Here is a 57,671-nt window from a genome sequence, read left to right as displayed (position 1 = left end):
GCCGCGAATCTTCACCTGCGCATCGCTGCGACCCTGATAGATCAGGTCGCCCCCAGGCAGGTAAAACCCGATGTCGCCGGTCTCGTATAACCGGCGGCTTTCACCCTCCAACTGACGATAGACAAAGCGTTCGGCCGTCAGGTCCGGTTGGTTCCAGTAACCGTTGGCCAGGCACAGGCCTTCGATAAACAAGTCACCGCTGACCCCGACCGGACAGGCATTGCCCGTGGTGTCCAGCACATGCATGCGCACGCCATCAATCGGCACGCCAATCGGCGGCATGTTCGGCCAATCGGCGCTGGCGCCTTCAAGTCGCAGGCTGGTGACCACATGGGCTTCGGTCGGGCCGTAATGGTTTTCCACCCGACAATCGTCGAGGCCATCGATCAGGTGACGGATTTCCGCGGTGATTTTCAGTTGCTCGCCCGCCACATTGATCTGGCGCAGCGAGGCCGGGCGGATACCGAGTTGCATCGCGACCTCGGCCAGGCCCTGGAAAGCAACGTAGGGCAGGAACAGCCGATTGATGTCCTGGGCGCCGATAAATTTCAGCAACCGGATGAAGTCATAACGCAGCGCTTCATCGATCATCACCAGTTCCGCGCCGCTCGACAGGGTCGAGAGGATTTCCTGGAACGAGACATCGAACGAAATCGGCGAGTATTGCAGTGTCTTCAGCGGCAGGTTCGTGGCGTCCTGCTGACGGGTTTGCCAGCGGATCATATTGCCCAACGCGTGATGCGGCATGGCCACGCCTTTTGGCCGCCCGGTGGAACCCGAGGTGTAAAGCAAGTACGCGTTATCGTCGCCGGCAATCTCGGCGGCGATCGAGGCAACTCGCTGATGACAGCGCGCCAGGTTGCCGTCGAACTCGGCGACCACGCCGTCCCAATGCCGCCGCTCAACCTGGCTGGCCAGGGTCGCCACCAGATTGGTCGAGCCATCGCCGGACAGCACCAGACGCGGCTGTGAATCATCGAGGATCAGTCGGATGCGGTCCTGCGGGTAACTCAGGTCAATCGGCACATATGCGGCACCGGCCTGGATCACACCGAGCAGCGCGATGATCAGTTCTGGCGAGCGCGGCATCATGATTGCCACCCGATCGCCCGGCCCTATGCCACGCTGGTGCAACCAACTCGCCAGTTGCGCGCTGCGGTCCGCGAGTTGTCGGTAGGACAGTCGCGTCTCGCCAAAGCTCACGGCGATCTGCTGGTCATGACGGGCGAAGCTGTCCAGCAACAAGGTCGAGAGGTTTCCGTGGGTCGCTGGCAACCTGTGTTCGATGCGCGGCATCCAGTCCGGTATGCGCGGCGGCGCGTCGGGGTTGGCAATCATCAGTTCCAGGGTGCGCAGCATGTAATCGGCGTAGACCTCGACCTGACTGGTGGCCACCCGTGCGGTGCAGTAGTCGGTTTTCAGCATCAGCGAGCCGTTGGACGGATGCCGGCCCGCCGTGGTCAGCAAGTCATAGTTGCTGGCTTCGGTGGTTTCCCAACCGGTGAGGATTTCTTTCCCCGGCGCCAGCAGGTCGTTGAGCACATAGAAATCCACGTAGTTGAACACCACGTTCAGGGCCACATCGGTTTCCCGGTGAATCAACGCGAACGGGTAGCGCCGATGGGCAAATACCTGTTGCTCCTGGCGCATCAGACCGCGAATCACGTCGAGCCAATCAGTGCCAAGGGTGCTGAAGCGCACGGGCAGGGAATTGAGGAACAACCCCAGCACCTGGGCGCTGTCGGCAAATTCCGGGCGACCATGGCTGATCACGCCGCACAACACTTCTTGCTGATTGGACACGATGGCCTGGGCAAACCCGTGGGCCGCCAGTAACACGGCGCGCAAGGGCAGGTCCTGGTCGCGGCAGAACGCTTCGAGCCGGGCCACGTCGGCGGCGGGCATTTCCCGGTAAGCCGAGCGGTGCGGTGTCGGGTCCGGGGCCACCGCGTGGGTCCAACTGGTCATGGACGCGGCGGGGGCGTCGTGCAGGTATTCGCGCCAGAACTGACGGTGAGCCTCGTTGGCCATGGCTTCCTGTTCGAGGACGATAAAGTCGGCGGGGCTGGTGGTCAGGGCTGGCAGCGTGGCGGTCGAGGTGTAGAGCGTGATCAAGTCGCGCATCAGGGTCGCGACACTCCAGCCATCGAGAATCGCGTGATGGAAGCTGAACACCAGATCGATGTCATCCGCGCCGACGGCCACGCCGAACTGGTACAGCGGCGCCTGATGCCAATCCTCACGGTGACGTTTGCGTTCCTCGATGTAGCTGGCAACTGCCTGTTCGCGATCATCCGGGCGGGGTGAAACGATGAGCTGCACGGGCGATTCCACCACCGCATGCACCCGCGCCATTGGCGCTTCGGTGTGGCCGACATCGAACGACATGCGCAACGCCGGGTGCCGCTGGATCAAGGCACGAACGGCCCGGTCCCAAGCCACGGCGTCCCATTTCAGGCGCAGGCGATAGCGGAAGATGTCGTGATAGATCGCTGAGTCCGGGTGCATCATCGAGTGGTAGATCATCCCGACTTGCAGTTGCGACGCGGCAAACACGTCATCGAATTCCCCCGCGCTGGCCAAGCGGATGGCTTCCGGCACCTGGGCAAACGGCGCCACATGCGCCAAGGGGGCAAGGTGGGTAGAGGTGCCGCCCTGGGCTTCGACGCTTTCGGCCAGTTGCGCGATGCTCGGGTGCTGGTAAATCTGCGCCAGCGTCAGGGCAATCCCTTGCTCGCGGGCCTTGACCTGCAAGTGGATGACTTTCAGGGAATCGCCGCCGAGCATGAAATAGTTGTCGTGGATGCCCAGCTCTGAGCGCTTGAGGTTGTCCTTCCAGAGTTCGGCCAACGTCTGTTCCAACGCTGAACGCGGCGCCGTTGCGTCGCGGCTGCCCAAGGTTTCATCGGGTTCGGGCAGGGCCTTGCGGTCGAGCTTGCCGTTGGCGTTCAACGGGAATTGGTCGAGCTGGATCAGATGCCGGGGCACCATGTAGTCGGGGACTTGCTGGTGCAAAGCTTGCTGCAATGCCGTTGCTGAAAGCTCAAAACCGGGTGCGGCTACAAAGTAGGCACAGAGCCAGGCATCGCCTTCGGCCTCTTGATGGGCAATCACCACCGCTTCCTTGACGCCTTCGTACGCCATCAGCCGTGATTCGATCTCGCCCAGTTCAATGCGCAGGCCCCGAATTTTTACCTGGAAATCATTACGGCCCAGGTATTCGAGGCTGCCATCCGGCAACCAACGGCCCAGATCGCCAGTCTTGTACAGGCGCGCCTGGGGATCAGTCTGGAACGGATCACGAATAAACCGTTCCGCCGTCAGCTCGGGGCGATTCAAGTAGCCCCGCGCGACACCGATGCCACCGATGTGCAGCTCGCCGGCGACGCCCGGCGGCAGCGGTTGCAGGTTTGCGTCGAGGACATGCAGTTGCGTGTTGGCGATGGGCAGGCCGATCGGCACGATGCCGTTGTGCACGTCGGACCGGCAATGCCAGGCCGTAACGTCGATGGCCGCTTCGGTCGGACCGTAGAGGTTGTGCAACTGCACCTGTGGCAGACGTTCGAAAAAACGCTCCTGCAAGGCATACGGCAACGCTTCGCCACTGCACAGCACCTGCTTGAGTGCCGGCAAACGCTGTGGATCGGCCTGGTCGAGAAACACCTGCAACATCGACGGCACGAAATGCAGCAGCGTGATGCCGGCGCTGGCCATGATGTCCATCAAATAGCCGGGATCCTGATGCCCGCCGGGCGCCGCCACCACCAGTTGCGCACCGCTGAGCAGCGGCAGGAAAAACTCCCAGACCGACACGTCGAAACTGAACGGGGTCTTCTGCAGGATGATGCTGTGCTCATCGACGCCGTAAGCATCGCGAGCCCAGAGCAGGCGGTTGACGACGCCGTCATGCTGGTTCATCACGCCTTTGGGCAGGCCGGTGGAGCCTGAGGTGTAAATCACATAGGCGAGGTGTTGCGGCGTGAGCCCGAGGACGGGGTTTTCAATCGGTTGCCGAGCCAGGCGTTCGTGGTCGGTGTCGAGACACAACACCGGCACCGTCACGGCAGGCAGGTGGGTCAGCAAGGCACGGGTGGTGAGTAGGGCGACGGGGGCGCTGTCGCTGAGCATGTGGCTCAAGCGGTCGGCGGGATAGCCCGGGTCCAGCGGCACATAGGCGGCCCCGGCTTTGAGAATGCCCAGCAGACCCACGACCATTTCCAGGCTGCGCTCTACGCAGATGGCAATGCGGTCGTCCGGACGGATCCCGGTTTCCAGCAACGCGTGAGCCAGTTGATTGGCCTGGCGGTTCAGTGCGTCGTAGGTCAGCGATTGGTGCTCGAAGCGTACGGCAATCGCGTCCGGGCGAGCCGCAACCTGGGCCTCGATGAGTTGATGCAGCAGCGGCTTTTTCGGGTAATCAACCTCGGTGCGATTCCATTCGTCCAACAGAACGCGTTCTGCGGCCGGCATCAGCTCCAGGGCACTCACCGGCACCTCGAAATCATCCGCCACACTGTGCAGGATGCGCATAAAACGCTGTTGCAGCGCCTCGATCTGCGGCGCGTCAAAGTACGCTTCGTTGTAGATGAAATGCATCCACACATCATCGTCCGGCCCGGCCTCACGCACGTGCATGGCCAAGGGATTCTGTTCATAGCCGTTGCTGAGTTTGACCGGGTGCGCGAGGGTCGAGTCGTACCACGTGTCCTGGTCCTGCTCGAAGGACACCACCAAATCGAACAACTGCCAGCGGCCGATATTCTGCAACCCGAGTTCACGGTTCAGCTCACTCAACGGGTAACGCTGATAGCGGTAATCCTGTTTGAGCGTCAGGGCAATTTTGCTCACCAACTCGCTGAACGCCAGGTCCGTGCCGAGGCTCAGACGCACCGGGCTCATGCCGACGAACAAACCGACCGTGGCCTTGTGCGCGGCGTTGGCGCGGTTGAGGATCGGCAGGCCGATCACGATCTCATCGCGTTGGGCAACCCGGGCAAAGTAGCTGTATAGCGCGCCGAGCATCACATGGAAAATCGTCCCTTGGCCGCTTGCCTTCGCCAATTCGCCGAGGCGATTGTAAAGCGCACGGGGCAAGCGCCAGGTGTGGTTCTGGCTCGGCGTCAGGCGTTGCCCGACACGGCTTTCAGGGCGGGGCGCGAGCAGCGGTTCAGGCAACGTGCGGTATTTTTCCAGCCAGTATTGGCGTTGACGCTGGAGCGCCGCCGAGGCCTTGTCACTGCTGTGTTGTTCGAGATAGGCCTGATAACTCGGCGCCGGCAGCATCGGTGCCGTTGCGGAGTACGCCTCGCTGATGGCCTTGCCGATCATGGCAAAGGACCAGCCGTCGACGATCAGGTGATGGCAATTGAAGAAAAAGTAGTACAGGTCTTCGCGCACCTTGAGCAGTTCGGTGCGATACAGCAAGCCGTCGTCAAAGGAAAACGGCGTTTGCAGGTTTTCTTCCAGCAGCGCCAGGGCGGCAGCCTCGGGGTTGGCCTGTGCGGAGACATCGATCAAGGAATACGCGGCGCTGACCGACGCCAGGAATCGTTGGCGCGGCAGCGGATGATCCACCGAACCCGGCACCAGTTGCGTGCGCAGCGCGTCGTGGCGACTGACCACTTGGTCGATCGCGTGCTGCATCCGGGTGGCATCCACCGCGCCGTTGATCCGGGCATAACCGCCGATGTTGTACAGCGGTGAGTCTTCGTGCAGCCGCTGGTCCAGCCAGATATCCAGTTGCGGGGCCGTCAGCGGGTAAAGCAGGTCACCCAAAACGGGCTTGGCCTGAGTCATAAAGTTCTCCGTGGGCCGGGCCCAAAAACTGATGAAAAGCGTGACGACCGAGGCTTCGCGCAGGCGTGGCGAAGCAACGGAGGTCAGGAGTCCGTTGCTGGGATTAGCGGTTAAGGTGTGTGTGGCGAAACCCGACTACGCGACGCGGGACGTCTTCAAGCGAGCCCGTGCCAGTGCCTCGATCTGTAGCGCGGCCGCTTCACTGGCGCTATCGCCGCTGGGAATCAACGCACGATAGTGAGCGCAATTGGCGTGCACTTCAGGGCTGGTCAACACCGTGTCCAGTGCCTTGGCCAGCGCTTCACCGGAGGCCGGAGGCAATAAGCTCACGCCGCAACCCAGACGCTCCATCCGTGCAGCGTTGTCGAACTGGTCATGGGCAAACGGCGTCGCGACTTGCGGTACGCCGGCGGCCATCGCCAGGGCCGTGGTGCCGACGCCACCGTGGTGCACCAGTGCGGCGGTGTTGGCCAGGATGCGGCTCATCGGCACGTAGCGGCGCACCAGGATTTGCCCTGGGGCGGCCATTGCCGGGTCCACCGGTTGCCGGGTCAGGAACACCCCGCGACGGTTGACCGCTTTCAGCGCGGCAACAGCAGCGGCGAAATATTCTTCCCCATTGACCTGGGTCGAACCCGGGGTAAACACCACCGGTGATTCTTCACTGAGAAAGTCGTCCAGTTCGCTGTCGCGTTGCTGGAATCCGGATTCGTCGAACAGTGGAAAACCGGTCAATACGGTCTGGCGCGGCCAGTCCGATGCGACCTTGGCGAACCACTGCGGGAACAAGCCCAATACCCCGTCGGGTGAGCAGATCCATTCGCTGATAATTCGCTTGGTCGGTGGCAATCCCAGCTCGCGGCGAAAGCGATTGAGTTCCGGTTTCATCAGTCCGTCCAGAAAGGCCCGCTCGACCAAACGCAGCACCAGGCGTTTCACCGGGGAAGGTACAAAGGCTGGCAGGTTGGTGCCCGGCGGATGCACCGAAGGCGAGGCGGCCGACCAGAAGCCGAACGGCGAGACTTGCGCGGTGATCAGCGGAATGCCGTGTTTTTCCTGGAGCAGACGGGCCGAAAATGCCCACAGGGAACCGAGCATCACCGTCTCGTCATCACACGCCGCCTCCAGCATCCGGTACTGCTCGCGCAACGTACTGGCGACGCTTTTCCAGAGAGTGGGGAGCGAGGTTCGGGTGCGCCACAATGCCGGGTCAGCCATGACCGCCTCATATTCTTCGGCGGTGCCCAGCGGTAAAAAGGTGAAGCCGCAGCGCTCGATGAGCGGGGCGAACGCGGCACTGGCGCAAAACGTTATGCGGTGGCCCCGTGCGGCGAGCGCGCGGCCGATACCGACAAAAGGATGAACGTCACCGGCGGAGCCGATGGCCGTAATGATCACATGCATAAGAATCCGTCCTGTTGAGTGATCTGGTGGTTGCGGCTCAGGCCGGTGCGGCGATCAGATCGCGTGCCGCGTAGAAGCCCAACACCGTGCGTTTTTTCTCCCGGTATTCACAAGGCACCAACGGCGTGCCCGGCAGGTCGGAAGTGAAGGAAGGGTGTTTGACAATCATCTTTCTGCCGCCCGCGCGTAAGCGGACGTATTCACCCGGTTCGAATGTGTTCATTTTCATTGCCCTCACAATGCAACATTCAAGCGTTCGGCCCAGCCTCCGCCCAGCGCCTTGTACAGCCCGACCTCGGAGGTCAGCTGTGCGAGCCGGTCGGTGATCAGCGTTTGCTGGGCACTGAACAGGGAGCGTTGTGCGTCGAGAAAGGTCAGGTTGTTGTCGACACCAATGCGATAACGACGCTCGGCCAACCGGTAGTAATCCTGGTTCGCCTGCACGAGATCGCGTTGCGCGGTCAGTTGTTCGCTGTAGGTCTTGCGTGCCGCGAGGCCGTCGGAGACTTCCTGAAACGCGGTCTGGATTGACTTCTCATACTGCGAAACGCGGATGTCTTTCTGGATTTTCGAGTAATCGAGGCTCGCCCGCAGACTGCCGGCATTGAAAATCGGCAAGTTGATTTGCGGCTGGAACAGCCAACTGCCGGACCCACCCTTGAACAGCCCGGACAGTTGCGAGCTGGAGGTCCCGGCGTTGGCCGTCAGGGTAATGCTGGGGAAGAACGCGGCACGGGCGGCGCCGATGTCGGCATTCGCGGACTTGAGCAGGTATTCCGCTTGCAGAATATCGGGGCGCCGTTGCAACAGGTCCGACGGCAGCCCGGCCGGGACTTCGGTGAGCAGGTTTGACGCCAATGGAAGTGCCGGCAGATTGTCCGGCACCGATGTACCGACCAGCAGGGTCAGGCCATTCATGTCCTGCGCCACCTGCCGTTGAAACTTCGCCAGATTGGCGCGGGCCCCTTCGACGGTGGTCCGGGCCTGGCTGACATCCAGCGCAGACGCCACGCCAACCGCATTGCTGCGCGTGGTCAGGCGCAGGCTTTCTTCATAGGATTTGAGGGTGTCTTGCGTCAGGACCAGCAACTCCTGATCCGCACGCCAGGTCAGGTAGGCCGTGGCCACATTGGCGACCAGGCTCAGTTGCGTGCTGCGTTGGGCCTCTTCGCTGGACAGGTAAACCTGCATGGCTTCCTGGCTGAGGCTGCGGATGCGGCCAAACAGGTCCAGTTCATAAGCGCTGATGCCCAAGCCTGCCGAGTAGGAACCGCTGGTAACGGCCTCGCCGGTGGACGACAGATCACCCGGAGTGCGCTGGCGCGTACCGGAACCGCTGGCGGAAACCGCCGGGTACAAGTCTGCACGCTGAATCTGGTATTGCGCCCGATACGCCTCGACGTTCAATGCCGCTACGCGCAGGTCGCGGTTGTTGCTCAAGGCGCTCTGGATCAACTGCTGCAACGCCGGATCGCGAAACTGATCGCGCCAGCCTTGTTCGGCAGCGGAGCCGTTGGCGGCCTGGGTCGGCGCATAGGCAGGGCTTTGCGGGTACTGCTGGGCGATCGGCGCGGCCGGCCGCTGGTAGTCCGGTATTAACGAACAACCGCCGAGAACAAACGCAACGGCCGCCAGGGACATCGGGGACTTGCTCATTGACCAGCCTCGCTGGGGATTGGGCGCTTTCTTTATTCGAAGCCTGCGATGTCAGGTCACAGGCTGTGACGGAGCGGGAAGGGGCGCTACGCCCCGATCATCCATTTGGCCAATCCGTGCCGACCGCTCACGCCGAGTTTGGCCGCGGCACGCTTGAGGTAGGTTTCGACGGAGCTGTTCTTGACGCAGAGTTTTTCCGCCATTTCGGGCACGGTCCCGCCGGTCAGCAGCCCCAGGCACACCTCTTTTTCCCGTGCCGACAGGGCCACGTCGCAGAGCATCAGCCGTTCGTTGAAATCCCGTTGCAGCGGTGTCTGCTCAAAGGCCACGACGGGCCGGGTCATCGGGTTCGCGACCTTGCGGACGCTGACCTGGCGACTGATCCGCGCATGCCGCTCAACCAGTGGCAACAGCGTTTCCGAGAGGTTTTTCAGAAACGATAATTCGCTCAGGGAAAAGTCACGGTCCAGCAAGGGGCGGTGCAACGAGATCACACAACGTCGATTGCCCTTGCCTGAAACGAGGCTGCATTGATGGGTCGCGCTGCTGAGTTGATAACCCCTGGCGTCCATCATCGGTGCGTTCATGTGAATCAGGATGGAATCGTCCACTTCAAGAATCCGTTGCATGAGTGGGTGTTCGTCTCGTTGCCGGGGGGTAATGGAACAAGGGAGGGAGGGCGACGCAATGTCCTCTGGGAGGCCTGCGGTGCCAAGGGATTGAATGTCGATGACGCTTCCCTGGCTGTCGTCTGTTGTCCACTCGCTGAGTTCCACCAGACTGACGGAAACCGATGTTCCGATCAGTTGATGCATATTCGCAACGAAGTGTTCATGCCCTACGCTTGAAATCAGTTTCCCTAGTTCGAAATAGATATGCGGATTCTCTATATTTCGTACGCTACTGATTCGATTCATAAGCCTGCATACCAAAATCGCTGGCTGACCTGGTTTCCGACCGCCCGGTCGAAAATAACCCTGCCCCCATGTCAAATTTCCACCGTTGCGTTTCATTGATTTAGTGCACGACTAAATCGATTCAGCGTGGGTGAATTATTAAAACCTACAGGTTTATAGGTGTATGTAGGGGGATACAGGGACAGGCATGTCACAAAATTGGCGTCAATAAGCATAGATTTCGGCCTCCGTGCCGACGTAAACATTTGTTCGAAACTAGCGTTTGTAAGAAGGATAAGCATTTGAAAGGTAGAACCTTTTATTCAGTACGCAAGTGGTCGGGATCAAATAGGTGCCAAATGGCCATCATTTGTGGTGTGTAGGGCAATTTTGTAGGACAAAGCCGACCAACGGTCTGTTTGTTGGTCGGCTTTCAACACCCTGTTAGTCGGAATCCCCCTTCAGCGTGTAGGAAATTGCCTTGCCAAGCGCATTGACATACGGCGCACGCACCAGGGAGTGGTGCGTGCCGGGTAGCGGCGTGATAGTTACGCGTTCACCCTGCAAGGCGCGCCAGCCCAATGTCGGGTCGGATCGCTCCTGCTGGAGCGCGGTGAACAGCGAAACCGTCACCGGCAGCTCCGGGCTGACATAGGCACCCACGGCCAGCCGTGTCGCGTAGGCGACCGCCAGATGGGTGCGCAGCATTCCGGCGTCGATTCCCTGGCTCAACTCCTCCGGCAGCAAGCCATGGGTCGTGCACAGTGCAAGCATCGGCCCGATCTCGGCGTTCGCCGCCAGCGGTGTCAGTTGATTGAACAACGCGGCGTCCATGTCTTCGGGCAGCCAGGACATCAGGAACTGCGCTTCCGTCAGCACCTCGCGTTCCTCGGCGCCGACATGGGCGGAGGTGTCGATGATGCCGATGAATTCGACCTGCTCGCCGCTGGCGATGACCTGACGGGCCATCTCATAAGCGATCAAGCCACCGGCCGACCAACCCGCGAACCGGTACGGTCCCTGGGCTTGCACTTCGCGAATCGCCGCCAGATAGCGCGACGCGATGGCCGGGATCGTTCTCAATGGAACTTCACCCGCCACAAACCCCGTCGCCGCCAGACCATAGACCGGCACCTCGGGATCGAGGCTCGGCGCCAGGTCCCGGGCATAGCCGACCTCACCGCCGAGCGGATGCACCAGAAACAATGGCCGCTGGGAGCCACCACGGCGGATCGGCACCAGGTTATTGCGCGACGCCGGTCGTGATTGCGTGTCAAGGGTCCGGGCGAAGCCGGCGATGGTCGGTTCGACAAACAGGTCACGCACCGCGATGGGCTTGCCCAACACCTTGCGCAGTCGCGAAGTCATCTGCACCGCCATCAGCGAAATGCCGCCGAGCCTGAAGAAGTCGTCGTGGCGACTGACCTGCTCAAGTTTCAGCAACTCCAGCCAGATCTTCGCGATGGCCAACTCGGTGTCACCTTGGGGCGCCTCGAAGGGCCGTTCCTGCACCTCAAGCGACTCCGGGGTCGATTCGGACCGAACCAGCGCCGGCAGCGCATCGAGCAGCGCGCTCACGGGTTGTCGGGCGTCGGTGACCAGGGTGTCCAGCACCTGGACAAACAGCGCGATGATGTTCTCCACCGTGGCGGTATCGAACAGATCGCTGGCGTATTGCAGGCTGCCGGTGATGGTCTCGACGTCATCGATCAGCGACAGGGACAAGTCGAACTGCGTGGTGGTGTGCGCGCTGTCCACCGATTGCACCGTCAGGTCCGGCAATTGCAGCGGTGCCGGTGGTGTGTTGTTCAAGCTCAGCATCACCTGGAACAACGGGCTGTGGCTCATGCTCCGGGTCGGTTGCAACGTGCTCACGACTTGCTCGAAAGGCAGGTCCTGATGACTGAAAGCGGCGAGGGTCAGGCCCTTGATACGGGTCAGCAAATCGCCAACGCTGGCCTCGCGTTGCGTGGTGACCCGCAGCGCCAGGGTGTTGGCGAAGAAGCCAATCAAGCCTTCCAGTTCGGTGCGCGGTCGGTTGGCCACCGGCGTACCGACCACCACATCGGCCTGGCCACTCAAGTGTGTCATCAGCGTGGACCAACCCGCCAGCAGCGTCATGAACAGGGTCGAGCCCTGGGCCTGACTGAAGGCGCGCAATCGGGTGCTGAGGGCCGGCGGCAACACGCAATCGATGATGCCACCGGCATAGCTTTGAACGGCGGGGCGCGGACGATCCAGCGGCAGGTTCAACAGGCTCGGTGCGCCGTCCAGATGGCTGCGCCAGAAGTCGGTTTGCGCCTGCAAGGCCGGGCCGTTCAGCCACTGGCGTTGCCACACTGCGTAGTCGGCGTATTGCAGCGGCAGGGCCGGCAGTGGATCTTTCAAGCCCTGGCTGAACGCGGTGTAGAGCACGGTCAGTTCATGGGCGAGCACGCTGTTGGACCAACCGTCCGAGACGATGTGATGCAGCGTCACCAGCAGCACGTGCTCCTCGTCGTCGAGCCGGACCAGATGACCCCGTACCAACGGGCCGCTGCTCAGGTCGAACAACTCGGACGCGTTGGCATCGCCGAACCGGGCGAGTGTCGCGGTGCGTTGTTCAGTGGCGAGTTCACGCAGGTCCTGTTCCAGCAGATGGAAGCGTTGGTCAGCCGGGGAGATCTTCTGCACCGGTTCACCGTCGATCAGCTCGAACGTGGTGCGCAAGGTTTCGTGACGCGCCACCAGACGATCCAGTGCCTGGCGCAAGGCTGGTGTGTGCAGCACGCCGTTCAGGCGCAGGGCCAGCGGCAAGTGATACGCCGCGCCCGCTGCGTGATCGAGATGATCGAGGAACCACAGGCGTTGTTGCGAGAAGGACAGCGGCAGCCGGCCTTTGCGGTTGGCCAGCGGAATCGGCTGCGCTTCGGTCGGCACGGCGGCGTTGACCAGCGCGGCGAGGCCACGCACGGTCGGGGCGTCGAACAACTCACGCAGGGTCAGTCGCGCACCGAGTTTTCGGCGCAGCCGCGAGAGCAGTTGTACCGCCAGCAGCGAGTGCCCGCCGAGCTCAAGGAAACCGTCGTGACGCCCGACCTGATCCAGGTGCAACAGGTTCTCCCAGATAGCGGCAATGGCGATTTCGGTTTCACCTTGCGGCGCTTCATAGACACGGCTGGCCAGCGAGTCCTGACCCGGTGCGGGCAGGGCGCGACGGTCGAGTTTGCCGTTGGACGTGAGGGGCAGGGCGTCGAGTTGCACGAAGGCACTGGGCACCATGTACTCGGGCAGGTTTTTCAGCAGCTCGGCGCGCAGTTGTTCGGTGCTCACCGCGTCACCACACAGGTAGGCGACCAGGCGTTTGCCGTCCTCGGGATTGTCTTCCCGGGCAATCACCACCACTTCACGCACGCCGGGGCAGGCGAGCAGGGCGTTTTCGATCTCGCCCAGTTCGATGCGGAAACCACGGATCTTCACCTGGAAATCGTTGCGCCCCAGGTATTCCAGGGTGCCGTCGGCCTGCCAGCGGCCGAGGTCGCCGGTCTTATAGAGGCGAGCTTGTGGAAGGCTGGAGAACGGATCGGCAATAAAACGCTCCGCGCTCATCTCTGGACGGTTGAGGTAACCGCGAGCCACGCCGGCGCCGCCGATATGCAGTTCACCGGCCACACCCAACGGCGTCGGTTGCCCGTGCGCATCCAGCACATGCACTTGGACATTGGCGAAGGGGCGGCCAATGCTCGGTTTTTCGCCGAGGTCGCGAATCAGGTCGATGGTTGCATCCACCGTGGCCTCGGTCGGGCCGTACATGTTGTAGAAGCGGATGCTCTGGCAGTCGCGCAACTTGCTCCACATCGCCGCGTTGATCGCCTCACCGCCGAGCAACACGCTCACCGGCTGGTAGCTGCTGCGTTCCAGCAGACCGGCGTTGAGCAGACCGTCGAGTTGCGAAGGCGTCGAGTCGAAGGCGTGCACCCGGTGCTGTTCGAGGAAGTCGAGCAACTCGTGGCCGCTGCCACGTATCTGTTGCGGGATGATCACCAATTTGTGGCCGGAAAACAGCTGCGAAATGCCCTTGATCGACATGTCGAAGTAGAACCCGGCGTTCAGCGCCACCGTGGCGTATTCCGGGCAATGCTGGTGGGTGGTGCGTTGCAGCACTTGCCAGAAGTTATGCACCGAACGGTGCTCGACCATCACGCCTTTGGACTGCCCGGTGGAACCGGAGGTGTAGATCACGTAGGCCAGGTGATCCGGGGTCAACCCTGTGATCATCGGGTCGAGGTCGAAGGCCGGATCATCGGCAGCCAGCAGCGATTCGCGCTCATCAAGCAACAACAGTGGCAGGTCACCGACCGGCATCTGCGCGGCCATGGCCTGCTGAGTGAGGACGGCGAGCGGGGCACTGTCGCCGAGCATAAACGCCATGCGTTCAACCGGATGCGCCGGGTCAATCGGGACGTAGGCACCGCCTGCCTTGAGCACACCGAGCAAGCCGACAATCATCTCCAGACTGCGCTCGGCACACAGCGCTACACGCTGATCCGGTTGCAGCCCGAGGGCAATCAGGTGTCGGGCCAGATGGTTGGCGCGGCGGTTGAGCTGGGCGTAGGTGAGTTGCTGGTCCTCATGCACCAGCGCAATCGCCTGCGGCCGAGCACGCACCTGGGCTTCGAACAACGTGTGGATCGGCTGGGCCGGGGTGAATTCGGTGGCGGTGGTATTGAAGCCATCAAGCAGTTGCTGACGCTCAGCCGCCGGCAGCACGTCAAGGGTATTGGCCGGTTGCGCCGGATTGCGCTCCAGCGCCTCGACCAGTGCCGTCACCGCATGGGCCAGGTAAGCCGCAATCCGCTGCGGATCAATCCCGCCAATCGACTGTGCGGTCAGCGAGAACCCGGTTTCTTCGGCCGCTACGGCAATTTCAATCGGGTAATTGGTGCGTGTTTCGGAAGCCAGAAACGCCACGCCTTGCCAGTCGTCCATTTCATCGACGATCTCGCCGGACGCCGTGACCATGTCGCCATGGCGGCAGTTGAGAATCACGGTAAACAGCGGCAACGCCGAATCCACGCCGCTGCAACGCTGGGCCAGGGCGAGTGACGCTTGTTCGTGGGTCAGCAATTCGCTGAGTTGCTGATAAGCATCCTGCACGATGGCGCTGACGCTACTGTCCTGCAGGCGAATGCGCATCGGCAACGTGTTGATGAACATGCCCAGCGCATGATCAGCGCCGGTGGTGCCTTGGGAACGACCGGACAACACCGTGCCGAAAATCGCATCGTCGCGGCCACTGGTCGCCGCGACCACCAGACCCCATGCCGCGTGGAACAGCACCGACGTTGGCACCCCTTGAGTCCGCGCCGTGCGGTGGATCGCGGCGTTGACCTCATCACTCAGGTGTTCAATCGCCCGGGTGACACTCGCGCCATTGCCACGCACATCCAACACCCCGTAAGGCGCAGTGGTTTCGTCGACATCCGCCAGCAAGCGACGGAAGTAGCTTTCGTGTTCCTCCTGGGAAATCGCCGCCGCCTGGGCGATGAAATTGCGGTACGGCTGGGACGGCGGCAGGCTGTCACCGCGCCCGGCGAGGATGCTTTGGATCTCCAGCATGATCAGGCGCAGAGTCACGTTGTCGCTGATCAGGTGATGATCGAGCAGCGCCAGCAGCCATTGCTCACGGACCGGATCGTAAGTCACATACGCCGCAATCAACGGCGCGACCTGCAAGTCCAGGCGCAGATGGTGGGTGTCGGTTTTATCGCGCAGCATCAGCAACGCGTCTTCGCCGTCCGTGCTTTCAAGGGTGATCACTGGCAGTGGCGCATGCCGATGCACGATTTGCACCGGTTGCGGCAGGCCGGACCAGCGCAAGGCACTGCGCAGGATATCGTGGCGGTCGATCACCACTTGCACCGCCGCGAGGAAGTCGTCGAGCAGGCTGCGCTGATCGAACAGCATCACCGAGCGCATCAAATACGCATCGCCTTCCGCCAGCAGCAAGTGGTGGAACAGAATCCCTTCCTGCAACGAGGACAAGGGGTAAATGTCCTGCACGTTACTGGCACCACCGGGCACATCGGCGACGATCTGATCGATCTCCGCTTGGCTCAGGGTCAGCAGCGGCAGCATCGACGGGTCGATGGCGCTGCAATCATCAGGAATCAGGTTTGGCGGCACCACGAATGCGGCGCTGCGTTCACCGGCCAGCACCTGGGCCATGGCCCGCAGCGTCGGGGCCGAGAACACGGTGCGTACATCCAGCAGCAACCCGGATTGGCGCAAGCGTTCGATCAGGCTGATGACCAGGAACGAATGCCCACCCAGTTCGAAGAAGTGGTCATCACGACCCACCTGTTCAACCCCGAGCAATTCCTGCCAGGCACTGGCCAGTGCCGTTTCAATCGCGCCTTTCGGCGCTTCATATTCACGGCTCACCAGTGACGACAGGCCCGGCGCCGGCAAGGCGCCGCGATCCAGTTTGCCGTTGGTGGTCAGCGGCCAGGCATGCAGGGTGACGAAAGCGCTGGGGATCATGTGCTCGGCCAGCACACCGGCCAATTGCGTGCGCAACGCCGCCGATTCCGGCGCCGCGTCATCCTCGGCAATCAGGTAGGCCACCAGGCGCTTGTCGCCGGGAGCATCTTCACGAACCGTGACCACGGCTTCGCGCACGCCGGGGCAGGCGATCAGTTGGGCTTCGATCTCGCCGAGTTCGATGCGGAAACCACGGATCTTGATCTGCGAATCGTTGCGGCCGATATAGACAATGCCGCCATCCGCGCGATACCGCGCGACGTCGCCGGTGCGATAGAGGCGTTGCGGCCCGTAAGGATCGGCGATGAAACGTTCGGCATTCAGCTCCGGACGGTTCAGGTAATTGCGCGCCACGCCGGCGCCGCCAATGTAGATCTCGCCATGCACACCGACAGGCACCGGTTGCTGGTACTCATCGAGAATGCGCAGGCACAGGTCCGGCAACGCGGTGCCGATCAGGCTCGGCGCACCGGTATCGATTTCGGCCTGGGTCACCGCATGGTAAGTGGCGTGCACGGTGATCTCGGTGATCCCGTACATGTTCACCAGTCGCGTTTGCGTCAGCGGCGTGCGCGCGATCCATGGGCGCAGGCTGATAAAGTCCAGCGCCTCGCCACCAAAGATCACCTCGCGCAACCCATGCACCTGGGCGCTGCGGCCACTGGCGTCGATGAACTGGCGGAACGCACTCGGCGTCTGGTTCAGCACCGTCACGTTGTGGCGACAGACCAAACCGTAGAACTCATCGGCGGAGCGGGCCACGTCGGTCGGCACGATCACCAGTTTGCCGCCATAACTCAACGCGCCCCAGATTTCCCAGACCGAGAAGTCAAAGGCAAACGAGTGGAACAGCGTCCAGACGTCATCGCGATTGAAGTGGAACAGTTCGCGGGTGGTATCGAACAGGCGCGCGACATTGCCATGTTCGACCAGCACGCCTTTGGGCAAACCGGTGGAACCGGACGTATAGATGACATACGCCAGATGCTGCGGCAGCGTATCGACCACGGGATTGATATCGAACGACGCATCCGACAGTGAATATTCGTCGCTCTGGGCATTCAACAGTACCACCCGGATATCCAGCGCCGGTAGCACGTCGAGGCAATCTGGCTGCGCGAGCAACACCACCGGTGCGCTGTCGCTCAGCAGATAGTTGAGGCGTTCGGCCGGATAGGCCGGGTCCAGCGGCACATAAGCGGCGCCGGCCTTGAGCACACCGAGCACGGCACAGACCATTTCCAGCCCACGCCCGCTGAGAATCGCCACCCGATCATCGGCTTTCACCCCCAGCGCCAGCAACTGCGCGGCGATGCGGTTGGCACGACGATTCAGCTTGCGGTAGCTCATGTGCACGTCGCCAAACACCAGGGCAACGTTCTCGGGATGGGTGGCGGCGAACTGCTCGAAACGCTGATGAATCAGCAGCCCCGGCGCACGCACCTGCAACGGCGCTCGCACTGCCGGTGAAGCCTGGCTTTGCGCCGGACTCAGCAACGGCAAGGCACGCACCGGTAGTTCGGCGTTGTCGAGCATGGCCCCGAGCAGGATCTGGAAGTGCTGGGCGAAACGCTCGACCGTCGAGCGATCGAACAGGTCGGTGGCGAACTCGATCACACCGCTCAACTCGCCCCCTTCATCGGCGAGGGTCAGCATCAGGTCGAATTGCGAGGTCTCCCGGGCTTGCGCCAGGGCCGTCAGGGTCAGACCCGGCAACGCGAGTTCGCCGCCATCCGGGGTGTTGTTCAGCGACAACGCCACTTGGCACAGCGGGTTATGGCTTAGCGAACGCGGCGGTTGCAAGGCGTCGATGACTTGCTCGAACGGAATGTCCTGGTGCTCGTGGGACGCGAGGGTGGTTTCCTTGATCTGCGCCAGCAACTGCGCCACGGTCGGGTTGTCTTGCAGACGCACGCGCAAGGCGAGGGTGTTGACGAAGAAACCGATCAGCGCTTCGACGTCGGTGTTGCCGCGATTGGCAGTCGGCACGCCGATCACCACGTCCGGCTCGTTGCCCAGTCGCGCCAGCACCACCGACCACGCGGTCAGCAGGGCCATAAACAGCGTGACATCGTGTTCGCGGCAGAACTGCTCCAGGCGTTCGCGCAGTTGCGGCGCAATCACCACCGGCACGTCGCTGCCACGATAGCTTTGCATCGCCGGGCGCGGACGTTCGGTGGGCAGGGACAGCAAGGTCGGTGCGCCGCTGAGGTGCTCGCGCCAGAAGTCGACCTGTTTGCTCAAGCGCTCGCCGCTCAGGCAACGGCGTTGCCAGGCTGCGTAATCGGCGTACTGGATCGCCAGGGGCGGTAGCGGGTTCGGTTGTTGTTGGCTGAACGCGCGATAGAGCGCCGCGAACTCCTTGACCAGCACGCCAATCGACCAGCCGTCGGAGATGATGTGGTGCTGGGTGATCAGCAGGATGTATTCGTCATCGGCCAGGCGCAGCAGGCGACCGCGAATCAGCGGCCCTTTGTGCAAGTCGAATGGTGCGCTGGCTTCGCTGTTACTCAGGCGTGCCGCTGTCAGGCTGGCTTCATCGTAAGGCAAGGCACGCAAGTCTTGTTCGGTAAGGGTAAAGCCGGACTCCGGCGCGGCAATGCGTTGTACCGGTTGCTCGCCCACCCGTTCAAACGTGGTACGCAAACTCTCGTGACGCGCCACCAGTTGATCGAGCGCTGCTTTGAGCGCGGACAGGTCGAGTTCGCCGCGCAACAACAACGACGCCGGCATGTGGTAAGCGGTGCTCGCATTCGGGTCGAGCTGATCGAGGAACCACAGCCGTTGTTGCGAAAAGGACAGCACCAGCGGCGCGTCCCGGTCGACGACGGTGATGGCGTCGGGCTGGGCCGATTCAAGGGATCCGACACTTTTCGCCAGCTCCGCCACCGTTGGATGGCTGAACAGTTCCCGCAGCTTCAATTCGCCGCCCAGGGTCTGGCGGACCCGGGAAACCAATTGCGCCGCCAGCAGCGAATGCCCGCCCAGTTCAAAGAAACCGTCGCGACGACCGACGCGCTCCAGCCCCAGCAGCTCCTGGAAAATCAACGCCAGAGCTTGCTCGGTCGGACCTTCCGGCGCCTCGTAGCTGCGCTCGGACATGGCATCCAGATCCGGCTCCGGCAACGCGTTCTGATCCAGTTTGCCGTTGGCGGTCAGTGGGTATGCCGCCAGGCTGACGAATGCGCTGGGGATCATGTAGTCCGGCAGGGTCGCACCAAGTTGCAGGCGCAACGCAGCGATTTCCAGCACCACGCCGGGTTGCGGGATCAGGTAGGCGATCAAGCGTTTGCTGCCGGTTTTATCGTCACTGGCCAGCACGCGGACTTCAAACACGCCGTCGCAGGCCTGGAGTTTCGCTTCGATTTCACCCAGTTCAATGCGGAAACCGCGAATCTTGACTTGGGCGTCCATGCGCCCCAGGTGCACGATTTCGCCATTGCCCAGCAACTTGCCCAGGTCGCCGGAGCGGTACAGTCGCTCACGCGGGCGGAAGGGATCGACGATAAAGCGTTCGGCGGTCAGCTCGGGACGGTTCAGGTAACCGCGGCCGACACCCTGGCCGCCGACGCAGATTTCCCCCGGCACGCCGACCGGCATCAGGCGTTGTTGTGCGTCCATGATGTAGGTCACGGTGGTCGGAATCGGCCGCCCGACATTGGAAATGCCCTCGGCGATGTCCGCCGCTTCGAGGTGTTTGTAGGTCACGTGCACGCAGGTTTCGGTGATGCCGTACATGTTGATCAGCGCCACATGCGGGAACGCCCGGTGGAAGGCATCGAGCCTGGCCGGTTCAAGGCTTTCGCCGCCGAGAATCACGTAACGCAGCTTCGCCAAGGTGACATCAGGGCGGGACGTTGCGACCCCGCTCAACTGATGGAACGCCGACGGCGTCTGGTTGAGCACGGTGATCCCGTCGCTTTCGATAAAGGCCAGGAAGTCCAGCGGATCACGGCGCAGGGCTTCGGGGACGAGGCTCAGGCGGGCGCCGTGCAGCAGCGCGCCAAACATCTCCCAGACCGAAAAGTCGAACGCGTTGGAATGAAACAACGACCAGACATCGTCCGCGTTGAAATGGAACGGCGTGCGGCTGTTGTGCAGCAGGCGAATGACATTGCGGTGCTCCAGCAACGCGCCTTTCGGCTGCCCGGTGGAGCCCGAGGTGTAGATGACGTAACACAGATGATCGGGGGCGTTGACGTTGGACAGGTTCACCGAAGCGCGATGGACCTCGGGTGTCGATTGGCTGCTCAAGGGCTTGGGGTCGAACACTTCGATACCCAGTTCGCCCAGTTCGGCGGCCATGTTCGCCAGGGCAATCGACTTGCGCGCGCCGCTGTCTTGCAGCACGTAGGCGATGCGGTCCGAAGGTGACGTTGGATCGATGGGCACATAGGCCGCGCCGGATTTGAGCACGGCGAGGGTGGCGACGATCATGTCCAGTGAGCGTTCCAGCAGAATCGCGACGAGATCCTGCGGCACCACACCGGCAGCCCGCAGACGACGGGCCAGTTGATTGGATTGTTCGTTGAGCGCGCGGTAGGTCAGGCTTTCCGAGCCCATGCTCACCGCGATGCTTTGCGGCGTGCGACGGGCCTGTTCTTCGAACATTTGATGCAGGGTGGTTTCTTCCGGATAGGCAGCTTCCGTGTCGTTCCAGTCCAGCGCCTGCTGGTGCTTTTCGCGGGTATCGAGCAATGGCACCTCATCGACCCGCTGAGCGCTGTCGTCGGCGAAGGCTTCGAGCAGGCGCACGTAGTGCCGCATCATTTGCTCGATAAAGGCTTCGTCGAACATCTGTGCGTTATAGGTCAGGCGGCCCATCCATTGCTGTTCACCGGCCTCGATCAACAGATGCAGGTCGTTCTTGCCATAGCCGAGGTTGGTTTCCAGCGTCTGTACCGTCAGGCCGGCGACGGCTTCCGAGGCTGTGGCGGCCTGTTCGAAGTTGAACAACACATCGAACAGCGCGGTGCGGCTCATGTCCTTGTCAGGATTGAGCGCGAGCACCAGCTGATCGAACGGCAGGTAGCGATGGCGCAGGGCTTGGGCCTGGGTGCTGGCGACCTGTTCAAGCAAGGCCTGCAAAGTGGTGTGGTTGTCGCAGGTGTTACGCAGCACCGACAAGTTGCCGATCGGCCCGACCAGTTCTTTGACGGCCAGGTCTTCGCGGCAGGTAGCGGTGGTGCCGATCACCAGTTCGTCGTGCCCGGCATAGCGGCGCAACAGTGCGGTGAAAGCGCTGAGGGCCAGGGTATTGGCGCCGACGCCGGCCTGTTCGGCGGCAGCATTCAAGCGATTGACTAGTTTTTTGTCGATAAGGAACGGATGTGTCGCTTCGGCGTAGGTGTGCACCGCGTTACGCGGACGGTTCAGCGGCAGCTCCATCGCTTGCAGCTTGCCACGCAACTGATAAGCCCAGAACGAACGCAAGGTTTCGCTGACCGCGGCCGGGAACTGGCGCTGCCACGCGGCGAAGTCGCGGTAGTGCACGCTCAGTTCAGGCAATCGGGCAGGGCGGTCGTCGCAAGCGGCGGCGTACAGCTCCAGCAGATCGCGGCGGATCACTTGCATCGACGCGCGGTCCGCCAGCAAGTGGTGAACGGCAATCGCCAGTATGGCGTCCTGGCTGTCGCTCTGTATCAGCGTCGCACGGACCAGGCTGCCGCCGTCCATTTGCAACGGATGGCGCGTGGATTCCAGTGCCCGCGCGGCCAATTGTTCCGGCAGTGCTTGCACCAGCGTCAGCGGCAACACGGCCTCGCCGTCGAAACGCTGCCAGGCACTGGCGCCATCGGACACCACCCGGCAACGCAGGATGTCATGCCGGGCCAGCAGCCCGTCGAGGGCGGTTTGCAGGGCCGGCTGATTGATCTCGCCACGCAGTTCCAGCAGCAGCGGAATGTTGTGGTAGATCGGGTTGGCGTCGTACAGATAACCGGATTCGAAGGTGTCGACGAACCAGATGCGCTCCTGGTGGAACGACAACGGCGTGCGCGATGCTTCGGGCTGCGGCTGCACCGCCGGGAGGTTAAGTTCAGGGTCGAGGTCGAGCGCGCCGATGCGGGTTTGCGGTGCGTCGGTGAAGTAGCTCAATACCCGCTCGAAACGCTGGGCGATGCGCTCGATGGTCGCGGCGTCAAACAGCGCCGTCGAATACGACAAACTGCACGATAGACAGTCACCGGCGTCATCGATGTGCAGCGACAAATCGTGCTGCGTCTGGTCCTTGCGCGAAGGCAGGAACTCCAGGGTCAGGCCCGGCAGGCTGAGGGTTTCGGCGTCGTTGCCGGCGTTGGTGTAGAGCATGGTCTGGAACACCGGGCTGTGACGGGTGCTGCGCGGTGGCTTGAGCACTTCGACCACCTGTTCGAACGGCGTGTCCTGATAGACCGACGATTCGAGCATCAGCGTGCGCACTTGCAGCAACACCTCGTCGAGCGTCGGGTTGGCGTGCAGCTTGACCCGCAGCGCCAGGGTGTTGACGAAGAAGCCGATCAGCGATTGCACGTCCTGCCGGTCACGGTTGGCCGCGACGGTGCCGATCACCAGATCCTGCTGGCCGCTGATGCGCACCAACAGCACGGCCCAGGCCGCCATCAAGGTCATGAACGGGGTGGCCGCACGGGCCTGGGCGAAGCGGGTGATGGCGCTGGACAAGTCTGCGGGCAGGTTGAAACTCAAGGTCGCACCGCGATAATCCTGCAGCGCCGGGCGTGGGCGGTCGGTGGGCACCGTCAGCAAGGCCGGCGCACCCGCCAGGTGACTGCGCCAGAACTCGACGTTCTTGGCCAGACGTTCACCGTCGAGATGACGCCGCTGCCACGCGGCATAGTCGGCGTATTGAATCGACAGCGGCGGCAACGGGTCCGGCTGCTGTTGAGCGAAAGCCTGGTACAGCGTGGCGAATTCCTTGACCAGCACCTCGATCGACCAACCGTCGGAGATGATGTGGTGCTGGGTGATCAGCAAGCGGTATTCGTTATCGGCCAGACGCAACAGGCGACCACGAATCAACGGGCCGTTCAGCAGATCGAACGGCGCGGCTGCCTCGGCATCGCTGATGCGCTCGGCACTGCGGGCGGCTTCTTCGGCGGGCAAGTCGCGCAGGTCTTGTTCGATCAGGCTAAAGCCGCAATCCGGGCTGGCGATTACTTGCACCGGATCATCGCCCAATCGTTCAAACGTGGTGCGCAGGCTTTCATGCCGGGCGACGAGGCGGTCCAGGGAGGCCTTGAGCGCGACCAGGTCCAGCGAGCCACGCAAGCGCAGCGCCGCCGGTATGTGATACGCCGTGCTGGCGGTCGGATCGAGCTGGTCGAGGAACCACAACCGTTGCTGCGAGAAAGACAGGGCCAGGGGCGCGGCGCGGTCGGCGAGGCTGATCGTGTCCGGTGTCTCGGCGATCCGTGCCGCACCGCGTTGCTGGAGAAGACGCAGCAGAGCGGCACGTTTGAGCTGTTCCAGACTATCGTTTTGGTTGTTCACTTTAAGCATCCTTGGAGACGATCGCGAGCAAGTCGCTTTCTGATAACGAAGCCAGTTCCCGCTCGAGATCGAGCAGCACTTCTGACTCGTACAGCGCCAGTTGCAGGGTCGTGATGAGGTCGGCCAATTCACGCAACGATGCGTGTTCGAACAACGCCTTGAGCGTGACGTCGACGCCGAAGTGTTCCCGGGCCCGCAGGGTCAGTTGCACCGCGATCAGGGAATGGCCGCCCAGCTCGAAGAACTGGTCGTTGCGGCCGATGCGCTCGATGCCGAGCAGGTCGCTCCACAGCGCCGCGAGTTTCTGTTCGGTTTCGCCTTTCGGTGCTTCGTAGTGCAGCGCTTCGGCGGCTTCCAGCCACGGCGCGGGCAGGTTGCGGCGGTCGAGCTTGCCGTTGGCGGTCAGCGGCAGCACGTCGAGGACGATAAAGGCGTCCGGGACCAGAGGTTCCGGCAGGCGAGTGAGAAGATCGACGCGCAGCTGATCGGTGGCGGCCGGTTCGCCGCACAGGTAAGCGACCAGACGTTGACTGCCCGATGCATCCTTGATGGCCATGACCACCGCTTCGCTGACGCCTTTGCAGGCGAGCAGGGCGGCTTCTATTTCATCGGCCTCGATCCGCACACCGCCGATGGTGAACTGGTCGTCCAGGCTGCCGACGATTTCAAGGGTACCGTCCGCCAGCCAGCGACCGAGGTCACCGGACTGGTACAGGCGCGCTTGCGGATCAGTGCTGAACGGGTGGCTGACAAAGCGTTTTGTGCCCAGGTTTTGCGCACCGCCGACATGGATTTCACCGGTGACACCGATCGGCGCCAACTGCCCGGACGGGTCCAGCACATACAGCCGTGGATCGCTGATGGATAAGCTGTGTTGTGCCAGCCACTGGTCATCAGGTTTTTTCTGACTGAATTCGACCAACAAGCGGTCGCGTTCCTGGGCTGGCAACAGATCCAGTTGCGTAAGCAACACGTCCGGCGTGTGCGCCAGTGCCTGGGTCAGTTGCTCCAAGGCCCGTTGCATCATGTCGCAGATGCGCTGCGGGTTGACGCTCGGCGAGCACTGCACGGTCAGGCCCAGGTCGTGCTGGTAATCGTTGACCGATACCGTCAGCGGATAGTTGTCGCGCTCGGCCTCGGAGAGGATGCGGGCACCGGGCCATTGGGTTGGCGCGGCGTCATCCTCGAGTTGATGGCGATAGTTGAACAAGCTGCTGAACAGCGGCAGCGAGGCAGGCACTGCGCTGCAACGCTGGGCGAGGGCGAGCGAGGCCTGTTCGTGGGAGAGCAGTTCGCTGAGGTCGCGGTGCGTCTCGGCGACGAGTGCATTGGCGCCATGCCCGGCCAGGTTCACCCGCACCGGCAAGGTGTTGATGAACACGCCCAGCGCCCGTTCGGCACCGGCCGAGCCTTGCAAACGGCCCGACACCACGGTGCCGAACACCACATCATCGCGCCCGGAACAACGGCCGATCAGCTGCGCCCAAGCCACATGGAACAGCACGGCCGGGGTAATGCCGCGCTCGCGAGCCTGGGCCCGGATCAGACGGGTCAACCCATCGTCGAAGCGCATGCTGACCTCTTCGACATCACTGCCGTCACCCTGCACATCGAGCAGACCGAACGGCGCAGTAGGTTGGTCGATATCGGCCAGCCGACGCTGGAAATATTCTTCATCGGCCTCGATGGGCGTCGCCAGAATCTGCGCGACGAAATCCCGATAAGGCAGGGGCGCGGTCAAGCTGTCGCCCTGGCCCTGGAGGACGGTCTGGATTTCTTCCAGGACAATCTCAAGCGTGACGTGGTCGCTGACCATATGGTGGTTGAGCAAGGCCAGCAGCCAGCGTTGCGTATGCGGATCGCGGCCAATGTAAGCGCGCAGCAGCGGCGCCTGGCTCAGATCGAGGCGCAACTGACGCGGGTCGCTGATTGCTTCCAGTTGCGCGAGGGCATCGCTTTTCGGGCCGAGGGTGACGGTGTGCACCGTCAGCGGCGCGGTGCGCTGCACAATCTGCACCGGTTCCGGCAGGCCGTTCCATTGCACCGATGTGCGCAGGATGTCGTGGCGATCAATCACCTGTTGCAGCGCCGCGACGAAGTGGTCGAGGCCATCGCGTTCTTCAAATTCGATCATCGAACGGATCAAATACGCGTCGCCGGCATGGCCGAGCAGGTGATGGAACAGAATGCCCTGTTGCAACGGCGCAAGCGGGTAGATGTCCTGGATATTGGCGATGCCACCGGGCACATTGGCCACAATGGTGTCGATCTGCGCTTGATCGAGTTCGATCAGCGGCAGCATCTGTGGGGTCAGTTGCGTAGCGCCAGGCAGGATAAGGTTTGGCGGCGCGTGGAAGATCTCCCGGGCATCACGGTCAATCGCCCGGGCCATTTCACGCAGGCTCGGTGAGGCGAAAACCATCCGCACATCGGCGCCGAGGCCGTGCTCACGCAGGCGATCGATCAGGGCCACGGCCATCAGCGAGTGACCGCCGAGTTCGAAGAAGCGGTCGTGGCGACCGACGCGATCCAGACCCAACAGGTCCTGCCAGATAGTCGCAATGACGGTTTCGACTTCCCCCTGCGGCGCCTCGTAGGCACGGCTGGCGAACGCTTCGGCGCCCGGTGCCGGCAGGGCGCGACGATCCAGTTTGCCGTTGGGCGTCAATGGCAACACGTCGAGGTAAACAAAGGCGCTGGGCACCATGTACTCGGGCAGATGCGCGAGCAATTCACCGCGCAGTTGCTCGGCGGTTGCAGGTTCGCCACACAGGTAGGCGACCAAACGTGTGCTGTCCAATTGGCCGGGACTGACCTCGCGGGCAATCACGGCGACGTCGCGCACACCTTCGCAGCCAGCGAGCACTGCCTCGATTTCGCTCAGTTCCACACGGAAGCCACGGATCTTCACTTGATGATCGTCGCGACCCAGGTATTCGAGGGTGCCGTCCGCCAGCCAGCGGCCGATGTCACCGGTCTTGTACAGGCGTGCATCCGGGGTGGCGGCAAACGGGTCGGTGATGAAACGCTCGGCGCTCAGCTGCGGTTGGTTCAGATAACCACGAGCCACGCCGGTGCCGCCGATATGGATCTCGCCGCGCACACCGATTGGCACCAGATGCCCGAGGGTATCCAGCACGTGCAGTTGCATGTTGCGGATGGGTTTGCCGATGGGAATCGCCTGCTCCCGATAGGCGTCGAGATCAGCGTCAACCGTGTGCCAGGCAACCACGTCGCTGCACTCGGTCGGGCCGTAGCTGTTGATCACGGTGGGCCGAGGTGCTTGCAGTTTTTCCAGCATGGCCAGCGGGATCGGCTCGCCGCCCAGCACCACGCGTTTCAGGCTGGTGAGGGCATGGTTTTTGTCGGCGTCGACCAGGGCGTGGAAGGCACTTGGCGACATGTTGATGTGAGTAATGCCCGACTGCGCGATCTGCTGGACGATGGCGCTCGGGTCGAACGGTTCCTCGGCCAGGTGCAAGACACCGCCGACCATCAGCGGCGCCAGGATGTTTTTCTGGGTCAGGTCGAAGTTATAGGAGGACGCGAGCAGCACCGCATCATTGGCGGTGAACGCCAGATCCTTGAGGTACCAGTCGAGCAGGTTGCGCAGGCCTCGGTGTTCGACCATCACGCCTTTGGGCAGGCCGGTGGAGCCCGAGGTGTAGATCACGTAGGCGAGATTGGCCACGGTCAAACCGGCGATCTGCGGGTTGCGGGTGATTTCGTCGCTGCCGATCTCGATGGTGGCGAGGTCAACCGGAACCGCCAACTCAAGCCCTTGCTGGCGCACCAGCACACGGGGTGCGCTGTCTGCGAGCATATGCGCCAGACGTTCCGCCGGGTACTGCGGGTCAAGCGGCACGTAGGCGGCGCCGGCCTTCAGGATACCCAGCAGGCCGATCACCATGTCGGCGCTGCGCCAGGCGCACAGGCCCACGGTGTCGTCGGGTTTGACCCCGAGCTTGATCAAGCGATGGGCGACGCCGTTTGCCCGTGCGTTGAGCTGGGCGTAACTCAGGGGTTCGCCGGCACTGACCAGGGCAATCGCTTCCGGTGTGCGGTCGGCCTGGGTTTCGAAGATTTTCTGCGGCAGGCGATCCGGGTCTTCGTCGAGGGGCTCGGCGCTCGGGTTGAAGTCTTTCAACACCTGCACATATTGCTCGGCATCCAACAGGGGCAAGGCGCCGACTGCTTGAGTGGTGTCTCTGAGCATCGCCTCAAGCAGACACAGGAAGTGCCGGCCCCAGCGCTCGATGGTGCCGGCGTCGAACAGGTCGGTGGCGTATTCGAACTGCCCGGCGATGATCTCGCCGTCGTCGTTGAGCGACAGGCTCAGGTCCGTTTGCGTGGTGCTCAGGGGCAGGACGAGCGGGCTCAGTTGCAGCCTTGGTAGTTCAAGGGTGCGGTCATGCGGCGTATTCCCAAACACCAGCATCGCCTGGAACAACGGGCTGTGGCCCAGGCTGCGTTCCGGTTGCAGGGCTTCGACGACTTGCTCGAACGGCAATTCCTGATGGCTGTAGGCATCGAGGGTGATGGACTTTATCCGCGTCAGCAATTGCCCGACGCTTGGCTGATCGCGCAGGTCAACCCGCAGCGCCAGGGTGTTGACGAAGAAACCGATCAGGGCTTCGGTCTCGGCGCGGGGACGGTTGGCGACTGGCGTGCCGACCACCACGTCCGATTGGTTGCTCAAGCGTGCAAGCAACACCGACCAGGCGCCGAGCAAGGTCATGAACGGCGTCAGGCCCTGATGCTGGCTGAAACGGCGCACTGCGCTGCTCAATTGCGGCGACAGGCGCAGCGGTACGCTGGAGCCGATGTAACTTTGCACTTGCGGGCGTGGTCGGTCAGCCGGCAGTTCGAGCAGCGCGGGCGCACCGTCCAGCACCTGGGTCCAGTAGCGGGTTTGCGTTTGCAACACGTCACCTTGCAGCCATTCACGCTGCCACACCGCATAGTCGGCATATTGCAGCGCCAAATCGGGCAACGGGTCGTCCTGATCCTGGCTGAACGCGGTGTACAGCGCGTTGAACTCTTCGATCAGCAGCGCGACGGACCAGCCATCGGTGACGATATGGTGCTGAGTCACCAGCAACACATGCTCGTTGTCGTCCAGACGCAGCAGACGGCCACGGATCAGCGGGCCACGGCTCAGATCAAACGGCGCGTGGGCTTCGATTTGCGCGAGTTCCTTGACCGCGTGTTCCCGAGCCTCTGGCGGCAGGCGCTGCAAATCGTGCTCGGTCAGGCTCAAACCGACGTCGGCCGGCGCGAAGTATTGACGGACCTCATCGTCCCGGCGTTCGAAGGTCGTGCGCAGGCTTTCATGCCGCGCAACGATGCGATCGAGGGTGCGGCGCAGGGCGGTTTGATCGAGGTGGCCGCTCAGGCGTAGCGCAGCGGGCAGGTGATACGCCGCACTGGCGGCATGATCGAGTTGATCGAGGAACCACAACCGTTGTTGCGCCAGCGACAAGGGCGGCGCCTGTTTGCGTGAAACCAGCGGGATCGGTTGCACCCGCGACAGGTTGGCCTGGCTGACGCACTCGGCCATGGCGCTGAGCGAACCCTGGGCAAACAGCGTACGCAAGGCGATCTCGACCCCGAGCACTTGATGCAGGCGGGCCTGCAATTGCACGGTCAGCAGTGAATGGCCACCGAGTTCGAGGAAGCCGTCGTGACGCCCGACCTGCTCCAGGTGCAGCAAGTCTTGCCAGATGCTGGCAATGGCGATTTCGGTTTCACCCTGAGGCGCTTCATAGGCACGGCTGGCCACAGAGTCTTGACCCGGCGCGGGCAGGGCTTTGCGGTCGAGTTTGCCGTTCGGCGTGAGGGGCAGGGCGTCCAGTTGCACGTAGGCGCTGGGCACCATGTAGTCGGGCAGGCTTTTCAACAGTTCGGCGCGCAGCAGTTCTGCGGGGACCGGGTTGCCGCACAAGTAGGCGACCAGGCGTTGGCTGCTGGCAACTTCGGGGGTGTCGTCGCGGGCAATGACCACCGCTTCACGCACACCGGGGCAGGCCATCAGGGCGTTTTCGATTTCGCCCAGTTCGATGCGCAAACCGCGGATCTTCACCTGGAAATCATTGCGGCCCAGGAACTCCAGAGTGCCGTCGGCCAGCCAGCGGCCGAGGTCGCCGGTGCGATACATTCGCGCGTTCGGCACTGCGCTGAATGGATCGGTGAGGAAGCGTTCGGCGCTGAGGTCGGGACGGTTCAGGTAGCCACGGGCCACGCCGGTACCGCCAATGTACATCTCGCCCGAGACCCCGATCGGCACGGGTTGGCCTTGCGGGTCGAGCACATAAAACTGCGTGTTGGCGATCGGTCGGCCGATGCTGACCTGATTGCCGAGGGTGTCCTGGGCGCTGACCTGGATCGCCGATGACCAGATGGTGGTTTCGGTCGGCCCGTACACGTTGAATAAGCGCTTGACCTGCCCCGCCAAACGCCGTGCAAGGTCCGCGGGCAACGCTTCGCCGCCACACAGGGCGGTCAGCGAGGCATCACCCGACCAGCCCGAATCAAGCAGCATGCGCCAGCTCGCCGGCGTGGCCTGGGCGAGGCTGACTTCGTTACGGGCGATCACCTCGGCCAGCAGTCGACCGTCGTGGGCCTGATCGCGAGTGGCTAACACCAGCCGCGCGCCGCACATCAGCGGCAGGAACAGTTCCAGGCCGGCAATATCGAAACCCAGGGTCGTCAGGGCCAGCACGCGATCATTGGCACTCGCGCCGACCTTTTCCGCCATCGTGCGCAACAGATTGACCACATTGCGGTGTTCGACCATCACGCCCTTCGGCTTGCCGGTCGAGCCTGAAGTAAACATCACGTAGGCCAGGTGTTCCGGGGTCAGCCCCGTTATTACCGGGTCCAGATCGAAGGCCGGGTCGTTGCCGGCGTCCAGCGATTCGATTTCATCGAGCCACAACAGCGGCGTTTCGCCGACCTGCAATTGCGCCGCCAGCCCCTGCTGGGTGAGCACCACCAATGGCGTGCTTTCGCTGAGCATGAACGCCGTGCGTTCGACCGGCAGGGCCAGGTCGAGGGGCAGGTAGGCGCCGCCAGCCTTGAGCACGCCGAGCAAGCCGATCAGCATTTCCGGGCTGCGTTCGGCACACAGCGCGACGCGCTGGTCCGGTTGCAGACCGAGAGCGATCAGGCGTCGGGCGAGGTGATTGGCGCGTCGGTTGAGCTGGGCGTAAGTGAGTTGCTGATCTTCGTAGACCAGCGCAATCGCCTCGGGCCGCACGCGTACCTGAGCTTCGAACAGCGCCTGCAGCGGTTGCGACAAATCGAAGTCGGTGGCGGTGGCATTGAAGCCGCCGAGCAGTTGCTGACGCTCGGCTTCGGGCAGTACGTCGAGGGTGTCGGCCAGTTGCTCGGGGCTGTGTTCAAGGGCTTCGACCAGCGCGGTGACGGCATGGGTCATGTAAGCGGCGATGCGCTGTGGATCGATGCCTGTGGTGGCTTGGGCGCTGAGGGAGAAATTCTCGCCTTCATCCGCCACGGCGATTTCGATCGGGTAACCGGTGCGCTCTTCGTTGCTGAGAAAGCGTATGCCGTCCCAGGCCAGTACTTGATCTTCATTGGCCAGCGAAGCATCGCCGGTTTGATGGCGATAGTTGAGCAGGGTAGTAAACAGCGGCAGTCCGGCGGACAACCCGCTGCAACGCTGGGCGAGTGCGAGCGAAGCCTGTTCATGAGCGAGCAGGGCGCTCAGGTCGCGATAGGTGTCGGCGACCAGTGCAGGTGTGGTCTGTTCATCCAGACGCACACGCACCGGCAGGGTATTGATAAACACGCCGAGTGCCCGTTCTGCCCCCGCCGAACCTTGCAAACGGCCCGAAACCACGGTGCCGAATACCACGTCGTTACGCCCGGTGCAGCGGGCAAGCACCAACGCCCAGGCAATGTGAAACAGCACGGCCGGGGTCACGCCACGTTTGCGCGCGGCAACGCGGATATTGCGCGCCAGTGTCGTGTCGAGGCGTACGTTGACCATTGAAACGTCGCTGCCGTCGCCCTGGATATCCAGCAAATCGAACGGCGCGGTGGGTTCGTCGATATCGGCCAGGCGTCGGCGGAAATAGGCCTCATGGGCTTGTGGCGGACTCGCGAGGGTTTGCGCCACGAAGTCACGGTAAGGCAGCGGTGTCGGCAGGCTGGCGCTGTCGCCGTTCAGGATCGCCTGGACTTCTTCAAGGAGAATCCCCAGCGTGACGTGGTCGCTGACCATGTGGTGGTCGAGCAGTGACAGCAGCCAGCGAGATGACTGCGGATCTTTGGCGATGTGGGCGCATAGCAACGGCGCTTTGGTCAGATCCAGACGCAAGTGACGCGGGTCGCTGATGTTTTCGAGCTGGGTCAGCGCGTCTTCCTGATCATTGAGGGTGACGCTGTGCACCGGCAGCACCGCGTGGCGCTGGACGATTTGCACGGCGTGCGGCAGGCCGGTCCATTGCACGGCGGTGCGCAGGATGTCGTGACGGTCGATGACCTGTTGCAGCGCCGCGACGAATGCGTCGAGACGGCTGCGATCATCAAACTCGATCAGCGAGCGCACCAGATAGGCGTCGCCCTCATGGCCGAGCAAGTGATGAAACAGGATGCCTTGCTGCAACGGCACCAGCGGGTAGATGTCCTGGATATTCGCGGCGCCGCCGGGGGTGTTGGCGACGATGCGGTCGATGTGCGCCTGTTCGAGTTCGACCAGTGGCAGCAGGTCCGGGGTCAGTGCGCTGCAATCAGCCGGGATGCGATTGGCCGGGGCCTGGAACAGGTCGCGGGTGTTTCGGTCAATGGCCTGGGCCATGTCGTGCAGGGTTGGCGAAGTGAACACGGTGCGCACGTCGGCGGCTAGGTTTTGCTGGCGCAGGCGTTCGATCAGGCTCACGGCCAACAGCGAGTGACCGCCGAGTTCGAAGAAGTGATCGTGACGACCGACCTCCTCGACCTTGAGCAGACTTTGCCAGATCTGGGCGAGGGCGATTTCGGTCGAGCCTTTCGCGGCTTCATGGGTGCGGTTGGCGAAGGCTGCAGCGTCGGGCGCTGGCAGGGCGCGGCGGTCGAGCTTGCGGTTCGGGGTCAACGGCAGTGCTTCGAGGCTGACGAAAGCGCTCGGCAGCATGTACTCGGCCAGCAGCGGTGCGAGTTGCGTGCGCAGGTTGGCGGCGGTCAGCGTGACGCCGGTGTGTGGCACGACGTAGGCCACCAGACGCTTATCGCCCGGCGCGTCTTCGCGAACGATGACGGCGGCTTCCTTCACGCCGGTGCACTCGCCTAATCGCGCTTCAATTTCACCCAGTTCGATACGGAAGCCCCGGACCTTGACCTGGAAATCGTTGCGGCCCTGGTATTCGAGACCGCCGTCGGGGCGGTAGCGCGCCAGGTCGCCGGTTTTGTAGAGACGGGCGCTGGCGAGGTTGCTGAAGGGGTCAGGCAGGAAGCGTTCGGCGGTGATTTTGTCCAGGTTCAGGTAACCGCGCGCCACGCCGTCGCCGCCGATGTAGATTTCTCCGGTGACGCCAAACGGTACTGGTTGAAGGTGCGCGTCGAGCAGGTAAATGCGGGTGTTGGCCATCGGCGTGCCGATGCTGGCGTTGCTGTTCAGCGCTTCGAAGGTCACGTAGCTCGCGGTGCAGGATACGGTGGCTTCGGTCGGGCCGTAGGTGTTGACCAGTTGGGTGTGCGCCGGACGAATCTGTTCCCACATCTGCAGTTTTTGTGTGGAGAGCGCATCGCCGGTGACGTTGATCAGGCGCACATCGCGCAACTGTTCCTGGGCCAGTGTCGGGTTGTAGTGCCACTCGGCGGCGAGGGTGTGCCAGTGGGCAGCAGTCAGGTGCAGGAAGGTTGGGCGGACATCCTCTTGAGAGGTACCGAAGATATTGCGGCTTGGCGCGAGGGTCGCACCAGCGATCAGTGCCGGGAAGATTTCTTCCACCGACAAATCGAAGTTCAGGGTGTTTTGTTGCAGGACGGTGTCGGCGCTGGTCAGGCCAAACAAACGAATCGCGTCAATCGTGTAGTTGACCAGCCCACGGTGTTCGATCATCACGCCTTTTGGCGTGCCGGTGGAGCCCGAGGTGTAGATCACGTAGGCCAGGTGGCGCACGCCCAATGACAAGATCACCGGGTTGTCGTCATAACCGTCGGCGATGCGTTCGGCTTTATCGAGCAGGACCAGCGGAATGTCTAGGCTCGGCAAGCGATCCTGCAACGCCCGTTGGGTCAGCAATACCGCCGGGGTGCTGTCGCTGAGCATGTAGGCCAAACGTTCTGCGGGGTAAGCCGGATCCAACGGCACATAACCAGCACCGGACTTGAGAATCGCCAACAAACCGACCAGCATTTCCGCGCCGCGTTCGACGCAAATCGCCACCCGATCATCCGGACGAATCCCCAGCCCGATCAGGTGATGCGCCATCTGGTTAGCCTGGCGATTGAGTTCGGCGTAGCTCAGTTGCTCGCCGTCAAACACCACCGCAATGGCATCCGGTTGCGCTTCGGCCTGGGCTTCAAACAACTGGTGAATGGTTTTGTCGCGTGGATACGGAGCGCGGGTGGCATTGAGGTCAACCAGTAAACGCTGGCGTTCGCCGGCATCGAGCAACTCGATCTGATCGACCAGCGCCTGATCGTCCGCCACCATGCCACGCAATACGCGTTCGAAATAACCCAGATAACGCTGCACCGTGCGCTCATCGAACAACGCCGTGGCGTACTCCAGCGTGCCGAGCAGTTGCCCGCCGACCTCACCGAGTTCCAACGACAGGTCGAACTTGGCCACACGGTTGGTCATGCCCAGGGTTTCGAGTTTCAGCTCACCGAGCACCAGATCGGCGCCGTTTGCGGTCTGCCACGACAACATGGCCTGGAACAGCGGGCTGTGGGCCAGGCTGCGCACCGGGTTCAGCGCTTCCACCACTTGTTCGAACGGCAGGTCCTGATGGGCCTGGGCGCCGAGGGTTTGGGCCTTGACCCGCGCCAACAGGTTTTCAACATTCGGCGCACCGGACACATCGACCCGCACCGCCAAGGTGTTGACGAAGAAACCGATCAAGCCTTCGACTTCGGCGCGCAGGCGGTTGGCGACGGGCGAACCGATCACCACTTCGTCCTGCCCCGAGAGACGGCTTAACAACGCCGCCCAACCCGCCATCAACGTCATGTACAGCGTGGTGCCGTGGCGTTGGCTGAGGTTTTTCAGGTCTGCGGTCAGGCTGGCGTCGAACGCCACCGACAGTGCAGCCCCCGCGTAGTCCTGTTGTACCGGGCGTGGTCGGTCAGTCGGCAGCATCAGCAAGGCCGGTGCGTCTGTTAAAGCCTGCTGCCAGTAATTATTCTGGGTTTGCAGCACCTCGCCACTCAACCAGCGGCGTTGCCACACGGCGTAATCGGCGTATTGCACGGTCAGTGCAGGCAGCGGATCGTCCAGACCGTGGCGGAACGCTTCATACAGCGCCGCCAGTTCGTTGGTCAGCACGCCTATCGACCAACCATCCGAGACGATGTGGTGCATGGTCACCAACAACACATGGTCCTGGGTATTCAGGCGAATCAGTCGGCCACGAATCAGCGGGCCGTGTTCTAGATCAAACAGCTCGGCTTCTTCCTCAGCCGCCAACACCTGCAATTGCGCTTCGGCATCGGCCTGACCGCGCAAATCGTATTGGCGCAAGGCAAACCCACACTCCGCCGGGGCGATGCGCTGGAAAGCGTCCTCGCCCTGGGCCTGAACGAAGGTCGTGCGCAGCGCTTCGTGACGGAAGACGATGCGGTCCAGCGCCCGTTGCAGGGCATCAGTATCCAAAGTCCCGCGCAGACGCAGACCGGCCGGCATGTGATACGCCGCGCTGCCACCCTCCATCTGCGCCAGAAACCACAGGCGCTGCTGGGCGAAGGAGAGCGGCAAGTCTTCCTCGCGGGAAACCGTAACGATCTCCGGCAACGTGCTGCGGCTGGCTTCGGCCACAGCCTGCGCCAATGCGGCCAGCTCAGGCTGGGCAAACAAGTCAGCCAGACCCAGTTCCACGCCCAGTTGCAAACGCACTTGAGAAATCAACTGAATCGCCAGCAGCGAATGGCCGCCGAGTTCGAAGAACTGATCCTGACGCCCAACCTGCGGCAAGCCGAGCAGGTCTTGCCAAATCTGCGCCAGCGCAATTTCAACTTCACCCACCGGGGCGGCATAGGTGCGGGTGATCAGCGACGCCAGATCCGGTGCCGGCAACGCCTTGCGATCAAGTTTGCCGTTGGACGTCAGCGGCAACCCGTCGAGGCGCACATAAGCCGCCGGCACCATGTACTCCGGCAACTGCGCTTGCAGGTGCGAACGCAGGGTTTCAGTCTCCAGCGCCTCATCGGTGGTCGTGTAGTACGCCACCAGACGTTTCTCGCCCGACGCATCTTCCCGCGCCAGGACCACGGCTTCCTTCACGTCGGGATGGTTGGCCAGCTTGGCTTCGATCTCACCCAACTCAATGCGGAAACCGCGAATCTTCACCTGGAAGTCATTGCGGCCCATGTACTCAATCGAACCATCAGCCAACCAGCGACCCAGGTCACCGGTCTTGTACAGACGTGCTTCAGGATTTGTGGAAAACGGATCGGCCACAAAGCGCTCGGCGCTCAACTCGGGCAGGTTCAGGTAACCCCGGGCCACGCCGACGCCACCGATATTGATTTCCCCGGCAACGCCCAGCGGCGTTGGCTGGCCAAAGCTGTCGAGGATGTGGATCTGGATGTTGGCGATCGGACGGCCAATCGGCACGCTGTCGCCGCGATCGGTCGGCCGGCAGTGCCATGCGGTGACGTCGATGGCCGCTTCGGTCGGTCCGTAAAGGTTATGCAGTTCGACCTCAGGCAGTTGCTGTTCGAAGCGCTTTTGCAAACTGCGGGGCAGGGCCTCGCCGCTGCACAGCACCCGACGCAGACCCGGGAAGCCCTGGCTGTCGCGGTCTTCCAGGAACAGCTCAAGCATCGACGGCACGAAGTGGAGCAGGGTGATGCTGGCGCTGCGAATCACTTTCGCGAGGTAATCCGGCTCCTGATGGCCGCCCGGACGCGCCATCACCAATTGGGCACCGGCCAGCAACGGCAGGAAGAACTCCCAGACGGACACGTCGAAGCCGAACGGGGTCTTTTGCAGGACGCGGTCGGTTTCATCGACGCGGTATTCATCCCGCGCCCAGAGCAAGCGGTTGACCACCCCGCGATGTTCGTTCATCACGCCTTTCGGCATCCCGGTCGAGCCCGAGGTGTAGAGCACGTAGGCCAGGTGCGTAGCGTTGAGGCCCAACACTTGCGGGTTGGTATCGGCGAAGTCATTGGACTCGCGATCCAGCGCCAACACCGGCACGCTCAGTGCCGGCAGGCTTTCCGACAATGCTGCGCTGCTCAACACGGCCACGGGCGCGGCGTCGTTGAGCATGTATTCGCGGCGGGCGATTGGCAGGTCCGGGTCGATGGGCACGTAGGCGCCGCCAGCCTTGAGGATCGCCAACAGCGCAATCACCATCTCCGGGCTGCGGCGCAGGCACACGGCAACCCGCGCATCCGGGCCGACGCCGAGTTCGATCAACTGGTGGGCGAGTTGGTTGGCCCGGCGATTGAGTTCGGCATAGCTCAGCACCTGACCGCTGTCATCGCTGAGGGCAATGGCCTCTGGGCGGCGCGCGGCTTGCTGCTCGAACAGTTCATGGATCAGCACGTCTTGCGGATAGTCGCGCTCGGTGGCGTTGAACTCGCCGAGCAGCTTTTGTCGTTCCGCCACCGGCATGATCGGGAAGTTCCCGACCGGCAGCGTGTGTTGTTCGATCACCGTTCCCAGCATCGACAGAATGCGCTGTTGCAACTGCTGCACTTCGTCGAGGGTGAAGAACGCGGTATTGAAGTTGAAGTCCAGGTACACGTCTTCGTTCGGGTGATAGTCACGCACGAAAATCGCCAGCGGCGTGCGCTCGTAACCGTTGTCCAGGGTGAACACTTCTGCACGCAGGCCGCCGAAATCAGTGTCACCGTCGAGGCTTTCGAAGGACAGCGAAACATCGAACAGTTGGCGACGCCCTTGCTGGGCCAGCTTCAGCGAGCGGTTCAGCTCGGCAATCGGGAAACGCTGGTGGCGGTAGCATTTACGCAATTGCGTGGCCACGACCTGCATCAGGTCCAGCAGCGAGGCTTGCGTATCCACTTCCAGCAGGATCGGGCTCAGGGACGAAAACATCCCGACCGTGGCTTTCTGCCGGGCGGTGGTACGGTTGTGCACCGGCATACCGATCACGATTTCGTCGACGCCTTCAGTGCGGCATAAGTAAGTCGCGAGCACCGCCATCAACACGTGGGCGAGGGACATGCCGTGGCCGTTGGCGAACTGCGCCAGGGCGTTGAACAGTGCGCGGGGAATCATCGCTTGCGCTTGCGCACTCGGGGCGATGCCACTGCCGGCCACGGCCACCCGTTGCTGCAACAGGGCCGGTGGCAACTGGGCGAACTTCTCGTGCCAGAACGCCCGGTCGCGTTCGAAGCGGGTCGATTCGATGTAGCTGCGGTCTTCGGCCAGGAAGGAAATGTAGGAATGGCCTTCGGGCGGGTTGTCGTCACCGGCGAGCAAGCCGTTGTAAGCATCACTGACTGCGTGACCGATCAACGACATACTCGCGCCATCGGCCACCATGTGGTGATAGCGGTTGAGCCAGTAGAAGTGTTCGGGTCCGCAGCGCACCAGGCGTCCTTCCCACAGCTTGCCGGTCAATTTTCCGAAGGGCTTGCGGAAGGCTTCACGCACGTAGGCCATGGCCAACCCGGCGGCGGTGTCTTCCTCGGAGAAGTCGACGACGTTGAGTTTCACTTCAATGCTCGGCAACACGGTCTGGCGCGCGACGCCTCCTTCGTGGCTGAAGCTCAGGCGCAGGGCGTCGTGGCGATTGGCGATCAGCTCGATGGCTTTTTCCAGCAGACCGACATCAATCCGGCCCTTGATCTCCAGCACCATGCCGATGTTGTAGTAGGGCAGCTCCGGGTGGGCCATCTGATCGAGCCAGATGCCTTGCTGCACGGAGGCCAGTGCGTGGGCCTGATTCTGGGTGAGGAGGTCGTTCTGGAGGTCGTGTTCAAGCGCCATATCGGTAGACGAAGCCATATCGGAAACACCTGTTTCTAAGTCAATTAAGGCTCGTCTCCGTTCGATGGGCAGAAATACCTGAGGGGCTGGACTGAGCATCGACGTGACGAAACGTAGGTCGTGGAGAGGGCGGTTTTCGCAGCGCGGACGGCTCGTTCGAGCGCCTTGACGGTCTCTCCACAGGGTCGGAAAAAATTAGAACATCCACGGCCGACTGTCTGTCATGGGAAGCAGGGACAAGCGCGCCGACGCGCCCGCGCGGCGCTTTGGATCTGGGGAGGGGGCTGCTATAAAAGCCCGAGCAAATCTTCAGTCAGCCCGTGTCCGGCTCTCGACTGTCTCGAGACAAATCGATGCTTTCCCAGAGACCGAACGCCATCCCTTGGGTGTACTTGCGAGAGCCTTTGAAATGAACATGACAGCCGAAACGGACCGTCCCGCGGTCAAGCCCTGGAGCCTGACCCGGTTCCCCAATTACGCTGAAGCCGCGGCGGTTGAAGTGATTGATGCGCTGGAAATCTCCAAAGCCGATTTCATGCGCATCTATGTGACGAAGAACCGGCCCTGTCTGATCAAAAACGCGGTGCGGCATTGGCCGGCGTTCACCAAATGGACCGACAGCGAATACTTGCGGGCGAACTCGCCCAATAGCCCGGTGGTGGTGCGTTCGGCGATGGTGTCGGAGGTGATCGGCTGGTCCGGGCCCCAGGTCAAAGCCACGTTGACCGAGCAGGCTGATGCGCGTCACCGGGACATTCTGTTCCATGATTTTCTCGACGAGTTGAAGGTCGGCGATGGCCCGTTGGTGGCCGACAGCTGCGGTTTCACCGAGGGCGCCGCGTTCGAGAAAATGAAGGACGACGTCGCGGGCATGCCGTTCATGCCGGTGCTGAGCAAGGCCCGGCGTTACCCGTCCTATCGCGGCTTCCTGTATCGAGATTCCTATACCGATTGGCACTTCCATGCCACCGACGAAACCTTCATGACCCAGGTGATCGGCTCCAAGGAAATCCTCTTGCTGCCACCGGACGATGCGAGCTGGGAAGGCTTGCGCCCGGTGATCGAGAACGAGGGTTACCTGTTCAATATCGATACCGAGCGTTTCCCCGGCACCCGCGCCTTGCGCCCGACCCGCGCCGTGGTCGAACCGGGCGATGCGCTGTATATCCCGGCGCTGTGGTGGCATGCGGTGGAGTCGATTGGCGAAGAGTTCGGCATCACCGTCGCCGCGACCTTCGGCACGCCGCTGCACATCAATGGTGACCTGCGTTATCCCATCGCCCGTAAAGTCGCGCGCACCTATTTGTTCACACCGGCGGCACCGTTGGTGCTCGGCGCAGTGGTGTATTCCCTGGCGTATCGATTGCTGAATGGCGTTGCGCGCCTCGTCAAACGATGATCTTCAAGTCGGCTCGACCAGACTTTTCCCTTGGGCGCGGTTTCTATTTCCTGTGGATGGGCGAATCCCTCGCGGTGATCGGCACGGCGCTGATGGAGTTCGCCCTGGGCGTGTGGGTCTACAACCACACCGGGTCGGCCGTGGCGTTTGCCAATGTGGTGTTGGCGGCGACGTTGCCGGCGATCATCTTCCTGCCGTTGGCCGGAGGTTTGGCGGATCGGGTCAGCCATAAAGTCATCATTGTCTGTAGCGACGTCCTGCTCGCGGCGATGTTGTTTGTGGTCATGGCGCTGCTCTGGACTGATCGCCTGGAGCCGTTGCACTTGTATGTGTTCAACGCGCTGGCGTCGATCGTCAGTTCGTTCCGCCAGCCGGCTTATCAGGCGGCGGTCAATTCGATCGTCAAACCCGACAAATTCACCCGCGCCTCAGGGCTGATGGGCATCAGCAAGAATGCCTCGGCGCTGGTGGGGCCGCTATTGGCCGGGATCCTCATGGCCCAGGCCGGGCTGGTGACGATTGTCGCGATTGACCTGATCACCTTCTGCTCGGGCACTTTGTTGGTGATCAAGGCGTTTTCCCATGCCCGCACGCCGGTACCGGGCGGTGGCGGGACGAGTGCAGGCTCGGTCATGCGTGGCGCGCTGCGCAATGTCACCGACGCGTTGGGCTTCTTTAAAAGCGAACGATTGATGGCGGGGTTGCTGGTCTACACGATGCTGCGCAATGCGTTGCTGTCGATGGTGACGCTGATGATCACGCCGTTGCTGCTGTCGATGCACACCAGCCAGACCTTGGGCGTGGTGTACACCTGGGCGGCGTTGGGTGGGTTGTCTGGCGCCGGGCTGCTGATTTTTGTGGGCAACCCCGGACGCTTGATGGTGTTGATTGCCTGTGCCGACCTGGTGTTATCGCTGTGTGTGGTCAGCATTGGCCTGGTGTCGGATACGACGGCCTACTGCGCGGTGGTGTTTGTCGCCATTGCGGCGGCCAGTGTGGCGGATGGCGGCGTCAGTGCGTTGTGGATGCGCAAGATTCCCACCGGGTCCCGGGCCAGTGTGTTTGCGTTGATCAGCATGTTGATCATTGCCGCCACCAGCATTGCGATCTTTGGAGGTGGCTTGATTGTCGATCACTGGTTCCAACCGGCGCTTGAACCGGGTGGCCGGTTTGCCGAGTCCATCGGTGGCTGGCTGGGTGTAGGCAAGGGCCGGGGCGTGGCGTTGCTGTTTGTGGTGGCCGGTGCGGTGAGTGTTCTGCTGTGCCTGGGCACGCTGATCTACCGGCCCATGCGCCGACTGGACCGGTTGGTACGGGATGAAGAAACCACCGCATTGACCCCGGCCGAGGTGGTTTAAATACACACCTCTCGCGAACGACACCCAACAAAATGTGGGAGCGAGCTTGCTCGCGATGAGGGCGTATCAGTCGACATGTTTAGTGACTGGTGCGCCGCCATCGCGAGCAAGCTCGCTCCCACAGGGATCTGTGCCGAGTACATATCCCGTGAACAACCTCAAACAAATGTGGGAGCGGGCTTGCTCGCGAATACGGTGTGTCAGGCAACGTTGATGTCGACTGTTACGCCGCTTTCGCGAGCAAGCCCGCTCCCACAAGGGGTTGGTGGTGTGTCAGGGGGATCTACGCTCTAGACCTCAGCCAATTCCAGTGTTGAATCAATGAACCGAAACGCCGTTTTCTTCGACTCTGCCGCGCGCTCGAAGAACGCCAGATGGCTGCCATCCTTCTCGACATGCAATGTCGCACCCTCGACGGACTGCGCAATCAACCGCGAGCCACCTATATGCGTGGTGCTGTCACTGTCCCCAGCCACCACCAGCGTCGGAACTGTGATCCGGGGCAGGATGGGGAGCAGCTCGGTTTTGTTCAGTGCGTCGTTGAGCAGGGCGTAACGGTAGAACAGCTCCGGGTTGACGTAGGGGAACAGCACCGTGTGGGCGATGGGCTCGGGTGTGGTGGCCAGGGTTTTCTGGTCAACGAACATCGCTTGAAGATCGCCAGCCTCAGCCCGGTCCTGCGCGGCGGTTTCCATCAGCCATTCGAAATTTTGCTGGTGCGGCGTGCGCAGGCTGTCATCGCCCAGGTTGTAGTCGCCGTGCCACAGGCTCAGCGATTGTGCACGCTCGGCATGATCGGCCGCAGCGCACAGCACAATCGCTGCACCGCCGCAGATCCCCATCAGATGAGCGCTTGGCAGGTCGAAATGATCCATCACCGCAAGCAGATCGGCGACCTGGGAGCGCATATCGACTTTAATCTGGTCGAAGTCCGGGCAATCGCCAAACAGCCCACGGGTTTCCCAAGTCACGACAAAGTAACGCTCACTGAGCGCGTCGAACCAGTCGCGGCACAAATCAAACGGCATACCGCAGGGCAGGGCGAGGACGATGGGGGGCCGTCGCCTGTTGGAACTGGCATAGACCGCCAGCGAAACGCTGTCCCGGGTGATCAGGCGCGAGGTTTCAATGCCCGGCACCTCACCACTGAACTCGAAGTGCCCAAGCAGCGCCTCGAACGGCTCCGGCGCGTCAAAATCGTCGGAGCGAAAGTCGAGTGCCTGGGAGATTTTTTTGCTGATAAACAGCTCGAACGAAGACAGTTGCGTCGAAGCGCCGTGCAAATACTGCACGGCGCTGACGCCAACGTGTGCCAATGCGCGAGTCACGGCGTGCTCTGTAGCAACCACCGCCGGGGAGGTGACGACAGGCGTGCTGTCGTCCTCCGCAGCGAAGAAGCACAGGCGAACCGGTTCCGGCAGGTTGGCAGCAAGATGCCGGAGCATCCTGACTGTCTCGCACAGGCGCGTTGCGGCGTCGGTGGGAAGTGACATGGAAAGGGTGCTCCTGTTAGGCAATATTGCTCGGGGCGGAATTATTCCGAACCGAATTTCTTGCCTCGGGTGGTCTCGGTGATCAAGCGGTTGTAGTCCGGGGTTGTATCGCCCAGCACCTGGACCGCGCCGTATTTCTCCAGGCTGATCTTGCCGCCGTACTCTTCGATGTGGTCGGAGTCGGGGTAGATTTTCACGAACGAAGGCACGTAGCGCGAAGCAAAACCCATGCGCATGTCCTGGGATTCGCCGCTGTGCGGGTAGGAGGCATGCATCAGGGTCGACCAGAAAATGATGAATTGCCCGGCCTTCATCTGCATCGGCACGGCGGCCGCTTCATCAGGCTTCCAGTTTTCGTCGATCTGCAACTGGCGGTAGTCGTAACCAAAGAAACCCCGACGAACCCCGTCCTTCACCACCCCGGTGGCGTTTTCGGGGTCGTAACTCATGCGCTTGGTTTCGTCGTAATTCATGCTGTTCTGCGTGCCCGGAATAAATTGCAGGCAGCCGTTGGCAATGTTGGCGTCGGTGAACGCGGTCCACACGGTGATGGTGCCGCCGAATTCTTCATTCTCCGGCCAGATGATCTGTGGTTTGCCCGAGGCGTTGGCGAAGGTGTCGGCCTGGTGCCAATCGGTGCCTTCATCGCCCGGGTATTTCGGGAAAAACTCGGTGCGCCAGCACAGCACTTCCGGGCCGAGGATACTTTGAATACGGTCAGTGATTTCAGCGCGGCAGATATGGTCGGCGAGGAAATCGTCATCCAGGTGGCGATCATAGTTGGCAATGTTGGTGGCGCCGGAGATCGCATCCAGATCCTGATAGGCCGCGGCACTGCGGTCGAGCAGGCGCAAACGGGTACGCTTCCAGGTTTCTTTCATTTCTTCCGGGGTGTAGGCCGTGAAGGGGCCGATGAAGCCATTCTTTTCGAACGACTCTCGTTCTTCCTTCGTCAGATTGAATTTTCGAACCGCGACTTCAGACATTTGCTTCTTCCTTTTGGTTATGGGCTTGAACAAGCGAAGTAATGCAGCCAGCGAGGACCTTGGCGGTCGCGCCGTCGGCCAGAACACCCGGATCCAGGTTGATCTGGTAGTGCGCCTTGAGCTTGCTCAGGGAGCGAATCAGGGCCAGGGAGGTGCCGCCGAAATCGAAGAAGTCATCGTTGAGGCCGATGCCCTTCAAGCCGATGTCGTCGGACCACACGCGCAGGACGAATTGTTCTTGCTCGGACAGTCCCGCTTCCAGCGGGGCGGCGCTCTCGGTCGACGGCGTCGGCAGCTGCGCCTTGTCGATCTTGCCGTGGGCGGTCATCGGCAAGGCCGGGAGCACGATGTAGGCGGAAGGGCGCATGTAGTCGGGCAGGTTGTCCGAGGCTAGCGCTGCGAGTTGCGCACGGGAGTGTTCGGTCCAGGCACTTGGGCCGTCAGTGGGCACTACGTAAGCGATCAGGCGCCAGTCACCGTCGCCATAATCGTGGGCGCCGACGTGACAAGCGGACAGGGCGGTGCTGGTTTGCAGGCAGGCTTCGACTTCGCCCGGCTCGATGCGGAAACCACGGATTTTCAGTTGTTCGTCGCAACGCCCGACATAGCGATATTCGCCGTCGGTGCCTTGCGTCAGCAGATCGCCGGTGCGATAGGCCGGGCTGGTGTGGCCGGGCAGGGTGACGAAGCGTTCGGCACTCAGCGCGATCCGGTTCAGATAGCCTTGAGCAACGCCGACACCTTCGATGTACAGCTCACCGGTCGCGCCTGGGGCCACGGGCACTTGATTCACATCGAGCAGGTTGAGCGTCCAGCCATCCAGCGGTTGGCCGATCGAGACCATCGCCGAGCTTTCCAGGTCCTGGCCACGCACCCGTTTGTAGGTGGTGTGGACCGTGGCTTCGGTGATGCCGTACATGTTGATCAGCGCGGGCGTTTCGTCACCATGACGCTCGACCCAGGGACGCAGGACAGTCGCCGGCAAGGCTTCGCCGCCGAACACCACGTAGCGCAGGGCCAGGCGATCCTTGGCTTGTCGATCGATTTCGTCGAGGCCACGGAAGGCCGACGGGGTCTGGCTGAGCACGGTCACGCCGTTGCGTACCAGCCACTTGCGGAACGATTCCGGCGAGCGCGACACGTCGTAAGGCACCACGGCAACCTGGCCGCCATGGGCCAGCGCGCCCCAGATTTCCCACACGGAAAAATCGAAACCGATGGAATGGAACATCGACCAGACGTCGGTCTGTGCGAAGCCGTACGCGCGTTGCGTGCTCTCAAGCAGACGGCTGACGTTGCCATGGGCGACCAGCACGCCTTTGGGTTCGCCGGTCGAGCCAGAGGTGTAAATCACATAGGCCGGGGCCGTCGCCGCGTTGAGTGTTGGCGCGGTTGTGGCTGCCTCGGGGGCGGACAACAACTCATCAAGGTGCAGCACACGCAGCGTCGGACTCGCCGGAACGCTGGCGACCTCCTTGGAGGAAAGCATCAGGCTGATGCCGCTGTCGCGCACGATATGTTCGAGGCGTTTGGCCGGGTACAGCGGGTCAACCGGCACATAGGCTGCGCCGGCTTTCAGGATGCCGAGCAGGCTGATCACCAGGTCGACACTGCGCTCCAGGCACAGGCCCACGAGCATGCCGTCAGTCACCCCTTCATGACGCAGGCGCGCCGCCAGTTTCGATGAAACGCTATCCAGATCGGCATAGCTCAAGGCCCGGGTTTCGTCGGACAGGGCCGTTCGCTCGGGAAATTCGCGGGCCTTGGCACTGAACAACTCATGCAGCAACGCTGCGGGTTTGAGAGGCGATGACGCGGAGTTCAGCGCCCCGCCCGTGTTGGTGATCGGCATGACTAACGCTCCAGTGAATGGGGAAAGGTGCATCGCGATGGCCTCGATGTGCGAGGCCATACGACGGTCCCGTCGGATGGGTATCCGGGGACCGACCGCGATTCGCAGCTGCCGTATTTCAGCACCGTGTTCAAGCGGATGTCTGTCGCGGGAAATGGGGACAAGCGCGATACGAGGGCGGGATTGCCAATCCCCGTAGCAGCTGCCTCGCTGCGCTCGACAGCTGCTACAGAAAGCCGCGTATGGCTGCCTGTCCCTGTTTGCGGTTACAGACATGACCCACCCGCAATGTTTTGATCCTTGCGCGATCGATCCACATGGCTTGGGAGTTGTGCATGAATCTTGAAACTGCGGCTGTTGGTTGGGCTGACAACGGACTGGATGAATCCGTCCGGCTTTCTTTGTTGAGCCCCGGGCTCAGCCTGCCGGTGGTGATCGAGCCGGTCACTGCCGGCCTTGATTTTGCGGCGTGGGCTTCGGCCCGGCGCGAGGCGGTGGAGGCCTTGTTGTGTCGGCATGGTGCCGTGCTGTTTCGCGGCTTCGGGCTCGACACGGTGTCGTCCTTCGAAGCGTTTGCCGAGGCGCTGTCACCCGGTCTGCACGGCAGCTACGGCGATCTGCCGAAGAAGGAGGGCGGGCGCAATGTCTATCGTTCGACGCCTTACCCCGAACGGGAAATGATCCTGTACCACAACGAGAGTTCGCACCTCGAGAGCTGGCCACGCAAGCAATGGTTCTTCTGCGAAAAACCTTCCCGTGTGGGTGGCGCGACGCCGCTGGTGGATATCCGGCAAATGATTCGTCTGCTGCCCGCCGAGATCGTTGAGACGTTCGAGCGCAAGGCGCTGACCTATAGCCGCACGTTCACCAAAGGCGTCGAGCCGAGCTGGCAGAACTTCTTCGGTGTCGATGACCCCGCGGTGGTCGAAGCCCGTTGCCGCGAGCAAGGCACCGAGTGCGCCTGGCTCGACGCCGATACCTTGCAGATTCGCACCCGCTGCCCGGCAGTGATCAAGCACCCGGTCACCGGCGAATCAGCGTTCTTCAATCAGGTGCAGCTGCATCACCCGTTCTGCCTGGGCGAGGAAATGCGCGAAGACCTGCTCGACATGTTCGGTGAGGATCGCTTGCCGCGCATGGTCAGTTACGGCGACGGCACCCCGATTGAAGACGACGTCATGGCGTTGCTCGGCGAGGCGTATGAGTCCTGCGCAGTGCGCTTCGATTGGCAGAAAGGCGATGTGGTGATGCTCGACAACATGCTCACCGCCCACGCCCGCGACCCCTATGAAGAACCGCGATTGATTGTGGTGGCCATGGGCGAGATGACCGCCAGAAACGACGTCTGGCAGGAACAATAACAGCGGCCGGGTGCCAGGCATTTGCGGTTTTGTACCGGCAATCCGGGACAGCCGATTTGCTCACGCTCCGTACACTTGATGCCCTGCGGTGAGCCCATTTGAGGATAGCGATCAATGAAAGGCGAGAAGAAAGAGAAGAAGCCAAAGAAGGATAAGAAGCCGAAACCTGGCTCGGTCATGCGTCTGCTGTGGCGCAGTCATCCTTGGCTGACCTTCTTCACGTTGATCACCGGCATCATCAGCGGCGTGGCATCCATCGCCGTGGTCAGTGTGATCAACAAGGCCATTCATGAAGAAGGCTCGCGCACCGATGCACTGATCTGGTTTGTCGGCCTGAGCGTGGTGGCGTTGATTTTCCGTAATGGCGCCGCGCTGTTTCCGGCCTACGCCAGCATGCGCATCATGACCCGGTTGCGCATTGCGCTGTGCCGCAAGATTCTCGCCACGCCGCTGGAAGAAGTCGACCGCCGCGGCCCGCCGAATGTGCTGACCATGCTCACCAATGACATACCGCAACTGAACACCACACTGGTGGTCATGCCCACGGTGTTGATCGAGGCGACCGTATTTATCTTCGGCATCGCTTACCTGGCGTACCTGTCGTGGGTGGTGTTCGCCTTGACCCTGACGCTGATGGTCGTCGGCGTGTTGCTGTACATGTTCTTCTTCCTCGGTGGCATCCGTTACTCCGGCCGGGTCCGCGATGAATTCACATCGTTCAACGAATACACCCACGCCCTGGTGTTCGGCCTCAAGGAACTGAAGCTCAACGGCATCCGTCGTCGCTGGTTTGCGCGCTCGGCGATCCAGGCGTCTTCCACTCGGGTGGCACGCTACAACTTCATCGAGCGCCTGTGGTACACCGCCGCCGATAACGTCGGTCAGTTCACCCTGTCGCTGTTAATCGGTTGCCTGTTGTTTGCCGCGCCATTGGTCATCGCCCTCGACCCGAAAGTCATGACCGCCAGTGTGCTCGCGGTGCTGTACATCATGGGACCGCTGTCGCTGTTGGTGGGGGCGATGCCGGTCCTGGCGGGTGGGCGTATCGCCTGTACGCGCCTGGCCGAGTTCGGCTTCTCGATCAACGACCCACACCCGGACCCGGTTGAAGCGGAAGCACCGGCCACGCTGTTGCTGGAACACAAGCAATACTGGGACAGCATCGAACTCAAAGAAGTGGGCATGCATTACCAGGACAAACTGACCGGGACAGGTTTTGGCCTGGGGCCTATCGATTTGAGCATCCAGTCCGGTGAGTTGATCTACATCGTCGGCGGCAATGGCTGCGGCAAAAGCACGCTGGCCAAAGTGATCTGCGGTCTCTATATCCCGCAAAGCGGCGAAGTCTTGCTCGACGGCACCGCCATCACCGATGACAGCCGCAGCGATTTCCGCGACCTGTTCTCCGCAGTGTTCTCCGACTTCCACCTGTTCAACCGGCTGATCGGGCCGGACGAGGAAGCGGGCAGTCCTGCCCTGGCCCAGAAGTACCTGGAAACCCTGGGCCTGGCCGACAAAATCAAGATCGACGGGCTCGGTTATTCGACCACCAAGGAACTGTCTTACGGCCAGCAAAAACGCCTGGCCCTGGTCTGCGCCTACATGGAGGACCGGCCGATCTACGTGCTCGATGAGTGGGCCGCTGACCAGGATCCGCCGTTCAAGAAATTCTTCTATGAAGAGTTGCTGCCGGACCTCAAACGGCGGGGCAAAACGGTGTTGATCATCACCCACGACGACCAATATTTCCAACTGGCCGACCGCATCATCAAGTTGGCCGACGGGCACATCGTCTCCGATATCAACTGCACCGTTCGCGACCAGAACCTGAGCTCCCTGGCGTAGACCGCGCCACATCTCCCGACACCGCCGCCGCGCCTGACCACAGGCCGGTTCGGCGCACTGATTCCGTACCCACTCCAAGCGTGCCCGGTGCTTTGTGTACCGGGCGGCACTGACAAATCTTCGAGAAGGAACTTATGAAATTTATCGCTGCTCGTGCGTTGGGCGACTTTGTCGCGACAGGTTTTTCCTTGGTTGAAGCCGTTGGTGCAGTGGAGTGCGGAGCATGAATCAACGTCTCGATCTGTCTGAAATGTACCCGCTGACCGCCGCGCAGCGCGATATCTGGCTGGACCAGATGACCCAGGGCGATTCGCCGCTGTACACCATCGGCGGCTACATCCAGATCAAGGGCCGCATCGATCCCGAGCGTTTCCAGCGGGCGATCGAGTTGCTGATTCAGAAGCACGATGCCCTGCGCACCGTGCTGCTGCCCAACGTAGGCGAAGAGGGCGCGCCAATGCAGGCGCTGGCCGCCGCCATGGTTGAGCAGGTTGAGCTGCGGGACTTTTCTGATCACGCCGATCCCGAGGCAGCGGTGCAAGTCTGGATGCAGCAAGAAATCGAGATTCCTTTTTCTCTGGATGGCCAACAGCTGTTCCGTTTTCACCTGGCCAAGCTCAGTGAAACCTCGTTCTACTTCGTCGCCCACGTTCACCACCTGATCCAGGATGGCTGGGGCATCAGCCTGATGTTCGATTCGGTCGGTGAGTTGTACAGCGCACTGGAGAATAACCAGCAGCCTGACCTGTCGGCACCGTCCTATGTGGAGTTCATCCACGACGATGCGCGGTATCGCGACTCCCCGCGTTTCGCCCGTGACCAGGCGTATTGGCTGGAAAAATACCGGGACGTGCCGGAGCCGTTGTTTGTTGCCCGTTACCGCGACCAGTACCCGGATCGCGGGGCGCCGAGCCGCGTGGTGACCCAGCGTTATCCGCACTCGCTGAACGACCGCATCGACGCCTTGGCGCAATCGCTTCAGGTCTCGCGCTTCCACGTGCTGTTGGCCGCGCTGTACGTCTATTTCGTCCGCACGCCCGAGCGCGATGAGTTGGTGATCGGTTTGCCGATCCTCAACCGTTCCAATGCGAATTTCCGCAACACCCTGGGCTTGTTCACCCAAGTGAGTGCCGTGCGCTTGCAGTTCAGCGATGAACTGTCGTTCGCAGAACTGGCGCGGGAGGTCGCGCGCACGCTTAAACAGGATTATCGCCACCAGCGTTATCCGCTCAGCGATATGAATCGGTCGCTGGGGTTGCGTCGCGACGACCGCGGCCAGTTGTACGACCTAGCGTTCTCTTATGAGCAAGTCGATCATCAATTCATGTATGGCCAGGCGCCGGCCAGTGTGGTGAAGAGCTCGAGCAACCATGAACAGACGCCGCTGACCATTCACATCCGCACCAGCCCCCACGATGAAACAGCGTGGATGCACTTCACCTACAACGAGGCGTATTTCAAGCAAACCGATGTCGAGGCGATGGTTGAGCGCTTTATGCATGTGCTTGAGCAGGGGTTGGCCGATGACACCCTGCCAGTTCATGGTTTTCTGCTGCCGACGCCGCAAGAAGCGCTGACGCTGCAAACCTGGAACGCCACTGAAACGGCGTATGAGCAGGACCGCACGATCCATGGTCTGTTCGAAGCCCAAGTGCTCGCGCAACCCGATGCGGTGGCGGTGGTGTTTGAAGACCAGCGACTGACCTACAGCGAATTGAATGCCCGTGCCAACCAGGTCGCGCATCGACTGCTGGACCTGGGCGTTTGCCCGGATGATCGCGTGGCGATTTGCGTTGAGCGTGGTCTGGAAATGATCGTCGGCCTGTTGGGGATCCTGAAATCCGGCGCGGGGTATGTGCCGCTGGACCCGGCCTATCCGCTGGAACGCCTGACATTCATGCTCGACGACAGCGCGCCGGTTGCGTTGCTGACTCAATCGAACTTGCGTGAATTGCTGCCTGCACTGGATGCTCCGGTGCTGTTGCTCGATCAGCTCGAAGCGTCGGATCTGCAGCATAATCCCGTTGTAAGCACGCTGGCGCACCATTTGGCTTATGTGATCTATACCTCCGGTTCGACCGGTCTGCCCAAGGGTGTGATGGTCGAACATCGCAACGTCGCGCGGTTGTTTTCGGCGACTGACGCGTGGTTCAACTTCGGTCCGCAAGACGTCTGGGCCTTGTTCCATTCCTTCGCCTTCGACTTCTCGGTCTGGGAAATCTGGGGCGCGCTGACCCATGGCGGCCGTTTGCTGGTGGTGCCGCAACTGGTCAGCCGTTCGCCAGCGGATTGTTATGCGTTGCTGTGCGAGGCCGGTGTCACGGTGCTGAACCAGACGCCGAGCGCCTTCCGACAATTGATCGCGGCCCAAGGCGAAAGCGACCTTAGCCACAACCTGCGCCAAGTCATCTTTGGCGGCGAAGCGCTGGAAACCGGGATTCTCAAACCGTGGTACGCCCGCGAAGCCAACGCAAAAACGCAATTGGTCAACATGTACGGCATCACCGAAACCACGGTACACGTGACCTATCGCCCGTTGACTGCCGCCGATGCGCAACTGGTCGGCATCAGCCCGATTGGCAAGCGCATTCCTGATTTGCGTCTGTACCTGCTCGATGCCCATGGCCAAGCGGTGCCGGTCGGCGTCGAGGGTGAGTTGTATGTCGGTGGCGCCGGCGTGGCGCGGGGTTACCTGAACCGTCCGGAGCTGAACGCCACGCGATTTCTCGCCGACCCTTTCACCGACGCACCTCACGCGCGGATGTATCGCACCGGTGACCTAGGTCGCTGGCTGGCGGACGGCAACCTTGAATACCTGGGGCGCAACGACGATCAGGTGAAGATTCGCGGTTTCCGTATCGAACTGGGTGAAATCGAAGCCAAACTCGCGGCCTGCGACCAGGTGCGCGAAGCCGTGGTCATCGCCCGTGAAGACGAACCGGGCGACAAGCGCCTCGTGGCCTATGTCATCGCACAGGACGGCGCATCGCTGTCCGCCACCGAACTGCGCACCCAATTGCTCGGCTCATTGGCCGAATACATGGTGCCCAGCGCCTTTGTGACCCTGACCTCATTCCCGCTGACCGCCAACGGCAAACTCGACCGCAAGGCCTTGCCGGCGCCGGACTCTGCGGCCTATGCCAGTCGCGACTATGAAGCGCCGGAAGGTGCGGTTGAAATCACCCTGGCCGCGTTGTGGGTCGATTTGCTCGGAGTCGAGCAGGTCGGGCGCCACGACCGCTTCTTTGAACTGGGCGGACATTCGCTGTTGGCGGTCAAGCTGATCGAACGCATGCGTCAGGCCAACCTCAGCGCCGACGTGCGCGTGCTGTTCGGCCAGCCAACCCTGGCGACCCTCGCCGCTGCCGCAGGTGCGAGCAGCGGAATTGTCGTGCCGGCCAATGGCATCGCCCGGGACTGCACGCGCATCACTCCAGACATGCTGCCCCTGGCCACGCTGCGCCAGGACGAGATCGATCGCATCGTCGCCACCGTGCCGGGCGGTGTGGCGAATGTGCAGGACATCTACGGGCTGGTGTCGTTGCAGGTAGGCATCCTCTATCACCACTTGGCCACTGAAATCGGCGATCCGTACCTGCTGCAAGCCACGCTGCGCATGGGCAGTCGCGCACAACTGGATAGGTTCGTACAGTCCCTGCAATCGGTGATCGAGCGCCACGACATCCTGCGCACTTCGGTGGTGTGGGAAGGGCTGGACGAACCGGTGCAAGTGGTCTGGCGAGAAGCCCGATTGGGCGCTTTCGAAGTCACGCTGGACCCGACTCAGGGCGACATCGCCGAGCAATTGCAGACGCAATTCGACCCGCGTCACACCCGTTTCGATCTGCGCCAGGCGCCGTTGATGCGCCTCCATTTCGCCGAAGATGTGGCCGGCGCGAGCTGGGTCGCGATTTTGCTGTTCCATCATTTGATCGACGATGCGACGTCGCTGGCACTGTTGGGCCAGGAAATTGAGGCCTTCAGTGAGGGCCGCTCGGCACAGTTGCCGGTGTCGGTGCCTTATCGCAATTACGTGGCGCAGGTTCGGCTCGGGGCGAGTCAGGCGCAACAGGAAGCGTTTTTCAGCGAGATGCTCGGGGACGTCGACGAACCAACCCTGCCGTTCGGTTTGCAGGATGTGCAAGGCGATGGCAGCGGGATGGAAGAGGCGTCGCTGCCGCTGGATGCCGAACTGGGTCAGCGTTTGCGCGCCCAGGCCCGGCGTTTGGGCGTCAGCAGCGCCAGCCTGCATCACTTGGCCTGGGGTCAGGTGGTCGGGCGCCTCGCGGGGCGTCAGGACGTGGTATTCGGCACGGTGCTGATGGGCCGTTTGCACAGTGGCGAGGATGCCGAGCGTGCCTTGGGCATGTTCATCAACACCTTGCCGCTGCGCGTCGATGCTGGCGACCAAGGCGTGTTGGCGGCACTGAAAACCACCCATGCTCGACTGGCCGCACTGATGGGCCACGAACATGCGCCGTTGTCTTTGGCCCAGCGTTGCAGCGGCGTTGCTGCACCGGCGCCGCTGTTCAGCGCACTGATGAACTACCGGCATGCCGCCGTGGGCGCGCAAGCTCCGCAGGATGCCGGCAATGCGCGGCGCTGGGCGGGCGTGACGCTGCTGGGCGGCGAAGAGCGGACCAACTTTCCGCTGTCGTTGTCGGTGGATGATTTGGGCCAATCGTTCGGATTGACGGTGCAGGCTGTCGCCGGTATCGGTGCCCAGCGGGTTTGCGGCTATATGCATACCGTGCTTGAAGCGTTGGTCGATGCACTGGATCACGATACGAACACACCGCTGCAACACCTTGCATTCCTGCCGGCTATCGAACGCCGGCAGGTGCTTGAGGACTTCAATGCCTTTGACGCGGACTATCCGTCGGGGCTGATCCATCAGTTGTTTGAAGCGCATGCCGCCGAGCAGCCTGATGCAATCGCGGTGACCTATGAAGACCAGCGCCTCAGTTATGGCGAGCTCAATCAGCGCGCCAACCAGATTGCCCATCGCTTGATCGAACTGGGCATTGGCGCGGATGACCGCGTGGCGATTTGCGTGGACCGCAGCCTGGAAATGGTTGCGGGGTTGATCGGTATCCTCAAGGCCGGCGCCGGTTATGTGCCGCTGGACCCGGCGTATCCCACCGAGCGTCTGGCTTACATGCTGGATGACAGCGCGCCGAAAGTGCTGCTGACCCAGCGTCGCTTGCAAGACCGTTTCCCGTCGGTGAGCGTGCCGGTGCTGTTGCTCGACGCCGGTATCAGCGGTCAGCCGCTGGCCAATCCCGATGTTCGTGAACTGACCGCGCAGCACTTGGCGTATGTGATCTACACCTCCGGTTCGACCGGCCAGCCCAAGGGTGTGGCCATGGCGCACGCGCCGCTGGTCAACCTGATGCAGTGGCAACTCGCGCAATTGGAACCGGCGCGCACCTTGCAGTTTGCCGCCCTGGGTTTTGACGTGGCGTTCCAGGAAGTCTTCAGCACGCTGTGCGCGGGCGCCGAACTGTCCTTGATCCATGCCGACACGCGCCTGAATTTCCACGCATTGTTCCAGCATATCGGCCAGCAACGGATCGAACGCCTGTACCTGCCATGCGTTGCGCTGCAAGCATTGGCTGAAAGCGTGATCAGCGACGGCGCGACCGGGCCACTGACGTGTGCCTTGCGCGATGTCATCACCGCTGGCGAGCAACTGCGCATCACGCCACAGATCCGTGCGTTCTTCGAGCGTCTGCCGGGCTGCCGCCTGCACAACCATTACGGTCCGACCGAATCCCACGTCACCACCGCGCTGACGCTGGCGGATGATGTGGCGACCTGGCCAATCTTGCCGGCAATCGGGCATCCAGTGGCCAATACCCGAATCTATTTGCTGGACGAACACCTGCAACCGGTCCCGGTCGGCGTCGCTGGCGAGATTCACATTGGCGGCGCCTGCGTCGCGCGGGGTTACCTGAATCGCCCGGACATGACCGCCGAGCGCTTTATTCGCGACCCGTTCACTGCGGGTGGGCGTTTGTACAAGACTGGCGACCTCGGTCGTTATCAGGCCGACGGCTGCATCGATTACCTGGGCCGTAACGACGATCAGATCAAGATTCGCGGTTTCCGCGTCGAATTGGGCGAGATTGAATCCCGGCTCGGCCAGCATCCCGGCGTCAGGTCGGCGGCGGTGCTCGCCCGCGAGGACAGCCCCGGCGACAAGCGCCTGGTGGCGTATTTCACCGCGCAAACCCTGGATGCAGCGCCGGATGCCGACTCCCTGCGCGCGCACCTTCAGGCGCTGTTACCGGACTACATGGTCCCGGCCGCCTACGTGCTGCTGAAAAAACTGCCGCTGTCACCCAACGGCAAGCTTGATCGCCGCGCACTGCCGGCGCCTGACGCCGACGCGTTTGCCAGCCGCGAATACGAAGCCCCCATCGGCCATTTGGAAACCACCCTGGCCAGCCTGTGGGCCGAAGTGCTCGGTGTGGCGCAAGTGGGGCGGCACGACCATTTCTTTGAACTCGGCGGGCATTCGCTGCTGGCGGTGAAACTGATCGAACGCATGCGTCAGGCCGGATTGAGCGCCGATGTGCGGGTGCTGTTCGGTCAACCGACCCTGGCGGCACTCGCGGCGGCGATCGGCGGCAGCACCGAAGTGGTGGTGCCGGCCAATGGCATCCCGCTTGATGCCGCGCACATCACCCCGGCGATGCTGACGTTGGTGACGTTGAGCCAGGAAACGATTGATCAAGTCGTAGCGAAAATCCCGGGCGGCGTGGGCAACGTGCAGGACATCTACCCGTTGGCGCCGCTGCAGGAGGGCATTCTTTACCACCATATTTCCGCCGAGCAGGGCGATCCGTACCTGTTGCAAGCGTCGTTCGCCATGACCAGTCGTGCCCAGCTCGACGGCTTTGTGCAGGCCTTGCAGGCGATGATCGACCGCCACGACATCCTGCGCACGGCGATGGTCTGGGAAGGACTGGACGATCCGCTGCAAGTGGTGTTGCGTCAGGCACACCTGAGCGTCGAAGAAATCGCCGTCGATCCTGCGTTGGGCGACGTCGCCAAGCAATTGGGCCAGCGTTTCGATCCGGCACACACGCGTCTTGATCTGGGCAACGCACCGCTGATGCACCTGGCCTGCGCCTGGGATGCGAGCAACCAGCGTTGGGTGGCGATTCTGCTGTTTCACCACATCGCCCTCGACCACACCGCGCTGGATGTGATGCACGATGAGATGCTGGCTTGCCAAAACGGTGAAGCCGGACACCTGAGCGCCGCCACGCCGTATCGCAACTACGTGGCCCAGGCCTTGCTGGGCGTGAGCCGCGAGCAACATGAACGATTCTTCCGCGACATGCTGGGCGATGTCGATGAGCCGACGCTACCGTTCGGCTTGCATGAAGTGCAGGGTGACGGTCGCGGCATTCAGGAAGTGAAACTGAACCTCGATCCGCTGCTGAGTCAGCGTCTGCGCACCCAGGCGCGGCTGTTGGGGGTGAGTGCAGCGAGCCTGCATCACTTGGCGTGGGCCCGGGTGTTGGGTCGCGTATCCGGCCGCGACGATGTGGTGTTCGGTACGGTGTTGCTGGGACGGATGCAGGGTGGCGTGGGCTCGGACCGCGCGCTGGGGATGTTCATCAACACGTTGCCGTTGCGGGTGAAGGTCGGTGCGCAGGATGTGCGCAGCGGCGTGAAAGCCACCCATGCGCGGCTGACCGCGTTGCTCGGCCATGAGCATGCCTCGCTGGCACTGGCCCAGCGTTGCAGCGGGGTGCCGGCGTCGTTGCCGCTGTTCAGCGCGCTGCTGAACTATCGGCACAGTGCGCATCAGGACAACGATGGCGTCGAACTGTGGGGCGGCACTGAAGTGTTGGGCGTGATGGAACGCACCAATTATCCGTGCATGTTGTCGGTGGACGACCAGGGCGAAGGTTTCCTGTTGAGCGTGCAGACGGCGGGGGCGGTGGATGCCTGGCGGGTTGGCGCTTATATGCAGACCGCACTGGCGAGCCTGGTGGATGCGCTGGAGTTTGCGCCGGGGTTGGCAGTGGATCAGCTGGATATTTTGTCGGCGGATGAGCGTCGGCAGGTGGTGCAGGAGTTCAATGCGACTGAGGTTTCGTTTCCGCTGGACGAGACGGTTCATGGGTTGTTTGAGGCGCAGGTAGAGCGCACGCCGGAAGCGATTGCCGTCATTCATGGCTTGGAACAGTTGAGCTATCGCGAGCTGAATCAAAAGGCTAACCGGTTGGCGCATTACCTGCGCGGGCAGGGTGTGCGGCCGGATTCTCGTGTGGCGATTTGTGTTGAGCGTTCTTCTGACATGGTCGTCGGGTTGCTGGCGATTCTGAAGGCGGGCGGGGGTTATGTGCCGCTGGATCCTTCGTATCCATTGGACCGAATTGCCTACATGCTGGGGGACAGTGCGCCAGCCGTGGTGTTGGCGCAAGCCGCTACATTGGGGTTGTTGGCCGGAGCTTCGATGCCGGTG

15 protein-coding genes (1 of these 15 running past the window's edge) are annotated in these 57,671 nt (G+C 62.2%); 5 read left to right on the top strand and 10 right to left on the bottom strand.

The features are described 5' to 3' along the window. The 7 genes from HB680_RS08105 to HB680_RS08075 form a co-directional block, all read right to left on the bottom strand. Positions 1-5,796: the 5' portion of a non-ribosomal peptide synthetase gene (locus HB680_RS08105; RefSeq protein ID WP_213937989.1), read on the bottom strand. The gene continues 1,443 nt to the left of window position 1, outside the view; only the first 5,796 of its 7,239 coding nucleotides appear in the window; its start codon is at positions 5,794-5,796; its stop codon lies beyond the left edge, outside the window. Between the two features lie 135 nt (positions 5,797-5,931). After that, entirely contained in the window at positions 5,932-7,200 is a 1,269-nt protein-coding gene (locus HB680_RS08100; protein WP_213937988.1) for a glycosyltransferase, read from the bottom strand. A 37-nt stretch (positions 7,201-7,237) separates the two neighbouring features. Further along, entirely contained in the window at positions 7,238-7,423 is a 186-nt protein-coding gene (locus HB680_RS08095) for a hypothetical protein (protein ID WP_213937987.1), read from the bottom strand. Between the two features lie 11 nt (positions 7,424-7,434). Then, positions 7,435-8,856: an AdeC/AdeK/OprM family multidrug efflux complex outer membrane factor gene (locus tag HB680_RS08090; protein WP_213937986.1), complete on the bottom strand. Its 1,422-nt coding sequence runs from the start codon at positions 8,854-8,856 to the stop codon at positions 7,435-7,437. Between the two features lie 86 nt (positions 8,857-8,942). Beyond that, a complete protein-coding gene (locus HB680_RS08085) occupies positions 8,943-9,773 on the bottom strand; it encodes a helix-turn-helix transcriptional regulator (protein WP_213938237.1) in 831 nt (276 codons plus the stop codon). A 423-nt stretch (positions 9,774-10,196) separates the two neighbouring features. After that, on the bottom strand, positions 10,197-23,762 hold the full coding sequence (locus HB680_RS08080) for an amino acid adenylation domain-containing protein (protein ID WP_346657362.1): 13,566 nt from the start codon (positions 23,760-23,762) through the stop codon (positions 10,197-10,199). Between the two features lies 1 nt (position 23,763). Then, positions 23,764-38,910, bottom strand: a complete 15,147-nt coding sequence (locus tag HB680_RS08075) for a non-ribosomal peptide synthetase (RefSeq protein ID WP_213937984.1) — start codon at positions 38,908-38,910, stop codon at positions 23,764-23,766. 391 nt (positions 38,911-39,301) lie between these two features. Between HB680_RS08075 and HB680_RS08070 the strand changes: the two genes are divergently transcribed. Both HB680_RS08070 and HB680_RS08065 read left to right on the top strand, forming a co-directional pair. After that, positions 39,302-40,291, top strand: a complete 990-nt coding sequence (locus HB680_RS08070; RefSeq protein ID WP_213937983.1) for a cupin-like domain-containing protein — start codon at positions 39,302-39,304, stop codon at positions 40,289-40,291. Then, a complete protein-coding gene (locus HB680_RS08065; RefSeq protein ID WP_213937982.1) occupies positions 40,288-41,649 on the top strand; it encodes an MFS transporter in 1,362 nt (453 codons plus the stop codon). Before HB680_RS08070 ends, HB680_RS08065 begins: the two co-directional genes overlap by 4 nt. A gap of 290 nt (positions 41,650-41,939) precedes the next feature. On the opposite strand, the gene HB680_RS08060 is transcribed toward HB680_RS08065, so the two are convergent. From HB680_RS08060 to HB680_RS08050, 3 genes are read right to left on the bottom strand one after another with little or no spacing between them, the layout of a single operon-like run. Continuing rightward, a complete protein-coding gene (locus HB680_RS08060; protein WP_213937981.1) occupies positions 41,940-43,142 on the bottom strand; it encodes an alpha/beta hydrolase in 1,203 nt (400 codons plus the stop codon). A 41-nt stretch (positions 43,143-43,183) separates the two neighbouring features. Then, entirely contained in the window at positions 43,184-44,128 is a 945-nt protein-coding gene (syrB2, locus tag HB680_RS08055) for a syringomycin E biosynthesis L-threonyl-[L-threonyl-carrier protein] 4-chlorinase SyrB2 (RefSeq protein ID WP_213937980.1), read from the bottom strand. Continuing rightward, complete coding sequence (locus HB680_RS08050; RefSeq protein ID WP_213937979.1) at positions 44,121-45,980, bottom strand: amino acid adenylation domain-containing protein; 1,860 nt, start codon at positions 45,978-45,980, stop codon at positions 44,121-44,123. The genes syrB2 and HB680_RS08050 overlap by 8 nt, the downstream gene beginning before the upstream one ends. A 335-nt stretch (positions 45,981-46,315) precedes the next feature. Here HB680_RS08050 and HB680_RS08045 point away from each other — a divergent pair, with 335 nt between their 5' ends. The 3 genes from HB680_RS08045 to HB680_RS08035 all read left to right on the top strand — a co-directional run. Then, positions 46,316-47,341 carry a TauD/TfdA family dioxygenase gene (locus tag HB680_RS08045; protein ID WP_256735477.1) on the top strand — a complete coding sequence of 342 codons (1,026 nt, stop codon included), beginning with the start codon at positions 46,316-46,318 and terminating at the stop codon, positions 47,339-47,341. 114 nt (positions 47,342-47,455) lie between these two features. Next, positions 47,456-49,186 carry a cyclic peptide export ABC transporter gene (locus tag HB680_RS08040; protein WP_213937977.1) on the top strand — a complete coding sequence of 577 codons (1,731 nt, stop codon included), beginning with the start codon at positions 47,456-47,458 and terminating at the stop codon, positions 49,184-49,186. Positions 49,187-49,409: 223 nt separating this feature from the next. Continuing rightward, positions 49,410-57,671 (top strand): non-ribosomal peptide synthetase (locus tag HB680_RS08035; RefSeq protein ID WP_276572258.1); only part of this gene is annotated, 8,262 nt, incomplete at its 3' end.

The organism is Pseudomonas sp. dw_612 (genome assembly GCF_018449725.1).
In the GTDB taxonomy this organism is placed as follows: Bacteria; Pseudomonadota; Gammaproteobacteria; order Pseudomonadales; family Pseudomonadaceae; genus Aquipseudomonas.
This window is presented reverse-complemented; position numbering and strand designations above follow the sequence as displayed.

What these genes read in the sequence shown, in the direction of transcription:
- HB680_RS08090 (WP_213937986.1), bottom strand. Translation starts at nt 8,856, where the DNA reads ATGAGCAAGTCCCCGATGTCCCTGGCGGCCGTTGCGTTTGTTCTCGGC.
- HB680_RS08095 (WP_213937987.1), bottom strand. Translation starts at nt 7,423, where the DNA reads ATGAACACATTCGAACCGGGTGAATACGTCCGCTTACGCGCGGGCGGC.
- HB680_RS08060 (WP_213937981.1), bottom strand. Translation starts at nt 43,142, where the DNA reads ATGTCACTTCCCACCGACGCCGCAACGCGCCTGTGCGAGACAGTCAGG.
- HB680_RS08070 (WP_213937983.1), top strand. Translation starts at nt 39,302, where the DNA reads ATGAACATGACAGCCGAAACGGACCGTCCCGCGGTCAAGCCCTGGAGC.
- syrB2 (WP_213937980.1), bottom strand. Translation starts at nt 44,128, where the DNA reads ATGTCTGAAGTCGCGGTTCGAAAATTCAATCTGACGAAGGAAGAACGA.
- HB680_RS08065 (WP_213937982.1), top strand. Translation starts at nt 40,288, where the DNA reads ATGATCTTCAAGTCGGCTCGACCAGACTTTTCCCTTGGGCGCGGTTTC.
- HB680_RS08040 (WP_213937977.1), top strand. Translation starts at nt 47,456, where the DNA reads ATGAAAGGCGAGAAGAAAGAGAAGAAGCCAAAGAAGGATAAGAAGCCG.
- HB680_RS08045 (WP_256735477.1), top strand. Translation starts at nt 46,316, where the DNA reads ATGAATCTTGAAACTGCGGCTGTTGGTTGGGCTGACAACGGACTGGAT.
- HB680_RS08075 (WP_213937984.1), bottom strand. Translation starts at nt 38,910, where the DNA reads ATGGCTTCGTCTACCGATATGGCGCTTGAACACGACCTCCAGAACGAC.
- HB680_RS08085 (WP_213938237.1), bottom strand. Translation starts at nt 9,773, where the DNA reads ATGAATCGAATCAGTAGCGTACGAAATATAGAGAATCCGCATATCTAT.
- HB680_RS08050 (WP_213937979.1), bottom strand. Translation starts at nt 45,980, where the DNA reads ATGCCGATCACCAACACGGGCGGGGCGCTGAACTCCGCGTCATCGCCT.
- HB680_RS08100 (WP_213937988.1), bottom strand. Translation starts at nt 7,200, where the DNA reads ATGCATGTGATCATTACGGCCATCGGCTCCGCCGGTGACGTTCATCCT.